Source organism: Natronorubrum daqingense (genome assembly GCF_001971705.1).
GTDB lineage: Archaea > Halobacteriota > Halobacteria > Halobacteriales > Natrialbaceae > Natronorubrum > Natronorubrum daqingense.
The window spans coordinates 2,389,997-2,446,642 of sequence record NZ_CP019327.1; the positions used below are offsets into that span (position 1 = coordinate 2,389,997).

Sequence of the window (56,646 nt, forward strand, 5' to 3'; positions counted from 1 at the left end):
CGGTAAACTCGCGGGAACGCTCGTCGTTGGTCACGAGCACCGCACACGCGCCGTCGGTCACGGGACAGCAGTCGTAGAGGTTGAGCGGGTACGACACTGTCGCTGATTCCATAACGTCGTCGACCGAGCACTCGAACTGCTGGTGGGCGTGGGGGTATTTCGTTCCGTTCTCGTGGTTCTTGACGGACACCTCCGCGATTTGCTCGCGGGTGGTGTCGTACTGCTCCATGTGCCGAGTCGCTCGCATGCCGAAAAACGCCGGCATCGTCACGCCCCGCCCGCGCCAGAGGCGCTCGAGGGCGGCGCCGCCGATGAGTCCCTCCGTCGAATCGAGCATCTTCTCCGCGCCGATGACGAGTGCAACCTCGATGTCGCCGGCCTTGACGGCCTGGACGGCGTTCCGGAACGCGTCGCTGCCGGTCGCACAGGCGTTGACGATCTGGGTCGCCGGCTTCTCGAAGAGGCCGGTTGCGTGGGCAACGGCCGCGCCCGAGGATCCCTCGTTCGCGATATCGAGGGTGCCGTACCAGATCGCGTCGATGTCGGCCGTCGGGTTGATACCGTGATCGACGCTTTCGACGAGATCGAGGTACGCCCCCTCGAGGAGATCGTCGAACGACCACTCGTACTTCTCGCCGAAGTCGACGATACCCGATCCCACGACGTGTGCGTCGGTCATCGTTTCACCTCGCGAGGGACCGAGAACTTGAAGGAGTTGATCGGCCGCTCGCCGTCGTCGAACAGTTCACGGAACCGGGCGACGACCTCGGTCCCGACCGACAGTTCCTCGAGTTCCGTTTCGGTCAACAACCCGTAGACGCGAGCGGATTCGCCCGAGCCGTCCGCCTGTGGCAGGTCGACGATCGCCAGCGGTTGTGGCACTTCGATGTCGTCGGGGAGGTACTCCTGGACGACGAAGGTCTGTATTTCGCCTCGTTCGGCAAGCTGTACCTCCTCGAAGGTCGCCGGTGCGTCGCCACAGCGTTTGCACGTCCGTTTTTCGTCGGGAAACGAGACGTAGTCACACGACTGGCACTCGAAGGCCACCAGTCGCTGGTCCTGTCGTCTGGTTCGATTATATCGTGGTCCGCTCATGCGTTTGGCACTCCCTGGTAGTCGTATCGCTCGCGGTATTCGAGATGCTTGACGTACGGAACGTACTCCTTGGCCTCGAGTTGCTCCGCGACGGTCAACCCGTCGAGGTTGCTCGCGCCATCTGCAACCGAAACGACGAACGCGTCGGCACCGCCTTGCCCGTAGGCGACCGCACCGATCGTCGAACCGGCGTCGACGGACTCGATCGCGTGACACAGATCGAGCAACAGCGTCGCCGTTCCCGCGTACCCGACTTCGTTCCACGTCGAGACGCGTTCGGCGTCGATCGGCTCGAGCGCCGCTCGAGCGAGTCGGAACCCGGGTGCGCTGGCAACGCCGTACTCGAGTTCTCCGTCGGTGTCGACTCGATCGAATGCCGTCGAGACCGCCGGCGTGACTCCTTTGCGCCGCTCGAATCGAGCATCGCCGGCAGTGGCCGACTCGCCGTGTTCACGATGGCGCTCGAGAAAGCCCGTCGTCGCCTGGCCGACCGCGTCGATCGTCGCCATCGGGTCGTCACTATCTGGTCGGAGAACGAGTGCGCCAGCGCCGGCGCCCATCGTCGATTCATCGTCCCCGCCGGGTTCGACTGGCATGACGTCGACCGCCGCGACGACGACGGGGGCGCCGGTCGCGCGAACGTACTCGGTTGCCGTCGCCAGCGCGTCGGCCGCCGCACGGCCGCTAGCTTGGAAATCCCCGGTTCGTACGTCGCTCGACAGACCGGCCCTGTACGCGATCTGGGCAGCGATACCGTGTTCGGCGAATCGGTCGCTGACACTGGCCGTGAACACAGCTGTGACGTCGTCGGCCGTCGCCGCCGATCGGTCGAGCGCAGTCGTCATCGCCTCACTCGCCATCGTCACGTGGTTTTCGTCGCGAGCGGGAACCGCGCTCTCGCCGCGACCGCGACCGCCGTGTTGGTCGGCAATATCGCGACGATCGATTCGGTACAGCGGAACGTACCCGCCAGTACCGTCAATTACAACCATCGGATCGACACCTCTGTTGAGAGAGCATGGGACAGTTAGCAAGTGGTGTGTCGACAACCGACATGATAAGTGTACGGGTGGTCGAAAGCTCAACTTCGTGGTCGTATTTCGACAGATCGCTTCCGGTTCGAAAATCCGCGCCGAGAGAGTCGATGTCGGAGTGAGTCGGCGGATTCGGTAGTCGGAGAGAGCCGTTCACCGTTTCAGTGTCGCAAACGCGACCAGTGTCGTTGTCGGCCGTCGAAACACGTCCTCCGGCCGAGAGAAACGCAACACCAATGAGTCATGTTCACATGCGACAGTAACAGAACCGCACTCATGAATAACGCCCTTAGGGTGTTAATCAAGGGGACGAGTTAGGCGGATTAGGTGTGAGAGAAAAGGCGCAGGTAGCCATATTGTATAACGAAACGTGATGGTTCGATTCGGTTATCGAGCAGGCGATTGAGTCAGCAGGTCGCACTCTCGTAGCCACTACACGTCAGTGCACCCCTGGTCACCAGACAGTTCGGCGATCAGTGTGTACCCGTTTCAGTTGTTACGATAGACTGAGAATGTACGGTCGTGCCAGCACCATTCCGGGCGGAACCGTGGTCTCGAACTGGAGGGACCGTCGACACGATACTGTAAAGAAGTACCACCCTGCCGAAGGAAGCGATGGACGCATCGATGCCAACAGTAGATTCGTGGACGAATCGTCTTTCCGACCTCGATTGTCGCCGACGTTCCAGAGAACGTACCGCTCCGAAGCAGGTTTACAGCGGTTCCTCGCCCGTTCTGATTCGGTCGGCACGGTCGGCGAGTCGTGGTACTCGCTCTTCCATCAGCGGATAGGTCTCGTTATCGGCGTTTCCATCGAGATACCGTCGGTACATCATCTCGCAGGCACTGGCCATTTTGAACACGCCGAACGTTCGGTAGAATCGGTGATGGTCGAACGTCCGGCCGGTCCGGTCTTCGTACTGTTCGACGAGTTCTCGTCGCGTCGGGTATCCCTCTCGAACCAGAAACTGAGGCAACAGCGAGTCCTCGACCGCCGGATCACCCGGATCGGGCCAGTAAACCAGCATCCAGCCGAGATCCATCGCGGGGTCACCGCGGGTACAGAGTTCCCAGTCGAAGACGGCTTCGATCGCTGGCGACTGCTCGTGGGCGTCGCCCGCTCGCCCGTTCGTGGGCGCGTCGTGGCCCCCGCCCGGCGCGAACATGACGTTGTCGAGTTTGTAATCACCGTGGACCAGCGTGTGGTCGTACTCGTCGGGAACGTTCTCCGCGAGCCAATCGGCGACGTCGCGTAGCAACGGCACGGAACGCTCTTCTTCCGTCCGTTCGAACGCCCACTCGAGTTGCTCAGTCCACCGGTCGACCTGCCGTTCGGTGTACCCATCCGGATGACCGAGTTCACCGAGACCGACCGCGTCGGGGGCAGTTTCGTGAATATCGGCGATTGTCTCGATGAAACGTTCCGAAAGCAACCGTCGGGAGCGCGGGTGTGCGAATCGATTCGGTTCTTCGTCTCTGAGTACGTCGCCGCGACAGCGCTCCATCAGGTAAAACTCGGCACCGATGATGTCGTGATCGTCACAGCCCGCAATCGGCTGTGGAACCGGCACAGCAGCGTCTCGAAGCGCCTCGAGGACGCGGTACTCCCGGAGCACGTCGTGTGCGGAGTCGGCCGTCGCTCCGGCAGGCGGGCGTCGGAGCACGAGGTCGTACTCGTCCCACTGAAGGAAGAGGGTCTCGTTCGATTGGCCCTCCGGATGGTAGGAAAATTCGAGGTTGTCGGCGGGGCCGAGCGTCGCCGTCAGGTACTCGGAGAGGGCATCTCGCTCGATCAGTCGGTCGAGGTAGTCGGCGTTATCTGAACGTGTCATGGTAAGACAACAGTGAGTGGATGGACCGTCCGTTCTTCGAGCCCCCGAGTTGCTCGCTCGAGCACTTGGAGCGTTCGCCACGAGCGCTCTGTCCGTGCGCGATCGTAACACCGTCACCGGCATTCTCGCCGAACCCATCCAACAGCGGCGTTTCGGAACGTATCATGGCACTGTGTAACAGCAAGCACACATATAACGCTATGGACTGACGAGTTGCTGTTTCAGTGGGGGAAACCGGAAGAACGAGACCGGGACGTACCGACCGCCCGGAGAGAGCCACTGGACGAATCGAAAGCGCCGATCGAATCCCTCGAGTGGTGGGCCGTGCTTACCGGTTCCGTTCGGTCGCGAGCCGTGCGTCGATGAGTCGGTCTCGGTTTGCTTCGGGGGAACCGAGGAAGTTTCGCCAGCTCTTGGCCTGTTTCAGGTAGATGTGGGCGTCGTGGTCCCAGGTGAACCCCATCCCGCCGTGATTCCAGATATCGTCGCCGAAGACGCGGTGCAAGCGGTCGGCCGCGAAGGATTTCGTTGCGGCGGCAGCGCGTGCGGCGTCCGGTTCGTCTCCGTCGAGAGCCCACGCGGCGTAGTAGACCAGCGAGCGGGCACCCTGCATGTCAACCCACATATCGGCCGTTCGGTGTTTGACCGCCTGGAACCGGCCGATCGGCTGCCCGTACTGTTCGCGCTCGGTGCCGTATTCGGCGGAAAGCTCGACTGCCCTGTCGGCGGCTCCGACGAGCATCGCGGTGCCGGCGACGGAAAACCGATCCATCGCGGTTACGAGCGCGCTTCCGCCGCCGTGGAGCGGGCCGATCAGCGCCTCCTCGTCGACGGTGAGTCCGTCGATCGAAAACTCGTACATCGGCCGGGCCCAATCGAGGCTGTCCATCCGGGTCGTCTCGACGGCATCGTGATCGGTTTCGACCGCGAACAGCGAGACGCCGTCGTATCCCTGGCTCTCTCTGGTTCGGGTCGCGACGATCACCACGTCGGTTTCCCCAGCGTACGGGACCAGGGTCTTCGTCCCCTCGAGCCGGAACTCGGCCGTCTCCGCTTCACCGAGACGCTCGGCTCCCATCTGAATACTGCCCGGGAGAGGTTCGGTTTCGTCGTCGTACACGGCGAGGCTCAGACGTAGGTCGCCATCGGCGACCGACGGGAGGTACGTCGACCGTTGGTCGTCGGTACCGAGATCCCTGATCAACGGCACGGCGACGGCCGCCGTCTCGGGGAGCGGCCCGGGCAGTGCGTACCGACCCGCAGCCTCGAGCAGTGCCGCCAGGTACACCATCCCCTCGCCGAATCCGCCGTACTCGAGCGGAACGGTGATCGCTGTATAGTCGAGACCGGCGAGTTCGTCCCACAGGTCGTCGACGACGTTCTCGCCGTCTGCCTGTCGTCTCGCGAGGTCGGTTCCGCCCTCGGATTCGATAAACTCCCGTGCAGTCTCCTGTACGCGCTCGTGTTCCTCGGTTAGTCTCGCATCCATCGTTACTCACTCCGGTGGCTCGTTTTGCTCTTGTTGTCCTTCGGCAAGCCGAGCACCCGCTCGCCGATGATGTTTCGCTGGATGTCGCCCGTTCCGGCGGCGATCCACGCGCCGTACGATCGGATGTAGCCGGACGTCTCGTCGAAGGCGTTGTGGCCGTTCTCCCACAGGGCCGCAGCCGGCCCCTGGACGTTCACCGCGAAGTTGAGCAGATCGTGTCTGAGTTCGTCGCTGATGAGGAGGTCCATCGAGCCCTCCGGCCCGGGGGTTCCTGACTCCGCCTGTTTACTGACGTTTCTGTAGTGGGTGGCCTTTGCCGCCTGAATTCGTGCGTCGAAATCTGCCAGTTGCTGACGGATCCGGTCCCGTTCGACCAACGGCGTGCCGTTTCGCGTCTCGGTCCGACAGTACTCGAGAAGGGCTAAATACCGTTGTTCGATCGAATAGATCGACGTCGAACCGTGTTCGAACGCCGAAAGCGTCATGACGACATCCCAGCCCCGATCGATCTCGCCGACGACGAGATCCGCAGATGCGACCGCATCGTCGAAGTAGACCTGATTGAACGTCCGATCGTCGTGTGGCTGGTGGATCGGTTCCGTGCTGATTCCGTCCTGATCCATTTCGACGAGGAACACGGTGAGCCCCTCGTGTTTCTTTCCGGAATCGTCGGTCCGCGTAACGAGGAAACACCAATCGGCGACGTGCGCGTAACTGGTCCAGATCTTCTGGCCGTTGACGAGCCACTCGCCGTCGCCGTTCGCCTCGGCGTTCGTCGTGAGGCTCGCGACGTCCGACCCCGCTTCCGGCTCGGAGTACCCCTGACACCAGATCTCCTCCGCGCTGAGAATTTTCGGCAGGAATCGTTGTTTCTGCGCTTCGGTTCCGACTTCGATCAGCGTCGGCGCGATGAGATTGATCCCGATGAGGTTGATCTGTGGCGGTGCGTTGATCCGCGCCATCTCTTCGCGATAGATCGTCTGCTCGACCAACGACGCACCGCGACCGCCGTACTCCTCGGGCCAATGGACGCCCGCCCACCCGTCGTCGGCCAACGTTCGTTGCCAGTCTCGAAGGAATTCGACGCGTTCGGCGTCGTCATCGGGTAGTTCCGGGTCCTCGAGCCAACCCTCCGGCGCGTTCTCCTCGAGCCACGCGCGCAACTCGTGACGAAACGTCTCCTGTTCGTCCGTATAGCTAAAGTCCATGGTGGTACTCTTCGTCTCCGATCGGATGGTAACACGTCAGTTCATATAATCTAATCCCTATTCGTCTACCTGTTCCGACGAGAAACTGTCCTAGATTCGAACCGTACTCCGGAACGCTCGTCCCCGATTACGCTGTCGTCGGGGGCTCGAGCGCTTCGATTACGTCGTCGACGTAGCGATCGAGACGCTCGCCGGGTATGGGATTGCCGTGAATGGGAGCGACGTACGTCACGTCGAGGGTGTCGAAGAGCGTTTCGAAGGCGTTACCGAGTCGCTCGCGGTCGAGGTAGTCGACGAACGGAATCTTATCGAGGTAGAACGCGTCGACGTGATCCGCTGACGGGCCGCCGTCCATTTCGGCCGTCGTCAGGTCACAGTTTCCTGGGTCGTGGTAGTGTCCGAACGCCTCCGCCGTGAACAGGACGCCCGATTCGTGGTCGTAGACCCACTGAGAGACCGTTACGTCGGTGAGTAGGGGATGCATGCACGTAAACGGTCGGCCGGCGAACTCGACTGGCGCGTTGAGTTGTCGGGCCTCCGCGTCCGGCAGACCGACGATTTCGGGAAAACGCCCCGTCGCAGCGATCGTCTTGATCTCTCCCCACTCCGATTCGAACGCGGGAACGTTCTCGGTGTGAGGGAGCGTCGAATGGGTGAGCAGTATGACGTCCGGCCCGTTTCCGTCGGTGAGCTGATTAATTTCTGCAATGATCTCGTCGCGATAGTGGCTCGAGCCGGAATCGACGAGTACGGTGCCGTTTTCGCCTCGAATCAGGTACTCGGACATGTGCATGTGATACTCGTCGTCCGGGTGGCAACTCGAGATCCAGTGGACGTCGTCAGTGAGTTTCGTCGTCATCGATCTACCTCCGGCGGGCGCAGTATGTACTCGAGTTTGCTCTCCATATTGCTCGGTTCACCTTCTCGCGACAGCGCCTCGACGGCCTCGAGGAAGCGATCCAGATAGGTATCCAACCCGTCGGTCATAACCATCCCGTGGGCCGGCGCGATGACGTCGGGGTCGAGTCTGTCTCTAACGTCGTCGACGGCGCGTTCGATCGCATCGAGGTCGGCAAAGCGCATCCAGGGAAACGCCAGTGCGTGAAATCGGAACACCTGTTCGACCGCGACGTCGCGGTCGAGGTCGCTCGCGAGCGTCACGCAGTTCGAACTCTGATGGAGAAATCCCATCCAGTCGACCGTAAACAGGGTGTTCGTCGTTCGTTCGCTCATCCACAGCGTAAACGAGTGATCGGGGAACAACGGCGCTTCGAACTCGACCGTGTGCGTCCCCAGATCGATCGTCTCTCCGGGTTCGACGTACCGGATCTCGTTTGGTACCTGATCGACGTCCGCTGGCGTGTCGGACGCGATGTGATAGAGTTCGTGTTCGGCTCCGTGTCCGCTTCCGTAGCCAGCCGCTTCGCCGGGGACCAAAAGCGTCGCGTCGGGATACGCGTCGAGAATGGTGAAGGTGTTGCCCGCGTGATTGGCCTCCGGGTGCGAGATGACGAGGTAGTCGAGGGATTCCCCCTCGAGCAGGTCGTCGATCAGTTCGACGACGTCATCGCCGTTTGGCTGGGTGAGCGTATCGAACAGCAGATTTCGCTCGTCGGAGAGGAGATACGCGTTCTGACAGCCATGGACGTCCTCGTCAGCTTCGACCCATTCCTCGAGATCGAACTGCCCTAGTTCGGTGAGCGTGCCCAGTGGAAGACACTCCTGGGTCCAGTAGAGCCCGTCGCTGAGCTCTCGATGTTTCGGCGTAGACACGGTTTCAGTCATGCTATAACGTCCCACACACTCTGTACTAGCATAGTTCTTGGTGTATCGACGGGGAATCGACGGCGATTGTCGCGAGCGTCGACAGCGGTTCGTGTCGTGGCTTCTCGAGGATGCTGTTCCCGACCCACACTTCGAAATCCGGTTGTTCTCGCCTCGAGGCGAGCTACAGCAAGTCGGCCAGTGTCGTCATCGTCGTGTCCTTTTCGGCGTCGGTCATCCCGCCGACGAAGCCGGCGCGAACCGCATCGACGCCGTCGACGGCGGCGTATCGAGTGACGTGCGAGCGAACTTCCTCGGGCGTCCCCGCAGCCGCGAACTCGTCGAGGACCTCGTCGGAGAGCGCTGCGGACATCCCTGCACGGTCGCCGTCGTTCCACGCCGCTCGTATCGCTTCGACGACGTCCTCGTACCCCTGTGAAGCTACCGAATCACCGTAGTACGGTCCGTAGGCACCGATCAGGAACGCGAGCATCGACCGGGCCTTCGAGCGAGCCTGCTCGCGATCTTCGCTCGCGATACACCGTAGGATCGGACTAACGCGGACGTCGCTCGCGTCGCGCCCTCCGAGTTCGACTCCTCGCTCGAGATCCGCCAGTCGGTCTTCGAGCCCGTCCGTCGAGAACAGTTGCGGAACCCAGCCGTCCGCGAATCGGCCGGTTAGTTCCGTAGCTTTCGGCCCGAGCGTCGCGAGATCGATCCGGGGCGGCGTCTCGGGAACGTCTCGGTCGTAGGACAGCCCCCGTTGATCGAAAATTTGGCCCTCGTAGGCCGAGGTCCCGTCGGTACAGATCGTCCGGATTACCTCGAGCGTTTCGCGAAGTCGTCCCAACGGACGGTCGAACGACGTTCCGTGCCACTGCTCGGTCAGCGCGGGCGAACTCGGTCCGAGTCCCAGTCGGTACCGGCCGTCCGAGAGGTCGTGCAGGGCGAGGGCCGTCTGAGCGAGCACCGCCGGCGACCGGCCGTACGGCGAGAAAACGTCGTTCGAAATGCCGATCTCGTCGGTCTGAGCGGCGATCAGTGAGAGCGTCGGGACGATACTCCACCCCGTCGCTTCCCCCATCGAGACGCGACTGTATCCGAGCGCCTCCGCTCGACGAACGCGATCGACGATCGACTCGTGCGTGTCGTGATCACCCGTCATGACGACCAGATCGAGGGCTTCGTTCATTCGATGACACCACCGGTGAGATTCGTTTCGAACCGATACATCACCCGTAGTTCCAGTCGATCGAGTATAAATTTACAGGCTCACGGGTCTGCCCGTCCGTCGTCCTCCGATTCCATTCGACGAGGGGGTGGCTGCAGTATGCGATCGGCCGACGATTGGGATCTCCGACGTAAAAGCTAACACGTCGATCCCGAAACGTAGTGGTATGGATTATCTCCCCACACTACCGGAGACGCTGTCGCGGACGACGCGAAAGTACCCGGATCGAGAGGCGATCGTCTATCCTCGCAAGGACCTCCGACTCACCTACGCCGAACTCGACGAGCGAGTCGACCGGTTCGCGAACGTGCTTCGAGATCGCGGCGTCGAAACGGGTGATCGAGTCTCGCTGTTGCTCCACAACTCCGCCGAATTCGTGGTCGCACTGTTCGGACTCCTGCGCGCCGGTGCCGTCTTCAACCCCATCAACTATCGACTCGCGCCCAGCGAAGTGGGGTACATCCTCGAGGACTCCGAGTCGACAGTCCTCGTCTTCGAAGCGGCGACGCGAGAGACGGTCGAGAACGGCCGCGGTGAGTTCTCTACGGTCGAGGAATACGTCTACGTCGACGACGACGTCGAAGAAACGCCGGCGTACGCGGTCGGGTTCCACGACCTCCTCGAGAAGTCGGATACTACCGCGCCGTCGGTCTCGATCGATTCGACGGACCAGTACGCGATCATGTACACGAGCGGGACGACCGGTCGGCCAAAGGGCGTCGTCCACTCCCACCGGGACGCGACCTACCACAACATGCTTTATGCCGGCCAGATGGGGCTCGACTTCACGGACGTCGGCATCTCGGCGATGCCGTTGTATCACAACGCGGAACTCAACTGCGGACTCCTCGCGCGAATTAACCTCGGCGCGAAGACGGTGATCCTCCACGATTTCGACGCCCGACGCGCCCTCGAGGTCGTCGACGAGGAACGCGCGACCCACCTCTTCGTTGCCTCGCGGATCTGGCGACAGCTCCTCGAGACGTCACGCGAACTCGACTCGTTCGACGGGTCGTCGCTTTCTCTCGGCGTCTACGGCGCGGCACCGATGCCGCCGTCGCTGCTCGAGGAGTGTATCGAGACGTTCACGGAGGACTACGCCACGGCCTACGGAATGACCGAGATGGGGCCGTGCGCGACGTTCATCCTTCCCTTCGAGGTCCGCGAGCATCTGGAAAGCGTCGGTCGCGCCGCGCCGAACCACGAGGTTCGCATCGTCGAGCCAACCGAGGACGAGGATCCGAACGACCCCGTCAATCCCGACGATACCGTCGAAACGGGTGAGACGGGCGAGATCATCCTCCAGGGGCCGCCGATGATGGAAGAGTACTGGAACGAACCGGAGAAGACCGCGGACGCGATTCGCGACGGCTGGTTCTTCACGGGTGACGCGGGGTATCTCAACGAGGACGGCTACCTCTTCTTAGTCGACCGGATCGACGACATGATCATTAGCGGCGGCGAGAATATTTACCCGACCGAAATCGAGAACGTCCTCTACCAATACGACGGCGTCGCCGAGGCCGCAGTGATCGGCGAAGCGGACGACGACTGGGGTGAACGTGTCGTCGCGTACATCGTTCCAGACGGTGAGCTGACCGCGAACAAACTCGAGATATTTTGCCGCGAGAGCGACGACCTCGCCGAGTTCAAGCGCCCGCGCCACTACGAGTTCCGCGAGGAACTCCCGCGAAACCCCAGCGGGAAAATTCAGAAGTACAAGCTCCGAAACGAGAACTGATCGCGGGAAGCTGATCCGTTACGGCGGTTCCGGTCGCCCCGTGGATTCGGAGGCCCCGCTCGAGGAGACCCGTCTTTCACGAATTGAAGCGGAACGCACGGAACCACTTCGCCGAACAGCAGCTATATATCGCCGGCTGTGCCAGGCACTGTGTATGCGCGCCGCAGCGTTTACCGGAATCGGTAGTCCAGAGCACGTCGAAGTCGAACCGTTCGCCGATCCCGAGGCGAACCCCGGAGAGGCGGTCCTCGAGGTCGAGGCCTGTTCGATCAACCACCACGACCTGTGGATCCTCCGCGATGGCTTCCGGGTTGAGGAAGACCAGTTGCCGTACGTCGCGGGGATGGACGTTGCCGGCACCGTTTCGGCGGTCGGCGACGACGTCGAGAGCGTCGAACCGGGCGACCGCGTTCTGCTCTGTCCAAATCAGACCTGTGGCTCCTGTCGGTACTGCCGTGACGGGCCGGAAACTCACTGTGAACGATTCGATCTCTACCACGGCGGCCTCGCGGAGTACGCGGCGGTCGACGCCGATCGGCTTATTCGGCTCCCGGATACCGTCGACTCCGTGGACGCGGCAGCGATCCCCGTGGCGTACATGACTGCGTTCCGTATGCTCGAGGAAGCCGACGTCGGCCCCGGTGACCTCGTGTTCGTCCCGGGTGCGACCGGTGGCGTCGGTGTCGCCACCGTCCAACTCGCCGACGTTCTCGGCGCTCGGACGATCGGAACGTCGACCTCTCGAGAGAAACTCGACCGGCTCGAGACGCTCGGCGCCGATTACGTCATCGAATCCGGCGGTCCCGACGAGATTCGCGATGCGGTCCTCGAGATTGGCCGCGTCGACGTGACGATAAACCACCTCGGTGGCCCGTACACCGAGGTCGGACAAAACGTCCTGCGACGCGGCGGACGCATGGCGATCTGCGGACAGACGGCGGGACCGACCTCGACGCTCACGATGGGCGATCTCTTCTTGAATCACAAGCGGATCATCGGGAGCACGATGGGAACACAGTCGGATCTCGAGCGTCTCGTCGATCTGGTTGCCGACGGCCGACTCGATCCGGTCGTGGACGAACGCTATTCGCTCGACGACACCGATCAGGCGTTCGCCGATATGGACGATCGAAACGCGCTCGGTAAACTCGTCGTCGAGCCCTGAGTCTTTGCCACGTCGTTCGACTCGAGCGGGGGCGAATTTCCGCGCCCTCGTGACCCGGCGTCGAACGCGGCAGTTTCCGTCTCTCGACTCGCATCAGATCGACATCGGTTCGCTCGCTCGTCGCCCAACCAGTGGTGTCACCTCAGTCGTCTTCTGTCGACACATACGGGCATCGGACTCCGTCCCGATTCGGTCGATTCGTGGCGATCGAATTGGCCGAGTACGGCTTCGTCTCGACGTCGTCTACCCGATCCGATCGAGACGGCGAAAAGAGAATCGGCGCGTTAGACGCGCTCGATGATCGTCGCGATACCCTGGCCGAAGCCGATGCACATGGTCGAAAGCGCTCGGTCTTGTCCCGTGCGCTCGAGTTCGTGGGCGAGTTTCGTGGTGAGCATCGCCCCGGTCGCCCCGAGTGGGTGGCCGTGAGCGATCGCGCCGCCGTTGACGTTGACCTGCTCCCAGGACGCGCCCGTCTCCTCGAGCCAGGCACCGACGACGGAGGCGAAGGCCTCGTTGACCTCGAAGAGGTCGATGTCCGAAATATCCAGGTCGGCCTGCTCGAGGACTTGCTTCGTCGCCGGAATGGGACCTTTCAACATCGTCACGGGGTCGACGCCGACGACCTCCGTCTGGACGACGCGAGCCATCGGCTCCCAGCCGTGTGCTTGGGCCGCCTCTGCACTGGCGATCAGGAGCGCCGACGAACCGTCGACGATACCGGAGGAGTTTCCGGGATGGTGGAATCCATCCCCCTCTTCGCGGAACGCCAACGGCAGGTTCGAGAGCGTCTCGAGGTCGGTCCCGGGACGCGGGTGCTCGTCCTGTTCGATAACGATCTCTTCTCCCTCGAGTTCGGTCTCGACGGGAACGACCTGGTCGTCGTACCGGCCATCTTCCCACGCCTCGCCCCAGCGGCGCTGGGAATCGACGGCGATTTCGTCGAGTTCCTCACGTGAGAGGTCGTACTCCTCGGCGATGCGTTCGGCACCCTCGCCCTGATGGGTTCGTTCGTCGAAATGGTCGAAGTACGTGTCCGTGAGCCCACTTCCCTCGCCGCCGTCCGATCCCATCGGCACCCGAGTCATGTGCTCGACCCCGCCCGCGATCAGCACGTCGTGTTGGTCTGCCATGACGTTCGCCGCGGCGAAATTGAGCGCCTGCTGGCCCGAGCCACACATTCGATTGAGTTGCACACCCGGAACGATATCGCCCCAACCGGCGACCATCGGCGCGAGACGGCCGACGTTGAGTCCCTGTTCGCCGATCGGCGAGACACAGCCGTAAATGACGTCTTCGATCGTCTCTGGCTCGAATCCGTTACGTTCTCGAAGCGCCTTCAGTGGCTCTGCCGCGAGGTCCTGTGGGTGTGTATCTCGAAACGATCCGTCCCGCTTTCCGAACGGGGTCCGTACTGCATCGACAATCACTGCTTCTTTCATTGATGCGTGTGCCAATACCACCCGCGGTAGTAATAGGTTTTGTTTGTATTCGTCATGCGACAGGTCGCACGCTGAACAATCAGCTCAGAGAGCGTTAAACCGATTGGATCGACCGAAATTCGTGTGTAAACGAGTCGCAATTCGTGTCGAAGGGGCGTGTTCGGCGTTCGCGTTCGCAGGTTTCTCAGGTACCACACACTGATCGCAAGATGCGTTCGAACTGTCCCGAGGTCACGTCCGTGTTACCACTCGAGGCAGTGAGACAACGGTCGAAAACGGTTGGCAGACGGCGGTAGCACGGTGATAATTGAGGAAGAATTCTTCAAACACCTCATATAAAAAGGAGGGAATTGACCATTTGTGCGACGATAACAGACAATTCCGCTGGGGAAACATACAAACGGTCGGAGCGCATCACCTTGACTCACGCAGCCATGGTAGAGAAAATCACACTCACTCCCGTGGACGGAATACCGCCGGATTCGAGAGTGTACCATTACGACGAACTCCCGGAACGTGCGAAGGAACGGTTCCCTCGGCTAATCAAAACTGACGGGCGAGATGTGGCTACCCCTGAACAGATTTGCAACACGTTCGAGTCGGACGATATCATCAAGTTCACCAACTACTATCGGATCACGGTTCGTCAAGAGTCGCCTCGAGCGTGACGTCCTGCTCACGAGTCGCGGTACCGGCCACGATGACCACGGTGGGACGTTCGTAGCCCGATACGCATCTCGAGTCAGCGTTAGAAACCGGGTTCTGCGACTCATCTCCGTCGTTGTGAGAACGGCGAGGATGAGTTGTGTGTCGCCTCTCTCTGGGACGGAAGAGATTGCATCGACTCAACCGGAACGTGGGATTCCTGCGAACTCAGTCGGTAGATACCAAGGTCGTAACGATTGCCCCAGACGTCTCCCCTGTTCGAACGTCGTCACAACTACTATTACGCTACTACTGAGAACACGAACATGGACGGGCTGACTCTCGGAGACCTCGCAGAGACGAATGCGCGCAAGTATCCCGACGACGACTGCCTCGTTTCGCTCGTCGACGGAACTCGAGACTCGATCACGTTCCGCGAGTTCGACGACCGAGTGAATCAGGTCGCTCGAGTGCTCGCTGACCGCGGAGTCACGGAGGACGACCGAGTCGCCGTTTACATGCAAAATCATCCGGAGACGATCTACTCCTACTACGCTGCGATGAAACTCGGGGCCCTGCCGGTACCGATCAACCACCGGTTCAAAGACGAGGAAGTGGGCTACGTTCTCGAGGATAGCGGCGCGTCGGTGTGCTTCTTCGACTCCGAGTCGAGGGAAACGATTTCGACGGTCGCTGGGAGCGACGACGTACAGATCGGTGAATACCTGTACCACGGAGCGGACGCTCCCGCCTTTGCCGACGGTCTCGATGCTGCCCGCGACGGTGTTTCCACCGATCGCGTCGACGTCGTGCCGACTCGACTCGACGCCGCCGCGCTCATGTACACGAGCGGGACAACGGGGAAACCGAAAGGCTGCGTCCTCACTCACGACAACGTCATCCAGAACTCCGTGAATACCGTCTACAGCTGTCATCTCGAGGAGGAAGAAGATCGATTTCTCGTCGTTACCCCGCTGTTTCACATCGCGGCGTTCGCACTGTTCAATAACACCTTCTACTGCGGATCGACGACGTATCTGATGAACGAATTCGATCCCGCTCGCGTGATGGAAGTCATCGAAACCGAACGCATTACTGGCTCGTTTTTCGTCCCGACGATGAGTCGAAGGCTACTCACCGTCGACGAGTTCGAAGACTACGATCTCTCCGCCTTCGATCACTACATGACCGGTGGCGCACCGTCCGGCGACGCACTCAAAACAGCGATTATCGAATCGTTCGACACGAATCTCTACGAGGTGTTCGGCCAGACCGAAACGTCCCCCGTCACCTGTCTGCTCGGTCCAGAACACGCACTCGAGAAGCCAGACAGCATCGGGAGGGAGATCGTCAACGTCGCCGTCAAGATCGTCGACGACGACGGGGACGAAGTGGACCGCGGCGATATCGGTCGAATCGCGTACCGCGGGCCGACCGTGTTCGAAGGGTATCTCGGAATGCCCGAAAAGACCGATGAGGTGTTCGACGACGAGGGGTACTTCGTCTCTTCTGACCTCGTCCGGCGGGACGAAGACGGATTCCTCCACTTCGTCGGGCGATACGATGATATGATCATCTCTGGCGGAGAGAACATTCACCCCGCCGAAATCGAGGAGGTCTTGCACGAACACGAGCGAATTTCGGAGGTCGCCGTTGTCGGCGTTCCCGACGAAGCGTGGACCGAGCGCGTGAAAGCGGCCGTCGTACTCCACGATGGTGAGTCGCTGACCGATGCGGAGGTCAGCGAGTACGTCGGGAGCCATATTGCCGACTTTAAGAAACCCCGTGAGGTCGAGTTCCACGAGGCACTGCCGCGAAATCCGACCGGGAAGATCCTCAAGGATGAACTGAAATGAGACGCCGTTGCGTCTCGATACCGTAGAGTAGGGGTACATGTGGTCAGGAGAGCATCTACCGGTACGTCACGAGACGAAATTTGTTGACCGCTATTCACTCACAGGTGATTTCGTGCTAACTGCACGCAGAAGGCAACTGAGAATGCTGGAGAGGACAACACCGTCCCAATATCAAAACGGTGATTGAGTTTGTTCTAGTGCATCGAGGGGGAACGTATCACCGGCAATCGTCTAGCGATTTTAAGGCTTGGTAGCAAGAGTGTTCAACCATGACTGATCGCTCCGACGATACCGTTCTCGAAATCGACGAGATCGACCGACGAATCCTCGAGATCCTTGCGAACGATCCTCGAAGTCCGTACGCGGATATTTCGGACGAACTGGCTCACCACGGAATTGAACTCAGTAGCGAAGGGGTCCGTCGACGCGTGACGACGTTACTCGACGACATGACGAGTTTCTTTCTCCCTCGTCCGGAACGCAACAGTTGGGAAATCGTTCTCGTCACGGTCAAAACCGAGAACTGTGAGAACTCGAAGCGAGCTGCGTTCGAGGCGATGGCAGACATGGATTTCTGGTTCGTCGCCGAAGGATTCGGAACTATCGACCTCTACGGAATCATGACTGCGAAATCGAATTCGGAAATTGGAGACCTGCTCGTTCGTCTGGAGGCCCTCGACTCGGTGAGAGAGATCGATCACTTCATCGAAACGGATCGAGCCGTGAACATTAGAAACTACTTGCCAGTTTACTAATGGACGACACAGTAAGGTGAATTTAGACTGGTGGTTCGAACGTGATCGTTTCGAACGCGGTATCGACCGTGGATTCCGGGTGTACCGTCGCCAGCAGATACTCCGTCTCGTCGGCGAAGTAATCCACGAGACGGCGTGTTCGTTCGGCGTCGAACGCACCGAGCGAATCGAGGACCAGTACTGGTGTGACTTCGTCGACATCGTACGTGATAAACCCAGCCAACGCGAGAACGAGACCGATCATTTCACGCTCGCTCTCTGCGAGGTGCTCAATCGAGTCGGATCGAACCTGGCCGTCGACTTCTCGAGCAATGACGAGTTCGAATTTGCCGTCGAGCCAGACGCGCTCGATTCGATCGAACTCGAGGACATCGAGCAGATCGTCCATCGTGTCGTTGAACACCGTTTTGAGTTCGTTCTCGAGATTTTCGATCCGGTCAGTTAGCGCCGTGATTTCTTCGGAGAGTTCGTCGACCACCTCTCGCTTTTGTTGGAGCGCAATACGTTTGTCACGGAGCGATTCACAGGTCTCTTCGAGTCGCTCGATTTCTCGGCGAAGCGTCTGGATTTCGACCCTCGTCTCCTCGATCTCGTCGGTCAGTTCCGATCGTTCAGAGCGCTGGTCAGCAGCCTGTTCAGCGATCTCGTCGTCGAGTTCGTCGAGTTGTTCTCGGATTGACTGGCGACGCTCGCGTTGCTCCTCGAGGGAATCACGACGACTCTCGAGTTTCTGTTCGACGTCTCGTTTTTCCGTCTCGAGCCGTTGTATTTCTGACTCGGAGCGTTGGACCTGCTCGATCTGCTCGGTGAGTTCTTCGATCTCCGGTTCACGGTCTCGTTTTCGTCGTTTGTCTGCTTCGACGAGTTCCGTCAACTCGGTAACGGTCTCTTCGATATCGTCGACGGGTGACGATCGTCCACACGTCCAACAGGTCACTTCATCTCCCATTAGCCCCGAATCGCGACCGAGAACGCCGGTAAACTCGGAGTTGAGCATTTCTCGGTTGGTGGTGAGCGCCGATTGGAGGACGTCAAGGCGCTCACGGACCTCATCGAGTTCAGATCGGGCGTTCTCGCGTTCTGCTTTGAGTGTCTCGACGTCGGTTTCTTCGACAGCCTCGCGGGCATCTTCGAGATTTTCTCCGATTCCGGTTGTGCGCTGTTCAAGGCGGTCGACAGCGGCCTCGAGCTGTTCGATCTGGGAGTCACAGTCGGCTTCGTCAGATCGTAAGTCCGCACGCTCCTCTCGTAATTCCTGGAGGGTGTCGTCGGTATCAGTCGTTTCCTGTTTCGCGTACAACGTTTCGAGCGTCGATTCGAGTTCGTCGAGTCGGTCGCGTTTGTCCGTGAGTTCCTGTTCCGTGTTATCGAGACGGGTATCGATATCGCTAGTCGACTCAATCTCGTCGGTAAGCTCTCGCTTTCGGCTTATTTTCGTCGACCGCTCCGCTTCGAGCGCTTCGATGTTTATCGGCTCTTTGAGCAGCGACTCGACGTCGTCGTTACGGGTGACAGCGCTCCTGAGCGAATTAGTTTCGAGTAACCCTGCAAACCGCTTGAGAAGGGTGGCGTCGTCGGAATCGGTAACCCACGCCTCTCCATTCGTCTCGATACCGGCCGTCGTTCGCTTCGCAACTCGCTCGACTTGCCTATCACCGACTGATAACTGCACGCGAGCTTCATCCGCGCCGCTTCGGATCGGAACCGACCTCCCTCCGAGTGCGAAGAGGAGTCCCTTCAGGAACGAACTCTTGTTCGCTGCGTTCGGTCCCTGAATGAAGGTTGCTCCCGCAGGAATAGAGATTTCTTTTCGTTCGATACCCCCAATATTTTCTAGTTCAATTTGAAGTGTGTGATCAGACATGGTTAGTCATCGCAATCGCAGACGTATTCCCGACGGATCGCTCGATCTGCGGGAACGCGTGTGTGACAGTTTTCGCATTCGAGTTCGACGTTCACAGAAACCGTAATCTCACTACCCGCGCTCAGTTTCTCTTTATTTTGAAGCGAACGAATAGCTTCCTCGATTTTCGTTGTCGCGTGATCTTGGGATATTTCAATCGCTTCCCGTTCCCATTCGCCACTCGAGAGTTCGACATCGGAATCAAGACAATCCTTTAGATGGGTTCGAATGACACCGTAGGAAACGAAGTCCTTTCGCAACTGCTCGGTCGGAACTCCTGCGTTCGATAACTCAGTCGCAACTTCCTCGGCAATCGCTTTCTCTGACTGCAGTCGCTCGTATTTCGATTCGGCTTCATCGCCGAGAGTCGAAAGACCCGCACGGTCCATTTCACGACGTAACATCAGCGTGTTGAACCAGTCCGCAAGTTGCCTATAGCCTTTTCGCTGAGATTGATCGGCTTGCCACTGCTGAAGCAATTGTTTTTCGTATCGCTCCATACCATATTCGTCTAATATTCGACAAACTTTACACCCATACCCGCTCATCACTCGTGTTTTTCACCCATTCTAGATAAGCACGTCGATTCAAACCATCACACCACTGATTTGAGTTTACCATCACTGTCGCTGGTGAATCGCTAGAGCGTGTCGACTTCGACCGATCGAACGAGGAAGAGACAACGGGAAACCGCCGATGCCGCTGTCGGGTATTGTACACTTCACGAAGAACGCAGCCACGGTGGCGACAAATGCTGTTGGTGGTCGAAGCGAAGCCGCTCCCTAGGGCAATAGCGGCTTCACCGACTATGCAGTTGTTTCGCTCCACTGCCTGCGGATTTACCCGGCTAATTCCGACCGCGAGTCGCTCGACCTGGTGTGCGAGATGCCACAAATGCTCACGGATATCGGACTCAACGCGGCCGATATGCCGCATCATTCGACGCTAGTACAGGCGTTGAGAGGATCAAGATCGCTGTTTGGCGAGTACGATAGTCGAGTGGCGATGGTCTCGACGTTTTTCAACCGTGAAACCGCGAGCATCCACTACTGTTGGAGGACACAGTACCGTGTCTACCCGCTCAACGCAACTGCCCTCGTTGGCACCGCTACGCAAGCGGTTCCCGACGTTCATTGGACGACGAAGAAACGTCACAACGCCCATGTGGGCTGCTGACAACGGATACAACTTAGAACGAGACGAGAGAAATTGAGAGATAAAGGGCGTCAGACCACTGATCAAACAGCGGGAGTTGCGCCCCATCAGTCGCGGGCATACCGCACGGATCTTCTCGAAGAGGCGAGCGACCGTACCACCACCTCGCAGATGAGGAAGAAGGGTTGTTTACAGACCTCGAGGCGGCAGTGTAGAGTCAGTAAGAAAGTGTTCGCTGGTCTCTGAGGCCTCAGACACGAGTCGGCACATGCCCGGTCATCTGGGGCCGTCCACTACGAATATCTTCGTGACACCCCCATAGAGCAGATTCGGAAGAGATACCGAGCGCTGTAGATCACCTATTGGAGGTGACAGAAGTCACAAATTTCTTTCAGACCGGCACCGCCGATAGTAGCCGATAGAACTTTCTACTCAATAAACACCTCTTTGTAATGGATCATATCGACGCAATCTTTGTCGGAAATTGCAACAGACCCTCCGACAACGTGGAGAGAAGCCAATACAACGGCTCTTAGCTGCAATAACGTACAAGAACGGCGTTACATCGACTGAGATACCCGAATAGTACGACGGTTAACAACGAACGATCGACAGTCGGCTCAAGCGACTCATCGGTATGGAATCGCTTGAGCAGGCCGTTACTGATATATCCACAGTCTGGGAGAAAGCGCAAAACAAATTCGCAGAAACGGTCCACGAACCACCAGAAAGAGTCGAGATTGATCGCCAACGTGGACGCCGATACTCATTCAACAATATCTTGGTAAAATACACGGACTCGAGATCAAGACGTTGGAGAGGGTTCGATCGTCGTGCTATAGAGATCGCACATTCAGGCATCGGCCGTCACAGGCCGTTGAGCCTGTAATGGCCTCGATTTCGTTACGTTACCAGTGGCCGTTCCCGAACTACATTCGGTTACAGAGTGCTGGAGACAACTACAGACGGCACCCACCAATCGATTCCCTAAGCCACTTGCTGAACTTATAACAGTGTACGACAGCGCCCGTTCCCCACCCCCAGTTTTGTGCATGAGTAATTAATTATAGTATCCACTATAGTCACCACCTCCGCTGACATCCGTGTGGTAGGTGATTGATCGATGCGCTGTGTATTATAGTAGTGGACAAACTGTCCAAATCATTCTCTAGTTACCCTAATTGCCTCCCCACAAGTTGAGAAGGCGGTTACGCTCCATCTTGACCCACCGACATAACGCGGAGAACGCCAAATGTCCGTCTCGTGCCAAAAGTACCGTCCAACGATATACGCGATAGCTTCCGACTCGAGTTCGCGTTTCGAGCACTCTCCCACCATTGACAGCACTGTGCAAGAACGCGTGGGCGTACTTGTGGACGAGCGTCGTAGTGATGGCTACGCTGTTTTCACGATTCAATACGTCGATCAGTGGTCGGTTTCCAGAAGTACGATACTGACAGCTGCCCACAGCACCACCGTAAATCCACGCTGGCGTGGAGATAACCCCTGAACCAATTTTAAGCCCAACAGACCACTCGAGACGCGCTGACACCAGTTCGTCGGCATTGCCGGTTGCTTCTGTCTCGAGTTCGAGAAGTGACTCTCCCTTCGGTGGGCGAGAGAATGCGGAGGGGAGAGCGAAACGTTCGAATACAATGATTCGAGTTTCGTCACAAATTCCCGACTCACGAAATTGTTCGCCGGAAGGAGAGTGGGCCAACTCGGATTTGAACCGAAGGAAGACAGTCCTGCTCGCTTCGCTGCGCGGGCTGTGACTTCCAGGGTTCAAATTCGAGTGAGATCCAATACACGTGGCTCGCGAACTTGCTCGCCACGAGAATATGGGCCAACTCGGATTTGAACCGAGAGCCTCCACCTTATCAGAGTGGCGCTCAACCTGATTGAGCTATTGGCCCGCGTCGCAATCAGTAGTTGCCGGGTGGTACGTTTAAGCGTTTCTTTCTTGGAAGGCTGTGAGAACTGCTACCGAGTTGGCTCTTCCCCGTCGTCGTCGGTCGATTCTCCCGACGCGTCCGACGTGCGTTCGTCACCCAGATCGACCGTGTAGGATTGCTGACCACCAGCGTCGACGGAGTAGTCGTCGGCACCGAGATCGACCGTTCCATCACCACTCGAGCCAGTTTGGGTCTCCTGAGCCATCTCTTCGTCGGGGAAGCCAAACGTCCAGACGTTCCCACTCGCGAAGCCGCCGGTTTTCTTGTCCGCGTAGGGGACGATCACGAAGCGCTTGAGGCCGGCTCGAATCGGGATCCGGGTTAGCGGTAAGACGAGCAAAAAGCCGAGGAGGTCCGTGACTAATCCGGGGGTGAGCAGGAAGGCACCGGCTGCGATCAGGAGGCCACCGTCTAAGAGTTGGTTCGTCGGCGGCTCTCCCTGAATCATCGAGCGCTGCATCTTCCGGATGGTTCGACGACCCTCGGCACGGACGAACACCATGCCGACGAGCCCGGTCAAAACGACGAGTAGCACCATCCCAACCCAGCCGAGGTACGTCGTCTGGCTGACGACGACTGCCAGGATCACCGCATCCAAAAACGGGATGAGCATCAACGCGAAGAGCCACCGGAGCATGCCACGATATAGCCGGTGGAGGGTGAAAACGCTTTACTCTCGTGTCTCACTCGGCGAGGCGGCTGCTCGGCTCGTTGCCAAACCGCCTCTCGGCGACTTGGCAGCTCAGCAACTCGTCGGTCCGTTCCCAAAACCGGGCGACGCAGCCGGTTCGAACGAAGGGCTTACGCGTGCGACACTCGAGGCTCCTGTATGGACGATCCGACACGCGTCGAGTGGCGCGAGTGGGGACGGGAGGCCTTCGACGAAGCGGCTGACGCCGACGTTCCGCTCTTGCTCTCGCTCACGGCGACGTGGTGTGACCACTGTCACGAGATGGACGCAGAAACCTACGCGGAGCCCCGGATCGCGGCACACGTCAACGACAGTTTCGTGCCGATTCGGGTCGATGTCGACAGGTATCCACGCGTTCGCGATCGGTACAACATGGGCGGTTTTCCCTCGACGGTTTTTCTCGCACCCGACGGCTCGGTGCTCACCGGCGCGGGGTACCTCGGGCCCGACGGCATGCGACAGGTACTCGACAGCGTTCGGACGATGTGGGACACCAAGGGAAGCGGCGCTGGACGGATCCCGCGTCCGCTTCGCGAGGACAACCCGCCCGCGGGTGAGCTTTCTGGCGACGTCGAGGTCGCGATGCTGGGCCAGCTCACGGAGGCGTACGACGAAACTGCCGGTGGCTGGGGTCAACAACCGAAGTTCCCGCTTCCGGATGCCCTCGAGTTCGCGCTCAAACGCGACCAGCAGATGGCGTTGCGTTCGTTCGACGCGGTGAGTGCGAATCTGTTAGACGAGTACGACGGCGGCTTCTATCGATTCGCGACCGACCGAGACTGGACCGGCTTGCAACACGAGAAGCTGCTCGATTCGAACGGTGCGCTCGTTCGTGCGTTCGCGAACGCCTACCTCCACACGGGGAAAGACGAGTATCGCCAGCCTGCCGAACGGACGATCGAGTACCTTACGACGACGCTGTGGAACGACGACGTCGACGCCTTCGCGAACAGCCAGGCTCCCGGTGACGACGATGCGCACGGACTCGACGCGACCGACCGAGCCGACGCGGACGAACCGCCGGTCGACGACGGCGTCTTCGCCGGGTCGAACGCGCTAGCTATCGAAGGACTACTGACGTACTACGCCTACACCGACAACGAACGAGCGCGACGGTACGCCGAGCGTGCCCTCGAGACCCTGCGGTCCGATCTCGTCGACGACGGCGTCGTTTCCCACGCGCTCGAGCGCCCCGACATCGACGACGGAACCGACGCAGCACCGTTGCTCATCGATCAGGCGCGCACGCTGTCGGCGCTGACGACCGTCACGAGCACGCTCGATACCAACGTTCTCGAGGAGGCGACGGGCGTTGCGGACGTGACGATCGAGGAACTCCACGACGGGGAGTCGTTCCTCGACGGCCCGACGACGGCCGTCGGATTGCTCGATCGACCGCTGCGACCGCTCGACGCGAACGTCACGTTCGCGGGCGCACTCCTCGAATTGTCGGTGCTGACCGGCGAAGATCGGTATCGCGAGTACGCTCGCGAGACGCTCGAGGCCTTCGGCGGCGCGAGCGACCGATTCGGCGTCCAGATCGCCCGCTACGCGACGACCACGGCGCGCCTACTCGAGGGGCCGCTGGTGATTCGCGTCGGAACCGACCCCGGGACCGACCTCCATCGAGCCGCGCTTCGACTCGCCGACCACGAGAAAATCGTCGTTCCGAACGCCGACGACCTCGAGGCAGGGAGCGCCCGAGTCGAACTGGGTGACGACGTTTCGGACGCCGCACAAACGCCCCAGGCGTTGAGCGAACGGGTGCAGTCCCTTCTCGAGTGAGTGGGCGGGTAGAAGCGGGCGATTAGGGGGCGAGAGCAAACCACCACAGCGTTTATACTCCTTCGGTCGGTCAGTCAGCATATGGCCAGTCTCAGGGATCTTGGACTCTCGGAATACGAGGCTCGGGCGTATCGGTCACTTCTCAGTACCGGCCCCACAACAGCAAAGGAGTTGTCACGGGCGAGTGACGTCCCGATGGGGCGGATTTACGACGTTCTCAACAGCATCGAGCAGTACAATCTCGTCCGCAGCCAGACCGCGAGTCGCCCGAAGAAGTACGTCGCCGTCGAGCCGTCGACGGCGTTAGATCGGCTTCTCGACGACAAGAAACGCGAACTCGAGGAGAAGGCAGACCAGTACGAGTCGATCGTCGACGACCTCGCGGACGAACTCGATGCCGCCGAACCGGTCGAAGATCAGTTCTGGACGGCGGCCGTCGGTCCCGACGAAACGGTCGACCTCTTTCTCGAGCGACTGGCAGCCGCGGACGACCACATCGTGATGGTGTCGGCGGATTCGGCCCCCCAATGGGATCTAGAGACGGTAAGTGAGGAAGTCAGCGCCCAACTCGAGGACGCCCTCGACCGAGGCGTGTCGATAGACGTACTGATGACCCGCGAGATGGTGGGCTCACTCTCCGAAGCGGTCGGTCGACGCTATCGGGAGGCGCTCCAGCACCGAGACGACTTCGACGTTCGGACGAACGACGACATCACCGGTTCGTTCAACATCATCGACGGCGTGGAAGTCTGCATTCAGGTTCCGAACCCCCTCTCCTCGAGCGACGCGTTCGGAATGATCGACCTCAAAGATCCAGAGTTCGCTGCGAACGTCCACGAGGAGTTCGTTCCGCGATGGAGCGAGGCCGAACCGCTCGAGTTCTAACGACCGTCGTTCCCGCCGTCGCCGATTTTACTCGTCGAGTTCGCGAGCGCGGTCGCTTCGAACACGAGAAAGAGCGAGAGCGGTAAATTCTGCGTTGCGTTAGTAGGAGCCGTCGACTTCCTCGCGCAGCGTCTCCATCTCGACCTTTCGCTCGGCGTGGGCGTTGTGCTGGTGGATCGACTCGTCGTTGGACTGCTTCATCGTAATCACGGCATCGTCCGCGAGGTGGTCGAACTCGTCGACGACGCCCTCGGCGAGTGCGCGAACGCAGTCTTCGACGAACTTCGCGTCGGAGTGAGCCGCGTAGGTCATGTGATCTTCGTCGGGTCGCTTCGCGAGATTGTAGATGCGAGCGCTCATGGCGTCGCGGGCGATGTCGATGACGTCGTTGAGGTCGACCGCCGGATCACCGTTCGCTTCGACGGTCAGCGTCGCGTGTCCGCGCTGGGAGTGACCCGGCTGTGGGACTTCCTCCAGGAATTCCGTGATCGTCTCCTCCTCGACGCCGAGGTTCTCGAGCGTCTGTTTCGCGCGCGCGGCGGACATGCCCTGTGAGCACGGACAGACGGTCATTCCCGTCACTTCCGCACCGATTTCCTCGCGAGTGCCGTCGTCGGTCGCCGTCGCCGACGCGATGATGTCGACCGTATGCTGGGTCTCGCGGTCGCTCGCGGGCGTCTGTTCGCGGCGCATGAACTCCGCTTCCATCGAGACCTTCGCCGTCGAGGTGTAATCGTGTTTCTCGAGTAGTCGTTCGGCGGCGTCGCCACAGACCTCCTCCACGCGGTAGGCCTCCTCGCGGGTGGCTTCCTCGAGGATTTCGTCGATGACCTCCATGTTGCGGCTCATATCCGCGCCCTTTCGCCACGCGGGGAGATCGACGAAGACCTCGAATTCGGCGGTCAGCACGATCGGTCGTTTGCCCTCGCGGGCGATCTTGACGAGTTTGTCGACGCCGGTGACGCCAACCTGACTCAGACCGACGGTCACGTCGGGCGACGTCGCCTGTACGTCCGGAAGCTGGTGACTCATTGTCAGCATTCGGGGCAGGATGCGATTCAAGCTTTCGGAACGGGTGGGTATGGAAAGCCTTCGGAACGGATGGGGACGGCAATCCGATTCTCCGAATCGCTCGAGGAAGAGCGAGTCGACGAGAGCCGAGTCGTCCGAAGCCCCGATTTTCTTTAAGTGCTTCTGGTCACAAGGTGTAGATACGACGGACGAACGGTTCTCCTCGCGGTGTCGATCGATCCGAAACGGAGCAACTCGAATCGACCAGCCGGAACTCCCGAGGACGGGTCGTCGAAACTCGCGTCGGAGCCGAACGCCCTTTAAGTGCTTCTGGTCACAAGGTAAAGCTACGAAGGGCATTTTGGGCCGGTCGGACCGCCCCGCGAACTCACGCCCTCGAGCGACAGCTATGGCTACCGTTCCGGCTCACGTCTTCGACGCCGTCGATCGGCTGTTGAGCGCGCTCGAGCGAGAGCACGACATCGAAATTTCGCTGGCGGTCGCTCGCGGCAGTCACGCGTGGGGCGGAGCGAGTTCGGCGAGCGACTACGACGTCGGCTTCGTGTTCGTCCCGAGGGATTTGCGCCGGTACGCCCACCTCGAGGACCCACCCACGGCGATTCACGCGAGTGGGGACGAGATCGAAAGCGGACGACGGGACGCGGAGAGCGAACCGCAGGGACGACGGGACGCGGAGATCGACCTCCAAGGTTGGGACGTCCGAACGTTCGCGCGGTTGCTCGCCGAGTCGAACGACGGCGCGATCGACCTCCTCAGAAGTCCGGTTCGCTACCGCGAGGAGTACGATCCGGCGGACCTCGCCGCGTACGTCGAGCGAACGTACAACCCGATGGCCCTCTATCACGCGTGGCGGGGAATCGCGACCAACAACTACCGCAAGTACCTTTCACACCACCTGGTGCGGTCCGACGATACCCTCCTTCCGATCGTCGAAGTGAGCGCGGACGGCGACGCGTACGTCGTCGAGACCGACGACGGAACGACGACCGTTTCGGCCGACGACGAGCGATTCAGCGAAACGCAGACCAAACCGACGGTCAAGCGAAACCTGCTGATCTACCGGGCCGCGATGGCCGCTCGCTACCTCGAGGCGACCGGCGAGCGAGGCGACCACGAGTTGCCGGCCCTCGAGTTCGAGACGTTCCTCACCGAGCAGGCATCTGCCGTCTTCACTGACGAGCGAATCGAACGCGCCCGCGAGTTACTCGAGCGAAAGCGAGCGGGAGACGGGGACGTAGCGATCGGTGACGCTGTCGGGCGGGGGTTTGCCCACCCTTCCAGTGATATCGATCCGGCCGTGCACGCTCGAAACGGCCCCGAACGCGAGCGGTTAGACCGATTCGTCGACGACTACATCGAGACGACTCACCCATCGTTCGCTCTTTAAGTGCTTCTGGTCACAAGGTGAAGCTACGAGGAGCTTTTCGCGGACGGTCTCTACTCGAGCAGTTGCGGGTATCGCTCGAGAGAATCCCGTATGGGACGGTTCGACACGGGCCGTAGACGGCCGTCCTCGAGTCAGTCATCAATCGACCGTCCTCGTGAGTCGGGCGGACGGTGTCAGCGAGTCACACCGTCGAGCGAGCCTTTTTCTGTCTGCCTGTCCGAGCGGGAGGTAATGAGAGACGACGGGACCGACCCCGGTTCGGGCGTCGATCAGCCACGAGCCGTCGGTGACAACTCACGGCGCGAGTTCGCCCAAGAGCGCCGCCTCGAGACCCGCCCCGGGTCCGGCGCGCTGTCTCGCGCGGACGTCCAACGCGATTCGACGGTCCGCCAGTGGGGCGTCGTCACGCCGAGTGCGACGGTTATCGGCCGTGCGGAAACCCCCGACTCGGACCTCTCCGAACGCATCCGCCGCCTCCACGACGAACAACACGGAGCGACACCGGGCTACAGCGAGCGCGCCCACAGGCTCGATCGACTGCGAACCACGCAGGCGCTGTGTAACGCCCTCGAGGTGACGCCGTGGCAACGCGACCTCGCGCTCGGCGTTATGGACGAGATCGATCTCACGGAGTTCGGGAGCCAGCGAGCGATTCCGAAGGTCGCGCTCGTCGTGATCCGTCACGTCGTCGACGAGGATCGAAAACGGTACTTCGGGCTCGACGACATCGACGCGCAGTCGCTGTCGGCCGATCGGATGGACGAGCTATTCGGCCAGTACCGAGCGCACGACATCACCGACGAAGAGACGTTCAAGCGCCTCGCCGCGGAGTACGGCCTCGAGACGACGAACCTGAATCGGCTCCGGCGCGTCCTCAGGTCCCAACTCGACGAGGAGTTGCCAGCCTACGGTCGAAACCCCTACCGAGACCCCAATCTACCGGCCGTGACGGGGACGAACGATGCGGGAAGCGATGGTGCGAGCGCGACTGCGGGCGGAGACGCGAATACGGAGTGAGGCTTTTTATCGCTCACGCGGCCCTCGGGCGACGTTGCGACGTTTAGCGACCACGTACGCGACAGACGTTACCCAGAGCGCTCCGAAGTAGGCGTATATCCCCCAGCCAGCCGGGTAGCCGAACGACTGGATGGCCGTGATCGCGTACGCCAGGCCGTATACGGCGATCGGGACCCCGACGTACGTCCAGACGGCCGGCGTCCAGTCGGTGTCACCACCTCGAGGCGCGGTGACGTCGATAAACAACGCGACGAGCGTGAGGACGGACAGGGGGACGAAAAGGAACATCGCGACCCACGAGAGGACGAACGCAGCGCCGTGTTCGGATTGGACCACGAACCCGGAGCCCACGATCAGCGGTGCTGTGACGACGTAGAACGGGACGAGGTGCCACCAACGGAGGGTGCCGTCGGACGTGCCGTCAGTGGCCGACGCATCCGTCGGGTGGTGTTCGCGCCAGACTCGAGTCGCGATCCACGCGCCGACGAGCGCACCGATCATCGCGGCCAGGACGGCGATTCCGACGCTGAGCGCGACGACGAGCGGCAACGCGACGGCCGAAGCGACGACCATCCACTCGGGAGACCCGCCGATCGTCGTCGCCGTGTTGAGGAGGGTAACGAGAACCATGGCGAGCGAACCCGTCAGCCCGGTCCACAGGCCGGCGCGACGGGTCGGTGTCGTTCGGTTCCGATAGTAGACGCCGACGAGCAGGCTGGTCGCGAGCAGGGGTCCCGCCGAAACCGAGCCACCGACCGTGACGACCTCGGTCGGGACGGGACGCCAGGTGAGGGCGAACGTAACCGGAACCGACGCGAGTCCGGCGAGGATCGCCACCCGCAGGGATTCCTCGGAGAGGTCTTCACGGAGGTCGCGACGGGAAACCATCGGTCGACCGAACCTAACGTGTCTGTTGTATTAACTGTATAGGTGATGACGTGCGCACCGGGGCGAGGTTGCCTCGCTTCCCGTTCTCACTCGAGGGCTGCCTCGACGGCGTCCATCGCGCGATCGACCTTTTCTGTGTCGGCGTTGTACCCCATGTGGCCGAGTCGAAGGATGTCGTCGGCCAACTCGCCCAGTCCCGTCGAGAGCACGATTCCGGCCTCGTCGGCGACGTGCTGTTGTACGCGCGTCGCCTCTCCGGGGAGGTGAAACGCCGTCACGGTGGGCGATGCGCGCTCGGGGTCGGGATACAACTCGAGGCCGAGTTCGTCGCCGCGCGCTCGACACCGGGCGGCGGCTTCCTCGTGGCGCTCGTAGACGGCCTCGAGTCCCTCCTCGAGGACCAGATCGAGGGCTGTATCGAGTGCGCTCACGTTCGCGGTGAGGTGCGTGTAGGGGAATCCGTCGGAGACGTCCCGCCAGAGCAAGAGGTTCGTGTAGCGCGAGGAGAGGTCGCGGGCTGCCATCTGCTCCCACGCCCGGTCGCTGACCGCTGCGGTCGTCAGCCCCGAGGGTGCGCTGAAACACTTCTGGGAGGCCCCGAGACAGACATCGATTCGATCGGTCGGCACCGGGGTTCCCCCGAGCGACGAGACGGCGTCGACGACGCTGAGCACGTCGTGTTCCTCGAGCAAATCCAGCACGGGGCTCATGTCGTTGAGCGTTCCCGTCGGCGTCTCGCAGTGAACCATCGTCGCCACGGTGAACGGTTCCCCGGCAGCGTCGGCCTCCTCGAGCGTCGTTGCGATCGCCTCGAGGTCGTAGCCCTCGTCGTAGGGAGCAGAGACCAGTTCAGCCTGGCCATCGTAGGAGTCGACGAAGTCCGCGAAGCCGTCACCGTAGAGGCCGTTCGAAATGCACAACACTCGGTCGCCGGGTTCGATCAGCGAGGCGATTGCTGACTCGAGGCCGAGGATCCCCTCGCCGCCGGGAACGACCACGTCGTGAGAGGTGTCGTAGACGGTCTCGAGTTTCCGACAGACCGCGTCGTATCGCTCGGCGAACGCGGGATCGACGTTCGGGTTCGGTTGTGGCTCGGCCATCGCCTCCCTGACCGCGGGCGGGATCGTCGTCGGCCCTGGCGTGAACTTCATGCATCGTCGTGGGACGCGGTGACATTAGCCCGTTGTGATTCGGACGCTGACGGCGTCGAATCGGGTTGGGGAACAGCCCGTAGCGAATCGCTCGCCGGTTGCCGTCGACTTTTCAGGCGCAGGTCCCTACGGTGTGGTATGTCCGATTCAGCCGATCGGCTCGTCCTCTACGCCGATTACGTCTGCCCGTTCTGTTATCTCGGTACGCGCTCGCTCGAGCGATACCGAGAGAGCCGCGAGAAGCCGCTGGAAGTCGACTGGCGGCCGTTCGACCTTCGCCGCGGGAAACGAACTCCCGACGGGTCGATCGACCACGAAGTCGACGACGGCAAGGACGAGGAGTACTTCGAACAGGCGAAACAGAACGTGCGTCGCCTGCAGGAGGAGTACGGCGTCGAGATGGCTCAGGAACTCGCGATCGATGTCGATTCGCTGCCCGCCCAGCAGGCGTCGTGGTGCGTAAAACAAGAACACCGCGCGCAGTGGGCCGCCTTCGACGAGGCCGTCTACGAGGCGCTCTGGCTCGAGGAACGCGACATCGGCGACCCGGACGTACTGATCGACATCGCCGAGGACGTCGACGTGTCGTCCGACGATATTCGAGACGCGCTCGCAGACGACGAACGCCGAGCGGAACTCGAGGAGGAGTTCGACGCGTCGCGGCGGCGCGGAATCTCCGGCGTCCCGGCGTTCGTCGCCGACGGCCGACTCGCGCGCGGGGCGGTTCCGCCCGAACGCCTCGAGCAACTATTCGCTGGCGCGGGCGCGAGCAACGCGAGTCGGTGAGCGATCACTCGAGTTTCTCGAGACCGTCGACGAACGATCCCTGCGGGCCGACGAGCGTGATCGGGTCGTTCGCGAGCGAGACGGTAACGGTCACCGGCGGCTCGAGTCGCTGACGATTCCGTCCGTCGCTGATCACGTAGGCGGTTTCGGCCCCCGAAACGGTGACCTCGAGGGGCGTCTCGGGATCGACGACCAGTGGCGGCATCGCGTCCGCCGCGGCCATCTGCGTGACGACGAGCGCGTCCGTCGACGGCTGGACGATGGGGCCGCCCTCGCTCAAATTGTACGCGGTCGAGCCCGTCGGCGTCGCTACGAGCACGCCGTCGGCGTGGCTCTCGACGTAGCGACGACCGTCGACGCGAACGTCGATCGTCGCCCCGCCGCCGTGTCCCCGACGGGGGCCGTGGATGACGATTTCGTTGAGCGCCGGCTCGAGTTCCCAGTCGCCGTCGGCCTCGGTTGCAGTGAGGCGAGACAGCGTCCGCCCCTCGAGTGAGTCGGCTTCTGTGGCCGCTGTCACGAGGTCGGTGACGGCGTCGACGGCGTCCGCCGGTGAGACGGCGTTGAGGAAGCCGACTTCGCCGAGGTTGACGCCCAGAATCGGTGTCGGTCCGACTTCGCGGGCGACGAACAACAGCGTGCCGTCGCCGCCGATACTGACGACGAAGTCTCGGTCGTGCATCCGGTCGACGGAGACGCCGGCGTCGTCGATCGCCTCACCAGTGAGCTCGTCGACGACGATGTCGACGGACGCGGATTGGACCTCCTCGAGCGTCGTTTTGATCTCCCTCGCGAGGGCTTGTGCACGTTCGTTGTCGCGTTGAGCGACGAGACCGACGGCGACCTCCATTGCCCGCGAGTACCCGCTCCGTCGGCAAAAACCCACGCGATGGGAACAACTTGTTGGGCCAAGAACCACTCTCTCACCATCACCGTAAATTGATATACAGTCACTCGATATACTCTATAGAATGCGTCGATCGCTGGTCATCGCCGCCGTGCTACTCGTCTTCGCCGTGCTCTTCGTCGGCGGCCCCTCGCTCTTGTTTTCGCCCTCCACCGACGACATCGATTCCGACGAGACGGAGGAGACCCCCGAACTGGTGACGATGGAAGACTCCCAGAGCGAGTTCTGGAAGTACCTCAGTCCGGAAGAGGAGTTTCAAGAGCGGAGTCCGCTCAACGTGATCGTCCGCGGTGAGACGGAAGAGATCATCGCCGCGATGACAGAACAGGGCGACGGAGACTGGGAAGAGATCGAAGAGCTAGCAGAAGAGGACGAGGACAACGAGACGATTCTACAAGAGCAGTCGTACCTCGAGGACCACGACCGTCACGCGACGGGTGTTCAGTGGGGCGACGCCGACGGAACGACCCGGTACGCCTGGGTCGACCCAGGTCCCGACGAATCGGGCTACTGGACCGAGGAGTCCGGCCAGCTCGAGGAGGGCGACTACTACGGCCAGCGCTATCACATCCGACTCTACGAGAGTCCGAACCAGGACGACGAGTGGGTCACCATGCAAGCGCACACGGAGCACTTCGACTGGTTCACCCTCAGACACCGCGTCGACGGCGTCGAAGCAGCCCAGTCGAAGGTCGAGCGGGACTTCATGGACCTGCCACAGGTCAACACCGAAGAGGACGTCCAGCGAATCTACCTCGGTAACGACCAGTCCTCGGACTCGAACGGCTGGGCGACCGTCGTCGACCTCGCGGGGATGGTCGTCGCCCCCGCGGGACTCGGCGTCGCAGCAGCCAAGCGTACCCGATCGACCGGGCTCGAACGCGAGAACGAGACGGCCGCAGAACGCGTCTCCGAGCACACGCCAGAGCCCATCGACGATCGCCTAACCGACGTCGACCGGCGTCGCATCGCCGCCGCCTACGACCGTCTCGAGGGCGGACACCTCATCTTAGTGTTTACCATCCTCGCCCTGTTCCTCGGGGTTCGACTGGGTGGGATCGCACTCGAGCGCAACCTCGAGTTCCTGACGCCCCACATGATCGCGGCGATGTTGTACCCGCTCATCGCCGTCGGGATCCCGGTCGCGACCTACCTGATCGCAGGGACGCTGACGCGTCGGTTAGACGCTGCCATCGTCGCGTCGGGATCGCTCGTCGTCGCGATCTGGCTCGATTACGGCCTGCTCGGTATCGACTCGATTCCGATCGACGTCGTCTTCCAGCGGGTGCTCGTCGTGATCGCGCTCGGCTTGATCGCCGCCGGTGCGGCCAAACGCGCAACTCGAGAAACCAGGTTCAACGATCTGGTGGTCGCCGGCAGCGTGATGTGGGTCCTCGTCCTCGGCGGAACGCTATTTGGCTACATCTGAGTGAGTCGAATCGCGAATTGTGCATCAAGACGCGTCGAAATTGCGATTTTTGGTGGAGCGAGGGGGATCGGCCGGTGGTCCCTGACACAGTATCAGTATTTGTGTATAAACGCGATTTCGGCGAGGCCTTAAGGTCCTGCACCACGATACCTACAGTAAATGGCACGTTCTACCCGCCAGCGCCAACGTGATTCTGAGACTAACGAACAGACCCAGGAAGCAGAGCAGCGGCGGGTATGTGATGAGTGTTCTGCGGGGACGCTCGTCAAAAGTGAGGATCAGGGCGAACTGGTGTGTGATCAATGTGGCCTCATCGTCGAGAGCGCAAACATCGACCGCGGGCCCGAGTGGCGCGCGTTCAATCACTCCGAGCGCCAGAACAAGTCCCGCGTCGGCGCACCGACGACGCAGACGATGCACGACAAGGGACTGACGACGTCCATCGACTGGAAGAACCAGGACGCCTACGGGCGCTCGCTCAGTTCGGATAAGCGCAGCCAGATGCGCCGCCTGCGAAAGTGGCAAGAACGCATCCGAACCAAAGACGCCGGCGAGCGAAACCTGCAGTTCGCTCTTTCGGAGACCGACCGAATGGCGTCCTCGCTGGCGATCCCACGATCCGTTCGCGAGGTCGCCTGCGTCATGTACCGACGCGCGCTCGACGAAGATCTCATCCGCGGGCGCTCGATCGAAGGCGTCGCGACCAGCACCCTCTACGCCGCCTGTCGCATGGAAGGCATTCCGCGCTCGCTCGAGGAAGTGTCCGCCGTCTCCCGAGTCGACCGAAAGGAGATCGGCCGAACCTATCGCTACGTCGCCCAGGAACTCGGCCTCGAGATGGAGCCGGTCAACCCCAAAAAGTACGTCCCGCGGTTTTGCTCCGAACTCGAGTTGTCCGAGGAGGTACAGGCGAAAGCCAACGAGATTATCGATACGACGACCGAGAAGGGACTGCTCTCGGGGAAGTCGCCGACGGGCTACGCCGCCGCGGCCATCTACGCGTCGTCGTTGCTCTGTAACGAGAAGAAGACCCAGCGCGAGGTCGCGGCCGTCTCGCAGGTGACCGAAGTGACAATTCGCAACCGGTATCAAGAGCAGATCGAAGCGATGGGAATCCACGAGTAGCTGGCAGAGTCACATTTCTCTCGTTTTGGCCGACTCGAACGTGTTCCAATGTGACACGTGTCCACTTTTTGCCAGTGAAGCGAGGCTATTAGGACGAGCCACTCGTATCCGACCCTATGATCGACCTTCGCTTTTCGGAGGCGGAACTGGCGCAACGACGCGACCACATTACGGCGTTCATTCGCGAGCAAGTCGACGCTGCCGGTGTCGAGGAAGTAGTTCTCGGATTATCGGGGGGAATCGATAGCACCATCACGGCGTACCTCGCCGTCGATGCGCTCGGCGCAGAGAACGTCCACGGACTCGTCCTCCCGGCGACCGTCAGCAGCGGCGAGAACATGAGCGACGCCGAACGAGTCGCACAAGACCTCGAGATGAGTTACGACGTGATCGAAATCGAGCCGATCGTCGACTCGCTGCTCGCGGCCTACCCCGAAGCCGAGGGCGACCACGAGGCCGTCGGCAACGCTCGAGCGCGCGTTCGCGCCGTGTTGAACTACCTCGTCGCGAATCACGATGGACGGCTGGTGTTGGGCACCGGAAACCGAAGCGAGGCTGCCGTGGGCTACTTCACGAAATACGGCGACGGTGCCGTCGACTGCCACCCGATCGCGAACCTCTATAAGGCACAGGTTCGCCAGCTCGCGCGCCACGTCGGCGTTCCCGAGGATCTCGCCGAGAAGACGCCGACGGCCGAGTTGTGGGCCGATCAGACCGACGAGGACGAACTGGGAATCAGCTACGACACGCTCGATTCGATCCTCGCGACGCACGTCGACGGCCCCCTCTCGGTCGCCGCGACCAGCCGCGAACTCGAGGTCGAGGAAGCGACCGTCGAGGAGGTCCGCGAGATGTACGAGCGAAGCGCGCACAAGCGACAGGTTCCACCCGGGCCGGAACCGCTGAACTAATCCTGCCGAAATCCGAATCGACCTCGCTCACTCGTCTCGCGAGCGCCACTCGTCCTCGAGCAGGCCGTACCAGTAGGTATCGTGGTACTCGCCGTCGACGAATATTTCGTCGCGGTGGACGCCCTCTTTCGTGAAGCCGACCGACTCGAGGAGTCGCTGTGAGGCCTCGTTGAAGGCGAAGACGCGGGCGTCGACTTTGTGCAAGCCGAGTTGGTCGAACCCGTAGGAGACGAGACGCTCCGTCGCGGCGCTACCGTACCCCTGGTCGTGGTGGTCGGGTGCGATCCAGTATCCGATTTCCGCGCGTTGGGCCCCCCACTCGATCGAATTGAAGCTAATCGTTCCCACCGGCGTCGACTCGGCGACGATCAGGAGATTGACCGTGTCGTCACCACAGACGACGTTCTCGAAGAAGTCCTGTTCCTGTGTGCGGTTAACCGGTCTCGAGGCACCGATCGCCCGCCAGATTCGGGGATCGTTGATCTGGTGGAGGAACTCGAGGTCGTCCTCCTCGATCGGTCGGAGGTCGACGCGGTCGCCGGGCAGAAACGCTGCGTCTGGCATGCCCTGTCGTTTCGTTGGGGTGACGAAAAAGGTGTGGACGCGACGGAAATGCGCTCCCGGCGGGCGTTACTCGAGGACCGAATCGATATCGTCGGCGTGGGTCTCGACGAGCGTTCCGAACGCCTCGGCCTCGAGTCGCTCCTGCGTCGCGCGCTCGCGGTCGTCACGAATGCGACGCTTCAACGCGGTGAGCGCGTCGTCCGCATTGGAAGCGATTTGCTCAACGACCGCACGGGGGTCGTCCTCGAGTCGCGAGATCAGACCCATCCGCAGGGCTTCCTCGGCGTCCACCGTGCGTCCGGAGAGCGCGAACTCGAGGGCGTGGCCCTCCCCGATTACGCGCGGAAGGCGGACCGTCCCGCCCCACGCGCCGAAGAGCCCGAACGTGACGCCGGGTTCGCCGTAGGTCGACTCGGGCGTTCCGACACGGACGTCACACGCGAGCGCGAGTTCGAGACCGCCACCGCGTGCGGGGCCGTCGATCTCAGCCACGACGACGGCCGGCGACTCTTCGATCGCTCTCGCCACGCGCTGGCCCAGGCGTGCGAACTCGGCTGCGCGTTCGGAATCTCCCTCGAGATCGCCGACCGTGGCGAGGTCTGCGCCGGCACAGAACGCCGGACCGGCACCGCGGAGGGAGACGACCGATTCGTCGGCGTTCTCGATGGCCGTCTCCAGCCCCTCGAGGGCCTCGATCGTCAGGGCGTTTCGGGCGGCGGGACGGTCGATCGTCACCGTTCGGATAGACGGGGTGGCGCCGTCCTCGACTTCGATCATGTCCCAAGTCTACCGGACGTTTCCAAAGGTCTTTGGCTCCGCCGTCGTTACCTTCTGCTGATGGAAACGGCCGACAATTGTCGGCGTGGTGCCTTCGAAGCCGTCTCGGACGTGGAGCCACCCGCGTTACGCGAGTACATCGAGACCACGCTCGAGGAGGCGTCGATGGTCCCCGGCGTCCTCACGATCGAGAGCGCCGCTGCGACAGCACCCGACGGACACAGCCACCTCGACGCCACCAGCCAGCCGATGCCACCCACCGATCGCGACGTCGACTCCTCCCTCGAGTTCGCCGAGGATATCGCAGACACCGACGGCATCAGAAATCGCGCCGCGGGGGTGCAACTCATCTACGAAGGGCTGCGCCTCACGCGCTCGCTCGCCCACGAAGAGCCTTGGAACGACCGCGAGGACGAGTCCGACGCGAGGACCGGCGACGCCCACCGCGGCGACCTCGAGATTCTCGCCGCGGACATCCTCGTCGCCCGCGGATTCTACCTGCTCGCACGGACGAACGCCGCCGAAACGGCCGTCCAAACGGTACAGGCGTTCGGTCGCGACCAAGCCCAGCGTCGCGAGCAGGCACCGAAAGCCGTCGACGCGAGCACGGTCGACGCCAATCTCGAACGCGACATTCTCGAACTCGCCGTCCGCACCGGCAGCGGTGCCGTCGGGGAAACGCCCACCGCCCGACTGCGCTCGAGCGTCGAGTCGCTCGCAGACGGCATCGAGATTCCCTTCCCGCCAGCCGCGGTCTGTCTCGCCGACCTCGAGACGCCACCCTCAGAGCGCTCACCCGAGGACCACCGCGCGACCTCGGCGACCGATCCCTGACGCGACTGCCCCTCCGCAGCGAGTCAGACCAACCCACGCCCTGCGGCGAATCGAAACCCATAAAGACGACTCGAGACAACAACCGTATGCGTGCCTGGGTAGCTTAGCGGTAAAGCGCGTCCTTGGTAAGGACGAGAGCCCGGATTCAAATTCCGGCCTAGGCTTCGGCTGTTATCCTACTCATCGTGTCACTTTGCGGTTCCGAAGCCCGGCTATCGATGCTCCAGTCCACGTAATCCATATACCGTAGTGTATTCATTTGACGTTGAGGACACCATATTCTATGATGAGCTTCAGCGTTCAAATAGAAAGGAACAGCCGTTGGTCCTAAATTACCAGCCCCCCGAAAACTCACACTCCAAATCTACCTTCGCTGGCAGTTCCGAGATGTACCGCTTCTTGTTATCTGCATTTAAGTTCGTAAGCAAATAGTAACCACCAGACACCTCCTGTTGCCCTCTCATTTCTGAACCGTTCGGATGTTCAGGCTTCTTGTTGAGAAGCGCACGAGTTCCCCGTCCGGTTCCCGGAATGTATGGGATTTCGATTTCCTCTAAAAGGCCCTCTTCCTTAATGAGGAAATCCACAAGCGAACCCGCCGCTTCCGATTGTACATCCTCGGCTACCCGATAGATTTCTCGTCCACTCCGAGTTACACGGATCACGAATTTCCCATTCTCTATTTCCCCGTCGCCCTCGAGTGGATCTCGAATAACAGTCTTCCGGTGTGCCTGCTTCTCCAATGACTCGATCAAATTATCGACGAATTCTTTCGCTTCATCCTCAACTTGCTGTGATACTGCATTCCCGGAGACCTCCGTAACCACACCCGTCACATCCTCTGCAAGATCTTCTTTATTCTTCCGAAGGGATGTGACTGAGTTCTGGACCGCTTCGATCTTTTCTGCGATCTGACGAGACTCTCCGGAATCGATAGACTCACGCGAAAGGGCTTTCAACGGATGTTCGTTATCCGGTACGTCCCCGATAGAAAACTCTGCGAGAGATATTTCGTTTGGCCGATCGCTAGAAACGTCACGGCGAAAGATTTCGAACTGTCGTCCATTCGAAAGGAGACCCCAATCAACTCCGACTTGCCGCATATAGCTTTTTAGCTGATTTTGGTGACTCTGTTCGAGTGATGTATCACAACCTTTCGCCTCCACAAATACGATTGGCGTTCCCTCTTGCTTGAGCGCATAGTCTACTTTCTTGGTACCTGATCCCATCTGGATGGAGTACTCGAGCTCAACCTCCGAAGAAAGAATGTTCCACCCAAGCAGGTCAATCAGCGGTTCGATGATTTTTCGCTTGGTGTTTTCCTCGTCCATCTGTGGAGAATTCTCTATAAGATCAGCAGACCGTTCCGCATATTCAGCTATCCCCTCATGAAGCATCATTTAAAGTGGCTTTTTCGGGGAGTCAAATAAAGATATGGAGAATCAGAGCATGCTAAGTGTCTCTTCGACGACCCTCTGGCCCCTATTAGTTCGGTGGAATAAGTCTACACGATTCTCCCTTTCTCAAGTGAATTCCACAGTGTATCTGAAACCGGTTCGAAGACGATCAGAACCGAGGTAACTACTCTACGGTCGGCACGGGAACGCCCTCGAGAATCGTCTCGATCACGTCCGCCTTGTCGACGGCGTCGATGGACGCCTCGGGGGTCAACACGAGGCGGTGAGCCAACACCGGTCGAGCCATTCGCTTGACGTCGTCGGGCGTCACGTACTCCCGGCCGGAGAGGGCCGCGTAGGCTCGAGTCGCCTCGTAGAGGCGCTGGGTGCCACGCGGGGAGACCCCCACCTCGACGTCGCGTCGAGTTCGCGTCTCTCGAGTGACGGCCACGATGTACTCGAGGAGGTCGTCGTCGACGCGAACTGATTCGGCGACCTGCCGGAGCGCGTCCACGTCCTCGGCGTCGACGATGGATTCGACGTCGGGGGTCGACGCCAGACGATCACCGCGTCGGCGAAGCAGTTCGACCTCGCCCTCGGCGTCCGGATAGCCGATCGACGTTTTGACGAGGAACCGGTCGAGTTGGGCCTCCGGAAGCGGGAACGTCCCGTCTTGTTCGACCGGGTTTTGCGTCGCGATGACGAAAAACGGCGACGGGAGCTGACGCGTCTCGCCGTCGACGGTGACCTGTCCCTCCTCCATGGCCTCGAGTAGCGCCGACTGGGTCTTCGGTGGGGCGCGGTTGATCTCGTCCGCGAGGACGATGTTCGCGAAGATCGGACCCTCGCGGAACTCGAACGTCTGCTCGCGCTCGTCGTAGACGTGCGTGCCAGTGACGTCCGATGGCAGCAAATCGGGGGTGAACTGAATTCGCGAAAACGAGAGGCCGAGTGCGGTCGCAAGACTCTGGGCGGTGAGCGTCTTCCCGGTTCCCGGCACGTCCTCTAAGAGGACGTGACCGCGTCCGAGGACGCCGACGAGGATAGTCTCGAGGACCGACCGGTCACAGATGATCGCATCCTCGATCGTCTCGAAAACGGCCGCACACTCCTCGTTCGCTCGCGTAACGTCCATACGTAGTTGGGACAGTCCGGGTAAAAATCAGTTGTGTTCGGTTCCACCCGTAGCCGACGCCACTCACTCGGGAATCTCGATCGACAGGAGGTCCCGCGGCCCGAATGCGATCGCCAGCAGTCCTGCAGCGAGCAGGAGGAACACGATCGAAATGAGGGGCTGTGGCTGCGTCGGCAGCGTCGAAGCGACGGACGCGACGGCGACGATACCCGAACCGACGAGGGCGCTCGAGGCGATGTGAGTCAACTCCGCCCGCGTCGTTTCCGCCTCGGAACCGAGTTGGTTTCCGAGACTAATGGCGTGCTGGCCGATGTCCCACGCGAGTATCGTCGCAGTGGTTCCGACGAGCACGAGGAGCGGCGGGGCCCCGTCGCCGGCGGCGAGGAGAATGGCCAGGAGGAGGCCGCTCGAGCCGGGCGAGAGCAGCAGACGCTCGCCCTGCCAGAGCGAGATCGCCACGAAGATGACGCCGAGTACGCCGATGACGGACCCCTGAATCGTGTAGGGGACGGTTACGCTCCAGGCGAAGACGCCACACCAGACGGCGATCCACGCGCTCAGCGTCGCCGGTGACCGGTCCAGTTCGGTCGCGTCGGTCATCGCTCTCCCACCACCGTGCGTTCGAACGAGTCGTCCCAGGCCCAGTCGACGACCCGAACGCCGATCGAACGGAGGGTGCGAATTCGCTCGAGTCGCTCCAGACGAGCGACCGAGCCCGCCGGATCGTCGGCGACGGCAGGGTCGATCGCGAGAACCGTGACCGAAACGCCCCGCGAGCGAAGCGTTCGGAGCGCCGCGACGATCTCGTCGTCACAGAGCGGCGTGAACAGCGTCACGTGCGTTCGTTCCGGCGAGAGTCGTTCGAACTGCTCGAGCGAGTGGGCGTCAGATTCCGGCGGCGTCGGCGAGAGGGAATCGTGCGTTCCGAGCAAGAGACGCGCACGCTCGAGGTGGTCGCCCCCGGTCCCGGGCGCGAGCCAGCCCGGGTCGGGTGCGATCGCCGTGAGACCGACGTCGTGGCCCGCGTCCTCGAGGGTGGCGAAGAGCGTCGCAGCCGCCTCGACGGATCGATCGACGGCTGAATCTGCTGTCGAAGCGTCTGGCGAAACGTACGCATCCCGCCTGGCGTCGATGGCGATCACGTCGGTCCGCGAGCGCTCGGCTCGATAGGAGACCGTCGAGAGCGACTGCGTCCGAGCGTATCGGTTCCAGTCGACGCGCGAGGGCGGGTCGCCGCTTCGATACTCCCTGACGGAGTGGAACTCGAGGCCGGGGCCCGGATCGGCGGTGGCCACGGAGCCCGCGCGGTGTGCGCCGCGTCTGTGACCGAGCGGCGAGCCGTTGAGCGGCGTCATCGACGGCAGACTGATTAGCGTCGTCTCCGCGGCCACGGCGATCTCGGATTCGACGGAGCCGTTGACGTTCCGGACGAGTACCTGCGTCGGTTCGAACTCGTGGGAGCCCCGACGAGCCGTGACGTCGTAGGTCCACGACACCGACTCGCCCGGCGAGAGCGACGTCGCCCGGCGAGGCGTGCCGGAGTCGACGGCGAGCGCGGGCGGAACACCGTCGACGATCCGCACGTCTCGAAGCGAGTCGGCTCCGTCGTTTCGAACGGATATCGTCACCTCGACGGCGTCGCCGGGTTCCGGTCGGTGCTCGCTCACGATTCGCTCGACGCTCACCTCGAGATCCGGTACCGTCTCGAGGTGGGCGTACGCCGCGAAGCCGAGCCCAACAGCCGCCAGCAACAACACCGACGGCTGCTCGTAGGCGAAACCGACGACGATCCCGAGCAAGGCGACGGCGCTCACGCCGTGCCAGTGACGCGTTTCGCGTCGAATCACGCTCGAGACGGGCGACGAGGCGGAATCGCCGTCCGCGGCGTCGAGCGAGGGACGAGCGGGTTCACCACCGGTCGAGTCGACGCGTCGTCCGCTCCGGTCGACGGACCGGGAGCCGCCCGCCGACTCGACGCGTGCGATCGCACCCATCGTCCGGCGGAGTTCGGATTGCACGACGACGTCAGACATCCCGAAGAGACCGAGGAAACGCGTTCGGATCGAGTGGCCGGGTCGGTCGGTCCCGGGTCGGAGGACGTCCGCTGCGACCTCGTCGTCGGTCCACGATCCGTCGTCGATCGCTCGAGTCGCCCGCTCCTCGGTCTCGTACTCCTCGGCGCTGAGGAGGGTAACGGCTCGGCGTCGCAAGCGCGTTCGTAGCGCGTCGTAAGCCGGATCCGAGCGGCTGGTGATCGAGTCGACCCACCGGGAGAGGTCGTCTCCCGGAACGGCGTGCTCGAGCGAGCGTTCTCGGTCGGGCGTGGGCGTGTCGGTGACTGGAGTGTCGATACGAGCGTACGCGATCCGGCAGAGTTGGATCACGAACGCGAAGAGCGCGATCCCCAACACGAGCTGAAACGCTTCCAATACGACGATCGCCTCGAACGGAAGCAACGCGACAATGGGACCTGACGCGACGAACACGACGCCGCCGACCGCGAGCGTGACGAACGCGGCTGCCAACACGATGAGGCGAACGACCCTACTCATCGGCGTTCACCGCCGTCGTGTCGTCGCTCGTCGATTGGGTCGTGCTATCCTCGTCGACCGTGCTACCGTCCTCGCCATCGGCCTCGATGTCGCCCTCGAGTGAGAGTCGCCGTGCAAGGGTTCTCGCCGTCTGTTCTCGCTCCGCCGTCGGCCCCCGAGCACCGTAGCGGGTATCCTCGAACAGGCGAGTGAGTTCGTCGACGGTTTCGGGGTCGTAGCCGCACTCGAGGGCGGCGTCTCGGATCTCGCCGGGCGTCATCGTATCCGTATCCGTACCCGTATTCGTGCCTTCGTTCGCCTCGAGCGAGTCGACCACCGACAGCCACGCCCGGTAGATTTCGTTCTCGGACGCCGTGACCGTGTTGGGGAGGGTCGGCCTCGAATCGGTGGGTGACGCGTCAACTGACGGGAGTTCGTCCGACTCGGCTGGCGACGTGACGGGATCTGCCGGATCCCCGCCGTCGCCGGATCGATCGGTGAGGAAGAACGCACCGAGGAGTCCGGAAACGATCGAAACCGCCGCAACGAGGACCGGGAACGATGCCGGGATATCGATGTGGTCCGACTCGAGCCCACCGCTCTGGGCCGTGAGCCAGAGGAGGCCGCCGAGGACCCCGAGGATCGCGATAGCGCCGACGACTATCGCGCCCGTCTGTCCGGGGTACTGTATGCCCAGACGAGCGAGCGCGAGCAGGCTCACGAGGGCCGCACCGACGACGAACCACTCGACTGGGAACACGCTCTCACCCTGTGGGGGCTCGTCGCCACCGTGTTCCTCGAGCAGCTCTTCCTCGTCCTCGTCCAAATCGGGCGGTTCGATTTCCTCGTCTTCGATGACCGATTCCGCGGTCGGAAGCGTCGGGGCTGCGAGAGAAAGGGCGGTAATTCCACAGAGCGCGAGCGCAGTTACCAACAGAACTCGTCTATCCACGCGTATTCATACCATTCGGCAAGGTGTGGAAATACGTTACTCTCTCGACCTGCCGTAACGCCCTCAACAAGCGCGTTTCTGGCAAATTTCCGATTACTCACCGGGCGAACGGGGATCACGTGGCGTCCGAAGCGAACTCGTTCGACCACCCGGCTCACCGGTTCTGGCCCGCTCTCGCCGACGGTCGACGTCGGGGCGCGTCCGTCTCGTTTCGCGCGACCAACGTCACCCGGGGTTGCCCGTCCGCTCGATACTCGGCGTAGTACATAATCGATAGCGACGAACACGCCGCCAGCAGTTCGTTCGAGTCGAACCGATACTGCGCACCCGGTCCGGACTCGACGTCGGGTGCCGTCAGGTAGTGTTCGTACCAGAGGACGCCGCCGGGGGCGAGCGCCTCGAGCACCGCTGGAAGTCGATCTCGAGCGTCGAAAAACCGTATCGTGATCAGATCGTACGTACGCGGCCGGAAACAGTAGCTGTCCACGTCGGCTACAATCCAGTGGACGGTACCCGACATCGACCGCTCAGCCGCGTTAGTGCGCGCTCGATCCAGTTGCGCTCGCGAGATGTCGAGCGCGTCGACGGTCCAGCCGGTGGCTGCGAGTGCCAGCGCGTTCCGTCCAGTTCCGGTCGCAACGTCGAGTGCGCGTCCCGGTGGCTCGTCCTCGAGGATCTCCCGTCGAATGGAAAACCGACCGTCGCCGGATCGAAGGTGGTCGGGTTCGCTAGCTCTCCTCGTCCGCGACTGTTCGTCGTCGCTCACAACCGACAACTCGCGTGCGCGCACCTTAGTTCTCTCAGTTCGAGCCAGCTACGACGCGTACAGCGAGTACGCGATAACCAGAAAGCCCACGAGCATGAGCGTGCTCTCGAGGAGGATCCCCGTGGTCAACGAGACGCCGAGAATCTCGTAGAGCAATCCGGCGAGGACGAGACCCAGCGTGACGAGACCGAAGCCGGCGGCGAGTAACCCGAGCGCGCGCTGGTGGGTCCGCTTGTAGGCTTTGTACGCGAAGAAGGTGATGACACCACCCACGAGCAGGATGAGCGTCTTGACGATAGTGAGCGCGATCGCGATCGACAGTCCTGCATCGTGGAAACTCATATCGATCCGTACGTGGAAAATTACAAACCGGAACCAAGTAGCTTGCGTTCACGTCGATTTCAGCCACCGGCGGAACGTCCGGAGTACGAACGGTCAGCGGTCGAAAACGGGTCCCGAGCGACGTGAGAGCCGATCACCAGGTCTCGATCCGCCCGTCGTAGACGTCTTCGACACAGCCCTCGCAGTCGGGGTGCGTGGCTTCGTAACACGCCGGTCGGTACTCGTCGTCGAGTTTCGCCGCTCGTTGTTCGGCGTAACGTCGGCAGACGATCTTCACCCGACCCGCATCGTCCGAGGGCAAACTGCTGGCGTTCTTCGCCGCCTGATAGGCCTCGCGGGCGTCTGAGAGTTGCTCGTTCGTCGAGCCGCGAGCCTGCTCGTAGCGTTCACCCGCGCCTCGAACCGTCGAGCGCAAGAACTGCTCGAGTCGGTTACGATCCGCCATTGACCCATCTTTGGCCCCCAGAACACATAGGTTCGTCGCCAGTTGCGAGCGCCCACACATACGATTTTTCAAGCAAGCGGTAGTCGCCTTTCCGATGCGAGACCGGCCCTCCGAGAGACGGTTCGTACCGCAGGCGTGCGCTTTGCGTCCGTAGCGTTCACTTTCACTCCGGCGCCGGCACTTTAAATACTATCGGGCACGAAGTGGCGTATGCCTCCCAGTGAAACGAAAGAGGAGGCGTGACACAATGAGCGACGTACGACAGCACGCGGACGACATACACGAGCAGTTTTCGGACCACATCGACGTAAGCGTCGACGACGTCGAAGAGCGACTCGCAACGCTCGTCGATGAATACAAAGTACCGATCGACGAGGCACGCCGGAGCGTGACCAACCACTACCTCGAGGAAGCCGGACTCGAGCGCGAAGACATCTCTCGCGGCGGCAGTGAGGCCGTCAACGTCGAGGACGTCGACGAACCCGAGGAGTGGATCGATCTCACCGCAAAAGTCATCGAACTCTGGGACCCACGAAGCGACTCGGTCGCACAGGTCGGCTTGCTCGGCGATCCGACAGGCACGATCAAGTTCACCAAGTGGGCCAAATCGGACCTCCCCGCACTCGAGGAAGGTGGCGTCTACGACCTTCGAAACGTCGTCACCGACGAGTACCAGGGCCGGTACTCGGTCAAACTCAACTCGACGACGGTGATCGAAGAACGCGACGAAGAGATCGAAGTCGGCGACGACACGAGCGAGATCGAAGGCGCGCTCGTCGACATGCAAAGTGGCAGCGGTCTCATCAAGCGCTGTCCGAAGGAGGACTGTACGCGCGTCCTCCAGAATGGACGCTGTAACGAACACGGCGAGGTCGAAGGCGAGTTCGACCTCCGCATCAAGGCCGTCGTCGACGACGGACTGGACGCCCACGAGGTCATCTTCGACAAGGAAGCCACCGAGGACCTGACGGGACTCTCCCTCGAGGAGGCCAAAGAGATGGCGATGGACGCCCTCGATACGACCATCGTCGCCGACGAAATCTTGGACGATATCGTCGGGACCTACTACCGAATTGAGGGGCCGACGTTCGGCCGATACGTCCTCGCGGACGACGTCTCCGAACTCGACGGGCCGACAGATGCCGAGGAACTGCTGATCAAAGCGAGGTCGATGTAACATGAGCCAGTCAGAACTCACCCGCGAAGTCGCACGTCGCGTCTTCGCCTCCGAATTCAACGATTCGACGTACACCTTCAAAGAGAGCGACGACGAGCGCGCGCCCAACTACGCGCTCTTGCCGACCGGTGACCGCGCGAACCGCGTGTTCATCGTCGGCACGCTCACCGAGACCGAAGACGTCGGCGACGAAAGCGAGTACTGGCGCGGCCGCGTCGTCGACCCGACCGGCACGTTCTTCGTCTACGCTGGCCAGTATCAGCCCGAAGCGGCCGCCGTGCTTCGCGACACGGAGCCGCCGGCGTACGTCGCAATCGTCGGAAAGCCACGCACCTACGAGACCGACGACGGCAGCGTCAACGTCTCCGTCCGACCCGAATCGATCGCAGTCGTCGACGACGCGACGCGCGACCGCTGGGTCGTCGAATGCGCCGAACGGACGATCGATCGAATCGAATCGTTCGAGGCGTGGGAAGCCGAGCAAGAGGCTCCCGAGAGCGGGTCGACGGCACCCACCAACGAGTACGCCCAGATGGCACGCGAACGTTACGACTCGCCGGTCGTCAACTACCGCAACGACGTGATTCAGGCACTCGAGCAACTCGAGGACGCCGACACAGAAGACGCCGAAGCACCGGCCTAATCGGCCGGCCACGGAACCATTTTCCCGACGTATTTCGCCGTCTGCAAGCCGCCAGCACAGCCATTACCCTTCTCGAGCGACTAGACGGGTGTATGACGGAGACAGACGATTCCACCGACGACGGCGACGACCGCGCACGACTCGTCGGAACGAACCACGTCGCACTCGAGGTCGGCGACATCGACGCAGCCCTCGAGTTCTACGAGTCGGTGTTCGCGTTCGACCTCAGAAGCCGCGGCGAGACGAAGGCGTTCATCGACATGGGAGATCAGTTCATCGCGCTGGCCGAGACCGATGGTGCAAGCGAGACGAGCGATGACGCCCGTCACTTCGGCCTCGTCGTCGACGATGCGGACCGAGTCGCTGCTCGGGTCGACGCGCTCGATATCGAGTTGCTGGACGTACCGGGTCTCGAGTTCCACGATCCGTGGGGGAATCGGATACAGATCGTCGACTACGAGGAGATCCAGTTCACGAAAGCAGACCACGTCCTCGAGGGGATGGACCTCGACGACCTCGAGAAGACCGACGGTGCGATCGACGAGCTCGCGGAGAAAGGACTCAGTCCCGACGACGGGTGAGTGACAGGGTCGGGTTTCGAGCGCCCGTTATCGAGTCAGCCCTCGAGTTAGCACTACGACACCGTCTGACGAAGCGTTAAGTGTCATGAGCGACGAATAGGTGACAATGGGCAACAAGAACAAGACCATCTCGTTTCGGGTGAACGAGGACGCGTTCGCAGCGCTCCAGGATATCGCCGAGGAGCGCGACATCTCGTTGTCCGCGGTCTTCCGGGATTACGTCGACTTGCTCGTCGAGCACGACGGTCAGGTCGTCGTCGTCCCCGAGGACGAACTCAAGGCGAGGGCCGCGACCGAAACCGACGGCGAGGACGGCGACCGAACGTTCCCGCCGAGCGTCGAGGTTCCAAAGAGTTTCATCCGCGAACACGAGCGCCTCGAACTCGAGGCCGACCACCTCCGCGAACAACTCGACGAGTACAAATCCTACGTCACGGAGCTTCAGGACCGACTCGAGGAGGAAGAAGACGAAGTGCTCTTGCTCGACGAGTTAGACGACGAAGACGAGTCTTACCAGTTGCGCTAACATCGACTTACACTCACGCTAACGTCGATTTACTGCACGTATTGTCACCGGAAAGCCGGATCGGAGCCGAAGTTAGCGGGTGAGATTCCGTTTCTCGCGTCGAATGTCGTCGTGTGCCTCGTCTGCACCTTCGACCCGGGCGAGTCCCTCCGCGGCCTCGAGCGTCCGGACGCCATTGTCGAGAAACGAGAGGACGTCGCCGGGATAGGCGTAAACCATGTAGTCGTCGGTCATCACGTCGACGATGGCGTCGGGACCTAATCCTTGCGCGCGTAACTCGAGGAGGTACTGGATGAACTTTCGCTCCGGGCACCCACAGTAGGGATTGTTGTCACAGCCACAGTCGAGGAAGTCCTCGGTGAAATCGAGTACGCGATCACGGGTCGCGTCGTCGAGTTTCTCGAGGCCCTGGCCCTGGAAGAGCATATCCAGCGTCGCTCCTTTGAACGCCCCCTTCGGAATGTTCGTCTCGAGCTGAGAGCTCAGCTGTCGGTGGTTCTTGACGTAGATTTTGTCGGTGATGGCCACGCGTTGGCGTTGCTATGACCTGTGTGCCGAAAAACGTCCCGATCAGAAGCGGTTGAATCGGAGAACTACGGGTGAAATCGCGGTACGGACTCGCACGAATGTCCCCTCGAGTCGTAACGTATTTTAGTCTAACCGCTCCTAAATCAGTCTGCACACGTGTCCGGGTTGGGGTAGTGGTTATCCTTCAGCCTTGTGGAGGCTGAGACGCGGGTTCGATTCTCGCACCCGGACTTTTTCGCGACGAACGAAGTGAAGAGCGGAAAAGCCGGACGGCGAGATCGAACCAGAGAGTAAAGCGAACGAAGTGAGCGGAACGACCGCGGTTCGATTCTCGCACCCGGACTTTCTGCGGCGAACAAATACGTGAGCCACAGGAATCCGCAGAGAATCGAACGAGACGAGTCGTGCGCAGCGCCAGCGAGGACGTCTCGGCATTGTTCGATTCTCGCACCCGGACAGTAAGTGCGACATATACTCGAGTTAACGAACCGATCAGCGTCAGCGACCAACCCCACCCAGCCGAGACCGAGAAGCCAATATCACTACCGTCGTCCGAGCGAGTAATGACACAAACGGAGGGACCGTTCACCTGCGAGATGTGCGACGCGACGGTGACGATGCGGGACGCCCGTCGGAGCAAACCGATGGGCGACCTCGATCCGATGGCGTGGCAGACGCTGTGTTGTCCTCACTGCGGCTCGAGGCTGCGAACGGTCTACGTCGGCGGGTAATCACTCGCCGGCCTCGGTCAGTCGCTGTACGTCTTCGTCCGCGAGCGAGAGTTGTGAGGCTTCGACGTTCGACTCGAGGTGCTCCGGATCCGACGTTCCCGGAATCGGGAGGATAACGTCGGAGCGCTCGAGGAGCCACGCCAGTCCGATCTGGCGTCGGGTCGCGTCGTAGTCGTCGGCGATCTCGTCCACGAGGTCGCCGTGTTCGTCCAAATCCTCGGCGTCGATCGGTGCCCACGGAATGAACCCGATGTCGTTGTCTTCGCAGACCTCGAGTACGTCCGCGTTCGATCGGTCGTCCAGGTTGAACCGGTTCTGAACGGTGGCAACGTCGACGTGCTCGCGGGCCGTCTCGAGTTGGTCGACAGAGACGTTGCTGACGCCGACCTGATCGACGAGGCCCTCGTCCTGGAGTTCGGCGAACGTCTGGATCGAGTCCTCGAACGACGTGTCGGGGTCGGGTCGGTGGAACTGATAGAGATCGATGGTGTCCGTTCGGAGTCGATCGAGGGACGCGAGCACCTGATTACGAATGTAGTCTGGCTCGCCGTGGGGGATCCAGTCGCTCTCGCGATTTCGGAGGAGGCCGGCTTTCGTCGCCACCAGCACGTCGTCTGGATCACCGATCGTCTCCCCGATGAGGCGTTCGCTGACCCCCGGCCCGTAGGAATCTGCGGTGTCGATGAAGTCGATTCCGCACTCGAGTGCCCGCTCGAGGACCGTGCGAGCAGTGGCTTCGTCCTCGGGCGGGCCGATGATCTCTTCGCCACAGAGGCGCATCGCGCCGAATCCCAGTCGGTGGATCGTGGTGTCGCCGATGTCGAAGGTGTCGCTCTCGTTCGTAATCGACTCGCTACTCATGGACGATACGACTGGGAGGGAACGCATAACCGTTGGGCGTTCAGCTGCAGCCACGGTCGTCACAGCGGGCTCTCGAGCAGAAACTTAGATGGATGTGAAGGCGAATTCACCGAAGTGAGAAACGGTCGATACGGACGGAATCACGTGACGAAGGGGCTGGCTCGCTGCAATCCAGTCCAGATCACAGCCGTCAAACCACCCGTAATGAGGAGCGAGTATCCGGCGTAGAGCCCGAACAGACCGGTAATGGCACAGGTCGTACCTGTACACGTCCGGTCGAACGCAGGCCATATCCACCCGATGGGAGCGACGAATAACTCGAGTGACGAGAGCGGATACACCAGAAACGAGAGAATGGGGCCGAGGAACACCACACCGAAGATCGCCGCGAATAACACCGGCTTCCCGATCGATGGTGCTCCCTTCGATTCAGTCCCACCGAAATCGCTCATAGACAGTTCTAGTTATTCTTCTCACAAGTGCTTTCTGTAATTGCCGACGTGTCTCAGTTCGAAGCCGTCGGTGGCTAGAGAACAGTACCGACGATAATCGGGTGGGTCGTGTTTCGCTCGAGTGTTTTCGCCGGATGGAAGTCGCGTGAAAAAGCCATACCGCCTCCCGGATTTGAACCGAAGGAAGACAGTCCTGCTCGCTTCGCTGTGCGGGCTGTGACTTCCAGGGTTCAAATCCGATCAGATGGATTTCTCTCGCTCACGGGTTGTTCGCGAGAGAAATGCCGCCTCCCGGATTTGAACCGGGGACAGCTCGATCTTCAGTCGAGTGCTCTCCCAGTCTGAGCTAAGGCGGCTCACTCTCACATCCGTCGATCGTATAAAAAAGGATTTCGAATCGGAGATCCAAATCGTGTGAGGAAGTACCATCCAAAAAGTGTGGAGGAACTTCGCGAGTAAGCGTTTGTATCGGACAGAAACGTAGACCATACTATCACATTCATCAGCTATTCACCGTAGTCTGTTGGATTTCAGGATATTCAAGACACCCTTTTCAGGTCTGGTGGGTAATACTATGTTATGGATGCACTTACCTCGAGTCAGGGGGAGCAAGAACTCTCTGCAGACACCATCCTCGAGTTGCTGGCTAACCGCCGGCGACGGTACCTCCTCTACGCGCTGCGGGGCCAGGAACATCCGATCGAGTTGTCGACGTTAGCCGAGCAGGTCGCTGGGTGGGAACACGACGTGCCGCCGGAGGAGGTCGCAAAAAACGAGTACAAGAGCGTCTACGTCTCGTCGGTACAGTGTCACGTCCCGAAACTGGCCGACGCAGGCGTCGTCGACCACGACGAAGAGAATCACACCGTGGTGCTCGCAAGCAATTTCACGCAACTCGAGCCCTACCTCCGCGTCGTCATCAAGGACGAACCAGAAAATTCGATGTTACACGCCGCACTCGAGCAAGAATCCGGTGAGGGCTTGCTGGGCCAGATTCGAGAGAACGTGGCTCGATTGAAGCATTAACGACCGAATGAGCAGATCGGAGACGGAATCGACACCGGATGACTCGAGGGGTAGTGGGGGGCTGGTTTTCGGAAGCGTTCGCGGTTGAGTTCCTCACACATCGGATACGTATCGAACGCTAAAGGACGTGTCTGCGAGTCGAAGAACCGCCGTTCGTAGTCTCGAGTTACTTCGAGTGAATAGTATCACGACTGGACGAACTGATCTACACTGACGTGGACGTGATTGAACTCGTCGCTCAGCCATCAATACTCGGACTAGCCAGTTGCACTTTCGGACACTATCACTGGTTACCCCGGAGAGCGAATCGTTCGGGTGTGCGTAACTAACCACGCCCGCCATCACAGAATCGACGAGAACGATGCTGGAGTCTCGAGACGACGATCGGTTTCGTCCGACGCCCGTCCAGGAGGAGTGGAACCCACAGTCGATGGACGGAGTCGTCGGCGTGCGAATCGAGGCAGATCCGAATGGCGAATCGTCGTCCACAGAGTGGCTCTGGTCTTCGCGGTGGCTCGACGCCGTCGCAAAACGATAGCGGACGTGGTCTACGTTGCGTGGACGGCGATTGTGATCCTCGAGTGACTATTCGCCGTGATCTTCGGTGTGCTTGTCTCACGGTACGGGCAGGTCGAACGGTTTCTGAAGCCTCTCGAGTTCGGTGCAGATTCTCGAGAATCGGTTCCTCAAGAGCGCGAGCGAGGTTGTTCGCCATCAAAATAGGCTCGGGCGGGTTCGCACCGAAATCAGACGTGCTCGCGACGCTGCGCGCGACTGATAGGGTTCGAACCGCCCTTACGACAGATTTCTGCCGCTCACGAATTGTTCGCGGCAGAAATATGGGCTCGGGCGGGTTCGAACCACGGTCGGAGCAAGCTCCTCCCTGATTTGAACCCGGCACTCGCATACATTTCTCTGGTTCACTGGTTGTTCGCCGGAGAAATGGGCTCGGGCGGGTTCGAACCACCGACCTCGGCCTTGTAAAGGCCGCGTCATGACCAGCTAGACCACGAGCCCGTACTCGAAGGGTATTCCCCCGGGCGAATAACCTTTACTTTCTCGCGTGAAGCTACCGGTATGGTCCTCGAGTCCGTCTGGAAGGCGCTACTGGTCGTCGTGGCCGTCTCGCTGCTCGGGTTTGTCTCCCTCCAGCTCGGATTTCTCGACGCCCCGTGGCACGAAGATCGAGCCGACGTGCAACTCATCGACGGCGACGACGGCGACGAACTGGCGACCGTCGACGCCGAAGTCGCGGACACCGCCTCGGAGCGCTACACGGGGCTGAGCGATCACGACTCGCTCGAGGACGATTCGGGAATGCTCTTCGTTCACTCCGACGAGGGCGAGCGGACGTACGTCATGCGAGACATGGACTTCGGCATCGACATCATCTTCGTCGATGCCGACGGCGAGATCACGTCGATCGAAACGGCACCCGAACCCGAAGCCGATGAAGCCGGCGAGGATCACGAGTACACCGGCCACGCCCAGTGGGTCCTCGAGGTACCGGAGGGGTACGCCGACGAACACGGCATCGAGGCCGGTGACGAAATCGAAATCGAGTACGAGTAAGCCGTCCGTCTGCCTCGAAATTCGGACGGTGGGCCGTCGAAAACCCTTATTGGCGGCGGTCCCGGAGTCGAATGCAATGGCGGATGTCGACTGGGAGGAAGACGACCCCTTCGAGGAACAACGAGAACACGTCGAGAGCCCGATGCGCCGGTTGCTCTTCGAGTACGGCCGCCCCTACTGGTTCTCCGTAAGCGTCGGCCTCCTCTCGAGCGTCTTCGCCCGCGCGCTGGACCTGTTGCCGGCGCTCTTGCTCGCAGTTGCCATTGACGCGATATTCGGTGATGCCGTCTTTGCGGAGCAAGTCCCACTCGTCGTCCTGCCCGACGCGTGGTTGCCGACGACGCCGGAGGGGCAGTTCGCGTTCGTCACCATCGCAATCGCGGGCTCGTTCGCCCTCGGAGCGATCTTCCACTGGCTGCGAAACTGGGGGTTCAACGCCTTCTCGCAGGACATTCAACACGACGTCCGGACCGCGACCTACGACAAGATGCAGCGACTGGACATGGAGTTCTTCGCCTCGAAGCAAACCGGTGAGATGATGTCCGTCCTGAGCAACGACGTCAACCAACTCGAACGCTTTCTCAACGAGGGGATGAACTCGGCGACGCGGCTGATCGTGATGGTCTTCGGGATCGGGTTCTTGCTGTTCTGGCTCAACCCGCAACTCGCGCTGGTTTCGCTCGCACCGGTTCCGCTGATCGCGATATTTACCTACATCTTCGTCAAGAAGATCCAGCCCAAATACGCCGCGGTCCGCTCGTCGGTCGGCAAGGTCAACTCGAGACTCGAGAACAACCTCGGCGGCATCGGCGTCATCAAGTCCTCGAACACCGAGGGCTACGAATCCGATCGCGTCGAAGGTGTTTCGAAGAAGTACTACAACACGAACTGGGAGGCGATTTGGCTTCGGATCCGCTTCTTCCCGGGTCTCCAACTCATCTCGGGAATCGGCTTCGTGCTCACGTTCGTCGTCGGCGGTTACTGGGTCCTCATGGGTACGGCTCCGGGACCGTTCACTGGCACGCTCCAGACCGGGACGTTCGTCGCGTTCATCCTCTACACCCAGCAACTCGTTTGGCCGATGGCCCAATTCGGGCAGGTCATCAACATGTACCAGCGCGCTGAGGCCTCGAGCGAGCGTATCTTCGGGTTGATGGACGAAGAGGGACGAATCGAGCGCGATCTGGACGCACCCGATCTCGAGGTGAGCGACGGTCGCGTCGAGTACGAGGACGTTACGTTCAGCTACGAACAAAACGAGCGGATCATCGACGACGTCTCCTTCGAGGTCGAGGGCGGCGAGACGGTCGCACTCGTCGGGCCGACCGGCGCGGGGAAGTCGACCGTTCTCAAACTCCTCTTGCGGCTGTACGACGTCGACGACGGGGCGATCAGCGTCGACGAGCAGGACATCCGTGACGTCTCGCTGGCGAGTCTGCGCCAGTCGATGGGCTACGTCGGCCAGGAGTCGTTCCTGTTCTACGGCACCGTCGAGGAGAACATCACGTACGGTACGTTCGATGCGAGTCGAGAGGAGATCGTCGAGGCGGCGAAGGCCGCTGAGGCCCACGACTTCATCCAGAACCTCCCCGACGGCTACGACACGATGGTCGGCGAACGCGGAGTCAAACTTTCAGGCGGCCAACGTCAGCGCGTCGCCATCGCTCGCGCGGTGCTCAAAGATCCCGACGTCTTGGTGTTAGACGAAGCCACGAGCGACGTCGACACCGAGACCGAGATGCTCATCCAGCGATCGATCGACGACCTGACCGTGGACAGAACGACGTTCGCCATCGCACACCGACTCTCGACGATCAAGGACGCCGATCAGATCCTCGTCCTCGAGGACGGCGCAATCGTCGAGCGCGGCACGCACGGCGAGTTGCTGGAAAACGGAGGGCTCTACTCACACCTCTGGGGCGTCCAGGCCGGTGAGATCGAAGAGTTGCCACAGGAGTTCATCGAACGCGCACAGCGCCGACAGGCGCGGACGGAAGCCAGTACCGATGACGACGACTGAGCGTTGACTCGGGTTGGGAGCGTCGTGCAAACATCGTGAGCCGGGACCGTGAGCCACCGACACCTTAGAACGACTCTTGGCCTTCCTGATCGTCCTGATCCGGCGCACCCTCGTCCTGGCGCTGCTCGCCCGCGGCAGGGGGCGTTCGGTCGCTGTAGTTCTTCCGCCCGATCGCCTCGTCGCCGACCATGTTCATGATCGCCTGCTCGACTTCGCCGTAGTCTCGGTACTCGTCTTCGTTGAGCGGCCCGATCAGTTCCTCGAGCGTCGCCGTCTCGCCTTCCATGTCGATTTCCTCGTCGCCGTACTCCTCGAGCAGTTCGTCCTCGCTCAGGGGGTAGTCCGCGGACTCGAGTTCGTCGCCGAGTTCCCCGAGTTCGACGCCGAGTTGGCGATTGTCGTCGGTCATAGTCGAAGTGAACGGATCGTGGCGGAAACCAGTTGGCCCTGCGCTAGCCACAGCGGGGCTCAGACGGTCCGTCGACGCGGAAGGACGACCGCCGGAGCAACGACGATCGCACC

54 protein-coding genes, 5 tRNA genes and 1 pseudogene (2 of these 60 only partly in view) are annotated in these 56,646 nt (G+C 61.2%); 25 read left to right on the top strand and 35 right to left on the bottom strand.

The window, feature by feature from the left end; genetic code table 11:
• The 9 genes from BB347_RS11570 to BB347_RS11610 all read right to left on the bottom strand — a co-directional run.
• Positions 1-679, bottom strand: partial view of a thiolase family protein gene (locus tag BB347_RS11570; RefSeq protein ID WP_076581581.1) — the 5' portion only. It extends 479 nt beyond the left edge of the window; only the first 679 of its 1,158 coding nucleotides appear in the window; it begins with the start codon at positions 677-679; its stop codon lies off the left edge, out of view.
• Positions 676-1,095 carry an OB-fold domain-containing protein gene (locus BB347_RS11575; protein WP_139327010.1) on the bottom strand — a complete coding sequence of 140 codons (420 nt, stop codon included), beginning with the start codon at positions 1,093-1,095 and terminating at the stop codon, positions 676-678. Before BB347_RS11575 ends, BB347_RS11570 begins: the two co-directional genes overlap by 4 nt.
• Entirely contained in the window at positions 1,092-2,087 is a 996-nt protein-coding gene (locus BB347_RS11580) for a hypothetical protein (protein ID WP_076581584.1), read from the bottom strand. The genes BB347_RS11575 and BB347_RS11580 overlap by 4 nt, the downstream gene beginning before the upstream one ends.
• 755 nt (positions 2,088-2,842) lie before the next feature.
• Positions 2,843-3,961 (bottom strand): phosphotransferase family protein, encoded by a 1,119-nt coding sequence (locus BB347_RS11585; protein WP_076581586.1) that lies wholly within the window; start codon positions 3,959-3,961, stop codon positions 2,843-2,845.
• A gap of 328 nt (positions 3,962-4,289) precedes the next feature.
• Positions 4,290-5,450, bottom strand: coding sequence for an acyl-CoA dehydrogenase family protein (locus tag BB347_RS11590; RefSeq protein ID WP_076581587.1), 1,161 nt, complete (start codon positions 5,448-5,450; stop codon positions 4,290-4,292).
• Positions 5,451-5,452: 2 nt separating this feature from the next.
• Complete coding sequence (locus tag BB347_RS11595) at positions 5,453-6,658, bottom strand: acyl-CoA dehydrogenase family protein (RefSeq protein WP_076581589.1); 1,206 nt, start codon at positions 6,656-6,658, stop codon at positions 5,453-5,455.
• A gap of 127 nt (positions 6,659-6,785) precedes the next feature.
• A complete protein-coding gene (locus BB347_RS11600) occupies positions 6,786-7,517 on the bottom strand; it encodes an MBL fold metallo-hydrolase (protein ID WP_076581591.1) in 732 nt (243 codons plus the stop codon).
• On the bottom strand, positions 7,514-8,443 hold the full coding sequence (locus tag BB347_RS11605) for an MBL fold metallo-hydrolase (RefSeq protein ID WP_076581592.1): 930 nt from the start codon (positions 8,441-8,443) through the stop codon (positions 7,514-7,516). The genes BB347_RS11600 and BB347_RS11605 overlap by 4 nt, the downstream gene beginning before the upstream one ends.
• Before the next feature lie 163 nt (positions 8,444-8,606).
• Complete coding sequence (locus BB347_RS11610) at positions 8,607-9,614, bottom strand: TIGR04024 family LLM class F420-dependent oxidoreductase (RefSeq protein WP_076581594.1); 1,008 nt, start codon at positions 9,612-9,614, stop codon at positions 8,607-8,609.
• A gap of 205 nt (positions 9,615-9,819) precedes the next feature.
• On the opposite strand from BB347_RS11610, the gene BB347_RS11615 reads away from it, so the two are divergent.
• Entirely contained in the window at positions 9,820-11,394 is a 1,575-nt protein-coding gene (locus BB347_RS11615; protein WP_076581595.1) for a long-chain-fatty-acid--CoA ligase, read from the top strand.
• A 154-nt stretch (positions 11,395-11,548) separates the two neighbouring features.
• Positions 11,549-12,559 (top strand): alcohol dehydrogenase catalytic domain-containing protein, encoded by a 1,011-nt coding sequence (locus BB347_RS11620; protein ID WP_076581597.1) that lies wholly within the window; start codon positions 11,549-11,551, stop codon positions 12,557-12,559.
• A 284-nt stretch (positions 12,560-12,843) separates the two neighbouring features.
• On the opposite strand, the gene BB347_RS11630 is transcribed toward BB347_RS11620, so the two are convergent.
• Positions 12,844-14,001, bottom strand: coding sequence for a thiolase family protein (locus BB347_RS11630; RefSeq protein WP_076581600.1), 1,158 nt, complete (start codon positions 13,999-14,001; stop codon positions 12,844-12,846).
• Between the two features lie 971 nt (positions 14,002-14,972).
• Between BB347_RS11630 and BB347_RS11640 the strand changes: the two genes are divergently transcribed.
• Positions 14,973-16,502 carry a class I adenylate-forming enzyme family protein gene (locus tag BB347_RS11640; protein ID WP_076581603.1) on the top strand — a complete coding sequence of 510 codons (1,530 nt, stop codon included), beginning with the start codon at positions 14,973-14,975 and terminating at the stop codon, positions 16,500-16,502.
• Between the two features lie 269 nt (positions 16,503-16,771).
• On the top strand, positions 16,772-17,257 hold the full coding sequence (locus BB347_RS11645; RefSeq protein WP_076581604.1) for an AsnC family transcriptional regulator: 486 nt from the start codon (positions 16,772-16,774) through the stop codon (positions 17,255-17,257).
• Positions 17,258-17,279: 22 nt separating this feature from the next.
• On the opposite strand, the gene BB347_RS11650 is transcribed toward BB347_RS11645, so the two are convergent.
• Together BB347_RS11650 and rdfA are read right to left on the bottom strand one after the other, a co-directional pair.
• Positions 17,280-19,121, bottom strand: coding sequence for an archaea-specific SMC-related protein (locus BB347_RS11650; RefSeq protein WP_076581606.1), 1,842 nt, complete (start codon positions 19,119-19,121; stop codon positions 17,280-17,282).
• A 2-nt stretch (positions 19,122-19,123) separates the two neighbouring features.
• Complete coding sequence (gene rdfA / locus BB347_RS11655; RefSeq protein WP_338141500.1) at positions 19,124-19,708, bottom strand: rod-determining factor RdfA; 585 nt, start codon at positions 19,706-19,708, stop codon at positions 19,124-19,126.
• Positions 19,709-19,862: 154 nt separating this feature from the next.
• Here rdfA and BB347_RS19930 point away from each other — a divergent pair.
• A pseudogene (locus tag BB347_RS19930) lies at positions 19,863-20,448 on the top strand (IS5/IS1182 family transposase); the annotation flags it as partial.
• Positions 20,449-22,157: 1,709 nt separating this feature from the next.
• Here the strand turns inward: BB347_RS19930 and BB347_RS11665 are convergent.
• Positions 22,158-22,231 (bottom strand) — tRNA-Ile (locus BB347_RS11665).
• 67 nt (positions 22,232-22,298) lie between these two features.
• The gene (locus tag BB347_RS11670; RefSeq protein ID WP_076581611.1) at positions 22,299-22,907 is read right to left on the bottom strand and encodes an FxsA family protein; all 609 of its coding nucleotides are present in this window, start codon (positions 22,905-22,907) and stop codon (positions 22,299-22,301) included.
• A 192-nt stretch (positions 22,908-23,099) separates the two neighbouring features.
• Between BB347_RS11670 and BB347_RS11675 the strand changes: the two genes are divergently transcribed.
• Together BB347_RS11675 and BB347_RS11680 are read left to right on the top strand one after the other, a co-directional pair.
• The gene (locus tag BB347_RS11675; RefSeq protein ID WP_076581613.1) at positions 23,100-24,746 is read left to right on the top strand and encodes a DUF255 domain-containing protein; all 1,647 of its coding nucleotides are present in this window, start codon (positions 23,100-23,102) and stop codon (positions 24,744-24,746) included.
• 81 nt (positions 24,747-24,827) lie between these two features.
• Entirely contained in the window at positions 24,828-25,631 is an 804-nt protein-coding gene (locus BB347_RS11680) for a TrmB family transcriptional regulator (RefSeq protein WP_076581614.1), read from the top strand.
• 99 nt (positions 25,632-25,730) lie between these two features.
• On the opposite strand, the gene mptA is transcribed toward BB347_RS11680, so the two are convergent.
• Positions 25,731-26,663: a GTP cyclohydrolase MptA gene (mptA, locus tag BB347_RS11685; RefSeq protein ID WP_076581616.1), complete on the bottom strand. Its 933-nt coding sequence runs from the start codon at positions 26,661-26,663 to the stop codon at positions 25,731-25,733.
• Between the two features lie 388 nt (positions 26,664-27,051).
• On the opposite strand from mptA, the gene BB347_RS11690 reads away from it, so the two are divergent.
• Positions 27,052-28,050, top strand: a complete 999-nt coding sequence (locus tag BB347_RS11690) for a nucleotidyltransferase domain-containing protein (RefSeq protein WP_076581617.1) — start codon at positions 27,052-27,054, stop codon at positions 28,048-28,050.
• 231 nt (positions 28,051-28,281) lie between these two features.
• Complete coding sequence (locus BB347_RS11695) at positions 28,282-29,067, top strand: DNA-directed RNA polymerase subunit epsilon (RefSeq protein ID WP_076581619.1); 786 nt, start codon at positions 28,282-28,284, stop codon at positions 29,065-29,067.
• Between the two features lie 6 nt (positions 29,068-29,073).
• On the opposite strand, the gene BB347_RS11700 is transcribed toward BB347_RS11695, so the two are convergent.
• Together BB347_RS11700 and BB347_RS11705 are read right to left on the bottom strand one after the other, a co-directional pair.
• A complete protein-coding gene (locus tag BB347_RS11700) occupies positions 29,074-29,955 on the bottom strand; it encodes a DUF5518 domain-containing protein (protein WP_076581620.1) in 882 nt (293 codons plus the stop codon).
• 86 nt (positions 29,956-30,041) lie between these two features.
• Positions 30,042-31,106, bottom strand: coding sequence for a pyridoxal-phosphate-dependent aminotransferase family protein (locus tag BB347_RS11705; protein ID WP_076581622.1), 1,065 nt, complete (start codon positions 31,104-31,106; stop codon positions 30,042-30,044).
• Positions 31,107-31,244: 138 nt separating this feature from the next.
• Between BB347_RS11705 and BB347_RS11710 the strand changes: the two genes are divergently transcribed.
• Entirely contained in the window at positions 31,245-31,892 is a 648-nt protein-coding gene (locus tag BB347_RS11710) for a DsbA family oxidoreductase (protein WP_076581623.1), read from the top strand.
• Between the two features lie 4 nt (positions 31,893-31,896).
• Here BB347_RS11710 and BB347_RS11715 read toward each other — a convergent pair whose 3' ends face one another.
• Positions 31,897-32,742 (bottom strand): NAD(+)/NADH kinase, encoded by an 846-nt coding sequence (locus tag BB347_RS11715; protein WP_076581625.1) that lies wholly within the window; start codon positions 32,740-32,742, stop codon positions 31,897-31,899.
• Positions 32,743-32,863: 121 nt separating this feature from the next.
• On the opposite strand from BB347_RS11715, the gene BB347_RS11720 reads away from it, so the two are divergent.
• From BB347_RS11720 to BB347_RS11730, 3 genes are all read left to right on the top strand, one after another.
• Positions 32,864-34,228 carry a hypothetical protein gene (locus tag BB347_RS11720; protein ID WP_076581626.1) on the top strand — a complete coding sequence of 455 codons (1,365 nt, stop codon included), beginning with the start codon at positions 32,864-32,866 and terminating at the stop codon, positions 34,226-34,228.
• Between the two features lie 159 nt (positions 34,229-34,387).
• Complete coding sequence (locus BB347_RS11725) at positions 34,388-35,353, top strand: transcription initiation factor IIB (protein ID WP_076581628.1); 966 nt, start codon at positions 34,388-34,390, stop codon at positions 35,351-35,353.
• A 116-nt stretch (positions 35,354-35,469) separates the two neighbouring features.
• Complete coding sequence (locus tag BB347_RS11730; protein ID WP_076581629.1) at positions 35,470-36,264, top strand: NAD+ synthase; 795 nt, start codon at positions 35,470-35,472, stop codon at positions 36,262-36,264.
• 27 nt (positions 36,265-36,291) lie between these two features.
• Here the strand turns inward: BB347_RS11730 and BB347_RS11735 are convergent, their stop codons facing one another.
• Positions 36,292-36,828 (bottom strand): GNAT family N-acetyltransferase, encoded by a 537-nt coding sequence (locus BB347_RS11735; RefSeq protein ID WP_076581631.1) that lies wholly within the window; start codon positions 36,826-36,828, stop codon positions 36,292-36,294.
• A gap of 66 nt (positions 36,829-36,894) precedes the next feature.
• The gene (locus tag BB347_RS11740) at positions 36,895-37,605 is read right to left on the bottom strand and encodes an enoyl-CoA hydratase/isomerase family protein (protein WP_076581632.1); all 711 of its coding nucleotides are present in this window, start codon (positions 37,603-37,605) and stop codon (positions 36,895-36,897) included.
• A 60-nt stretch (positions 37,606-37,665) separates the two neighbouring features.
• On the opposite strand from BB347_RS11740, the gene BB347_RS11745 reads away from it, so the two are divergent.
• Entirely contained in the window at positions 37,666-38,439 is a 774-nt protein-coding gene (locus BB347_RS11745; RefSeq protein WP_076581634.1) for a DUF7114 family protein, read from the top strand.
• A 92-nt stretch (positions 38,440-38,531) separates the two neighbouring features.
• Positions 38,532-38,603 (top strand) — tRNA-Thr (locus BB347_RS11750).
• Between the two features lie 168 nt (positions 38,604-38,771).
• Here BB347_RS11750 and BB347_RS11755 read toward each other — a convergent pair.
• The 8 genes from BB347_RS11755 to BB347_RS11790 form a co-directional block, all read right to left on the bottom strand.
• Positions 38,772-39,839, bottom strand: coding sequence for a type I restriction enzyme HsdR N-terminal domain-containing protein (locus BB347_RS11755; RefSeq protein WP_083687745.1), 1,068 nt, complete (start codon positions 39,837-39,839; stop codon positions 38,772-38,774).
• A 181-nt stretch (positions 39,840-40,020) separates the two neighbouring features.
• A complete protein-coding gene (locus BB347_RS11760) occupies positions 40,021-40,971 on the bottom strand; it encodes an AAA family ATPase (RefSeq protein ID WP_076581635.1) in 951 nt (316 codons plus the stop codon).
• Between the two features lie 63 nt (positions 40,972-41,034).
• Positions 41,035-41,571, bottom strand: coding sequence for a DUF7519 family protein (locus BB347_RS11765; RefSeq protein ID WP_076581637.1), 537 nt, complete (start codon positions 41,569-41,571; stop codon positions 41,035-41,037).
• Entirely contained in the window at positions 41,568-43,523 is a 1,956-nt protein-coding gene (locus BB347_RS11770) for a DUF58 domain-containing protein (protein ID WP_076581638.1), read from the bottom strand. The genes BB347_RS11765 and BB347_RS11770 overlap by 4 nt, the downstream gene beginning before the upstream one ends.
• Complete coding sequence (locus BB347_RS19620; protein ID WP_139327012.1) at positions 43,516-44,454, bottom strand: DUF4129 domain-containing protein; 939 nt, start codon at positions 44,452-44,454, stop codon at positions 43,516-43,518. The genes BB347_RS11770 and BB347_RS19620 overlap by 8 nt, the downstream gene beginning before the upstream one ends.
• Positions 44,455-44,608: 154 nt before the next feature.
• On the bottom strand, positions 44,609-45,220 hold the full coding sequence (locus tag BB347_RS11780; RefSeq protein ID WP_076581755.1) for a class I SAM-dependent methyltransferase: 612 nt from the start codon (positions 45,218-45,220) through the stop codon (positions 44,609-44,611).
• A 48-nt stretch (positions 45,221-45,268) separates the two neighbouring features.
• Positions 45,269-45,562: a DUF7521 family protein gene (locus BB347_RS11785; protein ID WP_076581641.1), complete on the bottom strand. Its 294-nt coding sequence runs from the start codon at positions 45,560-45,562 to the stop codon at positions 45,269-45,271.
• A 133-nt stretch (positions 45,563-45,695) separates the two neighbouring features.
• Positions 45,696-46,007, bottom strand: coding sequence for a DUF7091 family protein (locus BB347_RS11790; RefSeq protein WP_076581643.1), 312 nt, complete (start codon positions 46,005-46,007; stop codon positions 45,696-45,698).
• Positions 46,008-46,254: 247 nt separating this feature from the next.
• Here BB347_RS11790 and BB347_RS11795 point away from each other — a divergent pair, with 247 nt between their 5' ends.
• The 4 genes from BB347_RS11795 (at position 46,255) to BB347_RS11810 (ending at position 48,934) form a co-directional block, all read left to right on the top strand.
• A complete protein-coding gene (locus tag BB347_RS11795; protein WP_076581644.1) occupies positions 46,255-47,184 on the top strand; it encodes a replication factor A in 930 nt (309 codons plus the stop codon).
• A 1-nt stretch (position 47,185) separates the two neighbouring features.
• Positions 47,186-47,827, top strand: a complete 642-nt coding sequence (locus BB347_RS11800) for an RPA family protein (RefSeq protein WP_076581646.1) — start codon at positions 47,186-47,188, stop codon at positions 47,825-47,827.
• A gap of 92 nt (positions 47,828-47,919) precedes the next feature.
• A complete protein-coding gene (locus BB347_RS11805; RefSeq protein ID WP_076581647.1) occupies positions 47,920-48,408 on the top strand; it encodes a VOC family protein in 489 nt (162 codons plus the stop codon).
• Between the two features lie 106 nt (positions 48,409-48,514).
• Positions 48,515-48,934, top strand: coding sequence for a CopG family transcriptional regulator (locus BB347_RS11810; protein WP_076581649.1), 420 nt, complete (start codon positions 48,515-48,517; stop codon positions 48,932-48,934).
• Positions 48,935-49,006: 72 nt separating this feature from the next.
• On the opposite strand, the gene BB347_RS11815 is transcribed toward BB347_RS11810, so the two are convergent.
• Positions 49,007-49,462: a DUF5814 domain-containing protein gene (locus tag BB347_RS11815; RefSeq protein ID WP_076581651.1), complete on the bottom strand. Its 456-nt coding sequence runs from the start codon at positions 49,460-49,462 to the stop codon at positions 49,007-49,009.
• A gap of 159 nt (positions 49,463-49,621) precedes the next feature.
• Between BB347_RS11815 and BB347_RS11820 the strand changes: the two genes are divergently transcribed.
• Positions 49,622-49,693: transfer RNA gene (locus tag BB347_RS11820), tRNA-His, on the top strand.
• A gap of 332 nt (positions 49,694-50,025) precedes the next feature.
• Entirely contained in the window at positions 50,026-50,193 is a 168-nt protein-coding gene (locus tag BB347_RS19340) for a hypothetical protein (protein WP_168170950.1), read from the top strand.
• Here the strand turns inward: BB347_RS19340 and BB347_RS11825 are convergent, their stop codons facing one another.
• The 3 genes from BB347_RS11825 to BB347_RS11835 all read right to left on the bottom strand — a co-directional run bounded on the left by BB347_RS11825 (position 50,194) and on the right by BB347_RS11835 (position 51,862).
• Positions 50,194-51,054: an aldo/keto reductase gene (locus BB347_RS11825; RefSeq protein ID WP_076581652.1), complete on the bottom strand. Its 861-nt coding sequence runs from the start codon at positions 51,052-51,054 to the stop codon at positions 50,194-50,196.
• A 140-nt stretch (positions 51,055-51,194) separates the two neighbouring features.
• Complete coding sequence (locus BB347_RS11830) at positions 51,195-51,506, bottom strand: hypothetical protein (protein WP_139327013.1); 312 nt, start codon at positions 51,504-51,506, stop codon at positions 51,195-51,197.
• A 282-nt stretch (positions 51,507-51,788) separates the two neighbouring features.
• Positions 51,789-51,862: transfer RNA gene (locus BB347_RS11835), tRNA-Phe, on the bottom strand.
• 223 nt (positions 51,863-52,085) lie between these two features.
• Between BB347_RS11835 and BB347_RS11840 the strand changes: the two genes are divergently transcribed.
• Positions 52,086-52,532: a DUF7344 domain-containing protein gene (locus tag BB347_RS11840; RefSeq protein ID WP_076581656.1), complete on the top strand. Its 447-nt coding sequence runs from the start codon at positions 52,086-52,088 to the stop codon at positions 52,530-52,532.
• A 361-nt stretch (positions 52,533-52,893) separates the two neighbouring features.
• Positions 52,894-53,070 (top strand): hypothetical protein, encoded by a 177-nt coding sequence (locus BB347_RS19345; protein ID WP_168170951.1) that lies wholly within the window; start codon positions 52,894-52,896, stop codon positions 53,068-53,070.
• A 405-nt stretch (positions 53,071-53,475) separates the two neighbouring features.
• Here the strand turns inward: BB347_RS19345 and BB347_RS11845 are convergent.
• Positions 53,476-53,549: transfer RNA gene (locus BB347_RS11845), tRNA-Val, on the bottom strand.
• 60 nt (positions 53,550-53,609) lie between these two features.
• Here BB347_RS11845 and BB347_RS11850 point away from each other — a divergent pair.
• Both BB347_RS11850 and BB347_RS11855 read left to right on the top strand, forming a co-directional pair.
• Complete coding sequence (locus tag BB347_RS11850) at positions 53,610-54,104, top strand: DUF192 domain-containing protein (protein WP_076581657.1); 495 nt, start codon at positions 53,610-53,612, stop codon at positions 54,102-54,104.
• A gap of 76 nt (positions 54,105-54,180) precedes the next feature.
• Positions 54,181-56,124, top strand: a complete 1,944-nt coding sequence (locus BB347_RS11855; protein WP_076581659.1) for an ABC transporter ATP-binding protein — start codon at positions 54,181-54,183, stop codon at positions 56,122-56,124.
• Positions 56,125-56,188: 64 nt separating this feature from the next.
• Here the strand turns inward: BB347_RS11855 and BB347_RS11860 are convergent, their stop codons facing one another.
• Together BB347_RS11860 and BB347_RS11865 are read right to left on the bottom strand one after the other, a co-directional pair.
• On the bottom strand, positions 56,189-56,584 hold the full coding sequence (locus tag BB347_RS11860) for a DUF5789 family protein (RefSeq protein WP_449289602.1): 396 nt from the start codon (positions 56,582-56,584) through the stop codon (positions 56,189-56,191).
• 8 nt (positions 56,585-56,592) lie between these two features.
• Positions 56,593-56,646, bottom strand: the end of a protein-coding gene (locus tag BB347_RS11865; protein WP_076581662.1) for a phosphatase PAP2 family protein. It continues 954 nt past the right edge of the window; 54 of the gene's 1,008 nt are visible here — the last part of the coding sequence; the start codon falls outside the window, past its right edge; its stop codon occupies positions 56,593-56,595.

Coding starts and splice junctions, on each gene's coding strand:
- BB347_RS11730 (WP_076581629.1), top strand. CDS start 35,470: ATGATCGACCTTCGCTTTTCGGAGGCGGAACTGGCGCAACGACGCGAC.
- BB347_RS11785 (WP_076581641.1), bottom strand. CDS start 45,562: ATGAGTTTCCACGATGCAGGACTGTCGATCGCGATCGCGCTCACTATC.
- BB347_RS11830 (WP_139327013.1), bottom strand. CDS start 51,506: ATGAGCGATTTCGGTGGGACTGAATCGAAGGGAGCACCATCGATCGGG.
- BB347_RS11615 (WP_076581595.1), top strand. CDS start 9,820: ATGGATTATCTCCCCACACTACCGGAGACGCTGTCGCGGACGACGCGA.
- BB347_RS11735 (WP_076581631.1), bottom strand. CDS start 36,828: ATGCCAGACGCAGCGTTTCTGCCCGGCGACCGCGTCGACCTCCGACCG.
- BB347_RS11740 (WP_076581632.1), bottom strand. CDS start 37,605: ATGATCGAAGTCGAGGACGGCGCCACCCCGTCTATCCGAACGGTGACG.
- BB347_RS11595 (WP_076581589.1), bottom strand. CDS start 6,658: ATGGACTTTAGCTATACGGACGAACAGGAGACGTTTCGTCACGAGTTG.
- BB347_RS11675 (WP_076581613.1), top strand. CDS start 23,100: ATGGACGATCCGACACGCGTCGAGTGGCGCGAGTGGGGACGGGAGGCC.
- BB347_RS11580 (WP_076581584.1), bottom strand. CDS start 2,087: ATGGTTGTAATTGACGGTACTGGCGGGTACGTTCCGCTGTACCGAATC.
- BB347_RS11600 (WP_076581591.1), bottom strand. CDS start 7,517: ATGACGACGAAACTCACTGACGACGTCCACTGGATCTCGAGTTGCCAC.
- BB347_RS11575 (WP_139327010.1), bottom strand. CDS start 1,095: ATGAGCGGACCACGATATAATCGAACCAGACGACAGGACCAGCGACTG.
- BB347_RS11760 (WP_076581635.1), bottom strand. CDS start 40,971: ATGGACGTTACGCGAGCGAACGAGGAGTGTGCGGCCGTTTTCGAGACG.
- BB347_RS11800 (WP_076581646.1), top strand. CDS start 47,186: ATGAGCCAGTCAGAACTCACCCGCGAAGTCGCACGTCGCGTCTTCGCC.
- BB347_RS11650 (WP_076581606.1), bottom strand. CDS start 19,121: ATGTCTGATCACACACTTCAAATTGAACTAGAAAATATTGGGGGTATC.
- BB347_RS19340 (WP_168170950.1), top strand. CDS start 50,026: ATGACACAAACGGAGGGACCGTTCACCTGCGAGATGTGCGACGCGACG.
- BB347_RS11590 (WP_076581587.1), bottom strand. CDS start 5,450: ATGGATGCGAGACTAACCGAGGAACACGAGCGCGTACAGGAGACTGCA.
- BB347_RS11630 (WP_076581600.1), bottom strand. CDS start 14,001: ATGAAAGAAGCAGTGATTGTCGATGCAGTACGGACCCCGTTCGGAAAG.
- BB347_RS11695 (WP_076581619.1), top strand. CDS start 28,282: ATGAGAGACGACGGGACCGACCCCGGTTCGGGCGTCGATCAGCCACGA.
- BB347_RS11705 (WP_076581622.1), bottom strand. CDS start 31,106: ATGAAGTTCACGCCAGGGCCGACGACGATCCCGCCCGCGGTCAGGGAG.
- BB347_RS11810 (WP_076581649.1), top strand. CDS start 48,515: ATGGGCAACAAGAACAAGACCATCTCGTTTCGGGTGAACGAGGACGCG.
- BB347_RS11755 (WP_083687745.1), bottom strand. CDS start 39,839: ATGATGCTTCATGAGGGGATAGCTGAATATGCGGAACGGTCTGCTGAT.
- BB347_RS11720 (WP_076581626.1), top strand. CDS start 32,864: ATGCGTCGATCGCTGGTCATCGCCGCCGTGCTACTCGTCTTCGCCGTG.
- rdfA (WP_338141500.1), bottom strand. CDS start 19,708: ATGAGCGGGTATGGGTGTAAAGTTTGTCGAATATTAGACGAATATGGT.
- BB347_RS11620 (WP_076581597.1), top strand. CDS start 11,549: ATGCGCGCCGCAGCGTTTACCGGAATCGGTAGTCCAGAGCACGTCGAA.
- BB347_RS11725 (WP_076581628.1), top strand. CDS start 34,388: ATGGCACGTTCTACCCGCCAGCGCCAACGTGATTCTGAGACTAACGAA.
- mptA (WP_076581616.1), bottom strand. CDS start 26,663: ATGAGTCACCAGCTTCCGGACGTACAGGCGACGTCGCCCGACGTGACC.
- BB347_RS11710 (WP_076581623.1), top strand. CDS start 31,245: ATGTCCGATTCAGCCGATCGGCTCGTCCTCTACGCCGATTACGTCTGC.
- BB347_RS11670 (WP_076581611.1), bottom strand. CDS start 22,907: ATGCTCCGGTGGCTCTTCGCGTTGATGCTCATCCCGTTTTTGGATGCG.
- BB347_RS11610 (WP_076581594.1), bottom strand. CDS start 9,614: ATGAACGAAGCCCTCGATCTGGTCGTCATGACGGGTGATCACGACACG.
- BB347_RS11715 (WP_076581625.1), bottom strand. CDS start 32,742: ATGGAGGTCGCCGTCGGTCTCGTCGCTCAACGCGACAACGAACGTGCA.
- BB347_RS11770 (WP_076581638.1), bottom strand. CDS start 43,523: ATGAGTAGGGTCGTTCGCCTCATCGTGTTGGCAGCCGCGTTCGTCACG.
- BB347_RS11855 (WP_076581659.1), top strand. CDS start 54,181: ATGGCGGATGTCGACTGGGAGGAAGACGACCCCTTCGAGGAACAACGA.
- BB347_RS11765 (WP_076581637.1), bottom strand. CDS start 41,571: ATGACCGACGCGACCGAACTGGACCGGTCACCGGCGACGCTGAGCGCG.
- BB347_RS11585 (WP_076581586.1), bottom strand. CDS start 3,961: ATGACACGTTCAGATAACGCCGACTACCTCGACCGACTGATCGAGCGA.
- BB347_RS11825 (WP_076581652.1), bottom strand. CDS start 51,054: ATGAGTAGCGAGTCGATTACGAACGAGAGCGACACCTTCGACATCGGC.
- BB347_RS11790 (WP_076581643.1), bottom strand. CDS start 46,007: ATGGCGGATCGTAACCGACTCGAGCAGTTCTTGCGCTCGACGGTTCGA.
- BB347_RS11680 (WP_076581614.1), top strand. CDS start 24,828: ATGGCCAGTCTCAGGGATCTTGGACTCTCGGAATACGAGGCTCGGGCG.
- BB347_RS19345 (WP_168170951.1), top strand. CDS start 52,894: ATGCTGGAGTCTCGAGACGACGATCGGTTTCGTCCGACGCCCGTCCAG.
- BB347_RS11645 (WP_076581604.1), top strand. CDS start 16,772: ATGACTGATCGCTCCGACGATACCGTTCTCGAAATCGACGAGATCGAC.
- BB347_RS11700 (WP_076581620.1), bottom strand. CDS start 29,955: ATGGTTTCCCGTCGCGACCTCCGTGAAGACCTCTCCGAGGAATCCCTG.
- BB347_RS11605 (WP_076581592.1), bottom strand. CDS start 8,443: ATGACTGAAACCGTGTCTACGCCGAAACATCGAGAGCTCAGCGACGGG.
- BB347_RS11805 (WP_076581647.1), top strand. CDS start 47,920: ATGACGGAGACAGACGATTCCACCGACGACGGCGACGACCGCGCACGA.
- BB347_RS11840 (WP_076581656.1), top strand. CDS start 52,086: ATGGATGCACTTACCTCGAGTCAGGGGGAGCAAGAACTCTCTGCAGAC.
- BB347_RS11795 (WP_076581644.1), top strand. CDS start 46,255: ATGAGCGACGTACGACAGCACGCGGACGACATACACGAGCAGTTTTCG.
- BB347_RS11745 (WP_076581634.1), top strand. CDS start 37,666: ATGGAAACGGCCGACAATTGTCGGCGTGGTGCCTTCGAAGCCGTCTCG.
- BB347_RS11850 (WP_076581657.1), top strand. CDS start 53,610: ATGGTCCTCGAGTCCGTCTGGAAGGCGCTACTGGTCGTCGTGGCCGTC.
- BB347_RS11690 (WP_076581617.1), top strand. CDS start 27,052: ATGGCTACCGTTCCGGCTCACGTCTTCGACGCCGTCGATCGGCTGTTG.
- BB347_RS11640 (WP_076581603.1), top strand. CDS start 14,973: ATGGACGGGCTGACTCTCGGAGACCTCGCAGAGACGAATGCGCGCAAG.